This is a genomic window from Streptomyces triculaminicus, from assembly GCF_017349075.1.
GTDB lineage: Bacteria > Actinomycetota > Actinomycetes > Streptomycetales > Streptomycetaceae > Streptomyces > Streptomyces triculaminicus.
In genome coordinates, this window is record NZ_JAFMOF010000004.1 from 516330 (window position 1) to 571579 (window position 55250).

The following is a 55250-nucleotide window of genomic DNA, read 5'->3' on the forward strand; positions in this document are numbered from 1 at the left end:
TCCTCCAGGGAGGCGTCCTCGCCGATGAAGTCCTTGACGGGCGCGTCGGCGAGCAGCCGGCCGCGGCCGAGGACGACGAGGTGGTCGGCCGTCAGCGCGATCTCGCTCATGAGGTGGCTGGAGATCAGGACGGTGCGTCCCTCGTCGGCCAGGCGGCGCGTCAGGCGGCGCAGGTGCACGATGCCCTCGGGGTCGAGGCCGTTGGTGGGCTCGTCGAGCATCAGCACGGGCGGGTCGCCCAGCAGCGCGGTGGCCAGGCCCAGGCGCTGCCGCATGCCGAGCGAGAAGGTGCGGACGCGGCGCCGGGCGGCGCCCGCCAGCCCGGTCTCCTGAAGCACCTCGTCGACCCTGCGGGCCGGGATGCGGTTGCTCAGGGCCAGGGTGAGCAGGTGGTCGCGGGCGGTCCGCGCCGGGTGGGCGGCGGCCGCGTCGAGCACGGCGCCGACGTGCCGCAGCGGCTCGGCGAAGGAGGTGTACGGCCGGCCGCCGACCAGGGCCGTGCCGGAGGTCGGCCGGTCCAGGCCGAGGACGAGGCGCATGGTGGTGGACTTCCCCGCGCCGTTGGGGCCGAGGAAGCCGGTGACCCTGCCGGGGCGGACGGTGACCGTGAGCCGGTCCAGGGCGCGCACCGGACCGTAGGCCTTGGTGAGTTCGCGGATGTCGATCGAGGTCATGGCTCCAGGCTGCCGCCGGGGGCACGGGCCGCTGATCCCCCACGGGTGGGCTGCTCCTCCCCCACGTGGGGGAGGAACCGGGGCGGGCGGGGCCGGGAGAATGGCCTCATGATCGATTCGCTGCGTCCGGTGACCCGCGCGGTCACGTACACCCGCTGGCTGCACCTGGTCATGGCGACGGTCCTGGCCACGGTGTTCGCGTTCGTCCTCCCCGGCCTCGGCCGGCTGGAGACCCCGGCCTCGGCCTGGCTCCTGGTGGCGCCCCTGCCGCTCCTGGCCGTGCTCGCCGTGCTGCCCGGCGTGCGGCTGTCGGAGGGGACGCAGGCCCAGTTGCTGCTGTTCCCCCGGCGGCGGGACGAGGAGAAGCCGGACGTCGTCCCGGCGCCGTCGGCCTCCTGGGAGGACCGCCGGCGCACCGCCCTGTGGCTGGTACTGCGCTACGAACTGGGCGTGGTGACGGCCTGCTTGAGCGTGCATGTGCCCACGCTGGTGGTCCGCCTGCTGCGCTCGGCCGACGGGGACCGGCCGCTGCGCGTCCCGGTGACGGGGACGCTCTTCGGGCCCCAGTGGTGGTACGCGCCGCTCGCCCCTGCGGTCCTCGCGCTGTTCGCGGCGTTCGTCGTCGCGGCCGGCGCGCTGCTGGCCCGTGCCGCCCGCGCGCTGCTCGGCCCGTCGGCGGCCGCGCGGCTGGCCGCGCTGGAGGAGCGCACCGAGCGGCTGCTGGAACACAACCGGATCGCCCGCGAGTTGCACGACTCGGTGGGGCACGCCCTGACCGTGGCCGTGGTCCAGGCGGGCGCCGCGCGGGCGGCCGGCTCGCCGGAGTTCACCCGGCAGGCGCTGGCCGCGATCGAGGAGACCGGGCGGCACGCCCTGGAGGACCTCGAGCGGGTGCTGAGGGTGCTGCGGGAGGACGCCCAGCCGCTTGCCGAGCGCCCCTCGCTGACGGACGCCGAGCGGTTGCTGGCCGCCGCCCGCGGCTCGGGCGCGCGGGTCACGGCGGAGGTGACGGGTGCGCTGGAGACGGTGCCGGGGCCCGTCTCACGGGAGGGCTACCGCATCGTGCAGGAGGCGCTCACCAACGTGGTGCGCCACGCGGGGCCCGTCGACGTCTTCGTACGGATAGCGGTCGGCGCGGCCGCACTGGAGCTGGACGTCCGCAATCCGCTGGACGTCCGCAATCCGCTGGACGCCCCCGACCGGCCGGCCGCCGGCGCCGGCGGCGGGAGCGGCAGCGGCAGCGGCCTGCGCGGCATCCGCGAGCGCGCCGCGCTGCTCGGCGGCCACGCCGAGACCGGCGTGCACGAGGGCGCCTGGCGGGTGCGGGTGCTGCTCCCACTGGACGATCTAGGGTGACCCGGTGCCGATAACCGTTCTTCTCGTCGACGACGAACCCCTCGTGCGCGCCGGGCTGCGCGCCATCCTCGAAGCCCAGCCCGACATCGAGGTGACGGGCGAGGCGTCGGACGGCGCGGCCGTCCTGCCGCTGGTCCGGCGGCTGCGCCCCGACGTGGTGGCGATGGACGTGCGGATGCCGCTGCTGGACGGCATCGAGGCGACCCGGGTCGTGCTGCGCACGGTGACCGAGCCGCCGAAGATCCTGGTCGTGACGACGTTCGAGAACGACGAGTACGTCTACGACGCGCTGCGCGCGGGCGCCGACGGCTTCCTCCTCAAGCGCGCCGCCCCGGCGGAGATCGTCCAAGCGCTCCGCACGGTGGCCGCCGGGGACTCGCTGCTCTTCCCGGCCGCGCTGCGCCGGCTCGCGGCCTCGCGCGGCAACGAGCGCGCCCGCGCGGCGATGGAGCGGGCGGCGCTGACCCCGCGCGAGGCGGACGTGCTGCGGCTGATGACCCGTGGGATGTCCAACCCGGAGATCGCCCGCAGCCTGCGGCTGGGCACCGAGACGGTGAAGTCGCACGTCAGCGCCGTGCTGGCGAAGCTGGGGGCGCGGGACCGGACGCAGGCGGTGATCGCCGCGTACGAGTCGGGGTTCGTCACGCCCGGGTGAGGTCCCAAGGCTCGCCGGGCCTCGCGGCACCGGATACGATCCGTGCGGGCAAAGGGCACGCAAAGCGAGGAGGCGGCACGTTGGGGCGGCTCACCGGCGGGGATCCGTCTCTGCTGCGGCGGATCAATTCGGCCGTGGTCCTGCACGCGTTGCGTGCCGCCGAGGCGCCCACGCTCACCGACCTGGTCAATGTGACGGGGCTGTCCCGGCCGACCGTCGAGGGCGTGGTCGAGGGCCTGATGGACACGGGCCTCGTCGTGGAGGCGGCGGTCGACGAGAACGCCGCCCGCCGTCAGGGACGGCCGGCCCGGCGCTTCCGGTTCCGGGTGGAGGCCGGGCATCTGCTGGGCATCGAGATCGGCCCGCACCGCATCGCCGCGCTGCTGGCGGACCTGGGCGGGCGGGTGCGGGGCTCCGCGCACGTGGAGGTCTCCGAGACCGCGTCCGCCGACGAACGGCTGGACCAGGTGCGGGTCGCCGTCGCCGACCTGCTCAAGCGGTCGGGGGTGGCGCGCGCCTCGCTGCGCGCCGTGGGGGTGGCCAGCCCCGGCATCGTGGAGGCGGACGGGACCATCCGGCTGGGCACGGCGCTCCCGCAGTGGACGGGGCTGCCGCTCGGCGAGCGGCTGCGCCGCTCCTTCCGGTGCCCGGTGCTGGTGGAGAACGACGCGAACGCCGCGGCGGTGGCGGAGCACTGGAAGGGCGCGGCCGTCGGCTCGGACGACATGGTCTTCGTGCTGGCGGGGCTGAGCCCGGGGGCCGGCTCGCTGATCGGCGGGCGGCTGCACCGCGGGTTCGGGGGCGCGGCCGGGGAGATCGGCGCGCTGCACCTGCTGGGCCGGGAGGCCACGCCGGAGGAGGTGCTGTCGACCACCGGGGAGCCGCTGCACCCGCTGGACGAGGCGCAGGTGGCACGGGTGTTCACGCTGGCCGGGCAGGGGGACGCGGGGGCCAGGGCCGCCGTGGAACGGTATCTGCGCCGGCTGGTGCACGACGTGGCGGCGCTGGTGCTGGCGCTCGACCCCGAGCTGGTCGTGGTGGGCGGCTGGGCGGCCGGTCCGGCCGGCGTGCTGGAGCCGCTGCGCCGGGAGCTGGCCCGCTACTGCCTCCGGCCGCCGCGGGTGGAGCAGTCCCTGCTGGGCGAGGCGGCAGTAGCGACGGGCGCGCTGCGGCTGGCCCTCGACCACGTGGAGGAACAGCTCTTCGCGGTCGAGGGCACCGTGACGGCCCGGCGCCGGTCGGGGGTGTGACGGCCGGTCAGACGGCGAGGAGCTCGACGTCCGCCCCGGCCGGGTCGGCGAAGGTGAGCCGGCAGGTGTCGGCCCGGTAGGTGGCCACGGCGACGGCGGCGGTGCGGCCGTCGGCGACGTAGCGGGTGGTCACGACGAGCACGGGGGCGCCGGGCAGCCGGTCGAGCTGCTTGGCGTCGTCGGCGCGGGCCGAGCCGAGCTCCACGGACCGGTCCTGGCCCTCCAGGCGCAGGCGCTGCAGCTCGCGCAGCACGGCGCGGGCACGGGCCTGGCCGGCGGGGGCGTCGATGGCGGCGAGGCCCGGGACGCTCCCGGCGGGTACGTACAGCGACTCCGCGGCGACGGGCTGGCCGTGGGTCCTGCGGTGCCGGCGCACGGTGTGCACCGGCTCGTCGGGGGCGGTCTCCAGCAGGTGGGCGACCGCCGCGGGCGGGGCCTCCTCGGTGCTGTCGAGGGACTGCCAGGCGTCGGCGGCGGTGCCGGGCCAGGCGTGCCCGGCGTCGGCGACGGCCACGCCCATGCGGGGCGGGGCGACGGTGGTGCCCACGCCCCGGCGGCGCTGCAGGCGCCCCTCGAGCTCCAGCTGCTCGAGGGCCTGGCGGAGCGTGGCCCGCGCGACGCCGAAACGGGCGGCGAGCTCACGTTCGTTGGGCAGGATCTGGCCCACGGAGAACTCGGAGTCGAGCGCATCGCTCAGAACGGTCTTCAGGTGCCAGTACTTCGGTTCCGGTACCGATTCCAGCCGCGTGGTCCCCACCCTGATCCTCCGCAAAGCTTTTCGCGCGCTTCTTTATTAAAGGTTGTTGCAGTATGCCTGCGACCATAGGACGGCCTGCCGACTTGGTCAAGACCAATGACCTCCGCCGCCGCCACCTCCTGTGACCTCGGGTACGGTGACGGATCATCGGCGGATCGCCGGTGAGAACGGTTCGGCAACGGTGGGGAGCGCGGCGGTGGAGCGTACGGAGGGCCCGGTCACGGTGGTCACCGGGGGCGGCAGGGGCATCGGCGCGGCGGTCGCGCTGCGGCTGGCCCGGGACGGGCACAGCGTGGGCATCGGCTACGAACACGCCCGCGAGGCCGCCGAGAAGACGGCGGCCGCGGTGCGGGCCGAGGGCGTGGCGTGCGTGGTGGCCCAGGTGGACACCAGCGACGAGAGCCTGGTCGACGCCTTCTTCGACACCGTCAAGGAGCAGCTGGGGCCGGTGACCGGGCTGGTCAACAACGCCGGGATCACCGGGCTGTTGGGCCGGTTCACCGAGACCCCGGTGGAGCGGATACGCCGCGTCGTCGACGTCAATGTGACGGGCGCGCTGATCTGCGCCCGGCGCGCGGCCCTGGAGATGTCCACGCGGCACGGCGGACGCGGCGGCGCCATCGTGAACATCTCGTCCGGCGCCGCGACGCTGGGCAGCCCCGGCGAGTACGTGCACTACGCGGCGAGCAAGGCCGCCGTGGACGCGATGACCATGGGGTTGTCCAAGGAGCTCGCCCTGGAGGGCGTCCGGGTCAATTCGGTACAGCCCGGGATGATCGTGACCGATATCCACGCCGCGATGGGCGACGCCCAGCGGCCGTGGCGCAATGCCGAGCGGGTGCCGATGGGCCGCCCGGGCGAGCCCGAGGAGGTCGCGGGGGCGGTGGCGTGGCTGCTGTCGCCGGAGGCGTCGTACACCAGCGGTGCCGTGCTGCGGGTGGCCGGAGGCCTGTGACGGCCGGCGCCGCGGGGGCGGTCGCGGCATCGCGGGGCCGCCCGCGCCGCGTGAGGTCTACCCAGCGGTAACCGTTGCTGACATCCTGTCTCGGTACGTCGCCCCCACGGATGACGAGGAGCTCCCATGGCCGAGACGCTCTCCTTTCCCATCGACCCCGCCGGGCAGCACACGGCCGAGGTGGTCTACGAACGCGTCGGCGGCGGTGAGCCGCTGGTGCTGCTGCACGGCATCGGCCACCACCTGCAGGTCTGGGATCCGGTGGTGGGCATCCTCGCCGCCGAGCGTGACGTGATCGCCGTCGACCTGCCCGGGTTCGGCCGCTCCCCCGGGCTGCCCGCCGGCGTCACCTACGACCTGGCCGGCGTGGTCCCGGTCCTGCGCGCCCTCTTCGAGACCCTGGGCCTGGAGCGGCCGCACGTCGCCGGCAACTCCCTGGGCGGGCTGATCGCCCTGCAGCTGGGGCACGAGAAGCTCGTACGGTCCGTCACCGCGCTCGCCCCCGCCGGATTCTGGACCGAGGCCGAGCGCCGCTACGCCTTCGGCATGCTGCTGGGCATACGCCACGGGGCGCTGCGCCTGCCGGACGGGGCCGTGACCCGTCTGGCCCGCTCGGCCGTCGGCCGGGCGGCGCTGACCAGCACCATCTACGCCCGCCCCGGCCGCCGTTCCCCCGACGCCGTCGTCGCCGAGACCCGGGCGCTGCGCGAGGCCACCGGCTTCGAGGCCACCCTCGCCGCCGGAAGAACCGCCGGCCTGTTCACCCACGACCTGCCGGACCTGCCCGTCACCGTCGCCTGGGGCACCAAGGACCGGATCCTCCTGCACCGCCAGGGCGTCCGGGCCAAGCGCGTCATTCCCGGCGCCCGGCTCGTACGGCTGCCCGGCTGCGGGCACGTGCCCATGAACGACGACCCGGCGCTGGTCGCCCGCGTCATCCTCGACACCTCGCGCCCCGGCGCCTCGCGCCGAGCGGCTGAAGCCGGGGCGGCGGGGCGCGTCGGACGGTGACGCTCCCCCGGCGCGGTGCGATGGTGGCACCCGGAGCCGACGCGGGAGAGGGTGCGTGCCGTGACCGAGCAGGTGGACGTCGTCGTCATCGGAATGGGTCCGGGCGGGGAGCATGTGGCCGGCGAGCTGGCCGGCACCGGCCTGGACGTGGTGGGTGTGGAGGCCGAACTGGTCGGCGGCGAGTGCCCGTACTGGGGCTGCGTGCCGAGCAAGATGATGATCCGCGCCGGGAACCTGCTGGCCGAGGCCCGGCGCGTGCCCGGCATCGCGGGCTCCGCGAGCGTCTCCCCCGACTGGGCGCCGGTGGCCGCGCGCGTGCGCGACGAGGCCACCGACGACTGGGACGACCGCGTCGCCGCCGACCGCTTCACCGGCAAGGGCGGCCGGCTGGTGCGCGGGCGCGGCCGGCTGGCCGGCCCGGGCCGGGTCGAGGTGGACGGCCAGGTCTTCGCGGCCCGGCGCGGGATCGTGATCGCCACCGGCACCCGGCCGCAGATCCCGCCGGTGCCGGGGCTGGACGAGGTGCCGTACTGGACGAACCGGGACGCGATCGCCGCGAAGGAGAATCCGCGCTCGCTGCTGGTGCTCGGCGGGGGCTCGATCGGCCTGGAACTGGCCCAGGTCCACGCCCGCTTCGGCACCCGCGTGACCGTGGTGGAGGCCCTGGACGGCCTGATCCCGATGGAGGAGCCCGAGGCGGGGGCGCTGGTGGCCGAGGTGCTGCGCGCCGAGGGGCTGACGCTGCGCACCGGCGCGCGGGCGTCCCGGGTGCGGCACGGCGGCGACGCGTTCACGCTGGTGCTCGAGGACGGCGAGGAGCTGACCGGCGACCGGCTGCTCGTGGCCACGGGCCGCCGGGCCGACCTGTCCACGCTGGGCCTGGACACCGTCGGCCTGGACCCCACGGCACGGTGGCTGAGGACCGACGGGCAGCTGCTGGCGGCGCCCGGGCTGTGGGGCGTGGGCGATGTGACCGGGCACGGCGCCTTCACCCACGTGGCGATGTACGAGGCGGACATCGCCATCCGGGCGATCCTCGGCGAGGGCGGCCCGGACGCCGACTACCGCGCCCTGCCGCGCGTGACCTTCACCGACCCGGAGGTCGGCGCGGTGGGCCTGACCGAGAAGCAGGCCCGCGAGAAGGGCCTCACGGTGCGCACGGGCCTGTCCCAGGTGCCGTCCTCGACGCGCGGCTGGATCCACAAGGCCGGCAACGAGGGCCTGGTCAAGCTGGTCGAGGACGCCGACCAGGGCGTGCTCGTCGGCGCCACCACGGCCGGCCCGACGGGCGGCGAGGTGATGTACGGGCTGGCGGTGGCGATCCAGGCGCGGGTGCCCGTCGAGGAACTACGGCACATGATCTACGCCTACCCGACGTTCCACCGGGGCGTGGAGGACGCGCTGCGCGATCTGCGCCGCGACTGAGCCGCGCGGGTTGTCCTGAATCATCCGACGTCGGGCGCAATGGTCCTTTACTTGCGGGACACAGGGAGTTCGTGATCACGCAACACCGCTCGGCCAGGGTGGTGTCATGACCGACGAGACCCTCGCGAAGAGCTCCCCCCGGAACCGCCACCACTGGCGCCGGGACCTGGCGGAACTGGCCGCTGTGTTCACGGCGGTCGCGGCCGCGGACTCGGTGGCCGGCACGGTCGTGCACGGCCCCCACGGCCCCGTCCTGCTGGTCGCCTCGGCGGCCGCGCTGCTGGCCACGGCCGGCTTCCACGTCTGGTGGTCGCGGCGCCGGGGCCACGCGCCACCGCCCGCCGGCGTGCCCGAGGCGCCGTCCGATACGGGCACCACGGCGCCGCCGGCCGGCTCCCCGGAGCCCGGGGAGGGCGGCACGGCGCTGTGGCGGATGCGCACGACCGTCCGCGACGAGCCGGGCAGCCTGGCCGCCCTGTGCCAGGCGCTGGCCGGCCTGCGCGTCGACATACTGTCCCTGCAGACCCACCCGCTGGCCGACGGCACCGTCGACGAGCTCCTGCTGCGCGCCCCGGCGGCGCTGGCCGCCACCGACCTGGCCGGGGCGGCCGCCGGCGGGGGCGGCCGCGAGACCTGGCTGGAGCGCGCCGACGCCCACGACCTCGTCGACGCCCCGACCCGGGTGCTGGCCCTGGCCACCCGCACCGCGCTGGACGCCGCCGAACTGCCCCTCGCCCTGCGCCAGTTGCTCGGCCGCTGCACGATCCGCTCGATACCGAAGCGGCCGGCGCGGGGCGGCGGCCCGGCCGCCGAGCCCGTACCCGAGGACGGCGCGTGGGAGGGGACGGTGATGCGGCTGCGCGACCCCTCGGGCGGGTCGGTCACCATCGAGCGCCCGTATCTGCCGTTCACCCCCACCGAGTTCGCCCGCGCCCGCGCCCTGGTCGAGCTCGACGCCCGCCTCGGCCCGCGCGTACCGCCGCGCAGCGACGTCCTGACGCTTCCGGAGGGCAACGAGATCACCGTCCGCCGCGCCGACGCCGCCGACCTCGGCGCCGCGATCGCGATGCACGAACGCTGCTCCCCGGCCACCCTCTCGCGCCGCTACCACGGCCCCGTCGCCGACGCCGACCGCTATCTGCGCCACCTGCTGAGCCCGCGCTTCGGCCGTACGCTCACCGCCCACACCGCCTCCGGCCGGCTGGTGGCGCTGGGCCATCTGCTGTGGGACGGCGACGAGACCGAGGTCGCGCTGCTCGTCGAGGACGACTGGCAGCGGCGGGGCGTCGGCCGGGAACTGCTCGGCCGCCTGGTGGCCATGGCCCGCGAGGCGGACTGCGAGAGCGTCTACGCCGTCACCACCGCCTCCAACACCCCCATGGTCGCGGCCATGCGCGCCCTCGGCCTGCCGCTGGACTACCAGATCGAGGAGGGAACCCTCGTCATCACCGCCCGGCTCACCCCCGTGCGCCCGGCGGCCGACCGGCACAGCACGGTGGCGCGGCACAGGCGGTGACGCCACAAATGCGGTGACGCCGCCGCCCGTCCGTACGAGGATGTGCGCATGCCCAACACCACGAGCGCCCCTCTGCCCCGCCAGGTCGCCGACGCCCATGTGAGCGCGTACACCGAACTCGACCCGATCACCGGCACCTACCTGGGGGTGCCGGAGTCCGCGCGCCGCCTGCCCGACTTCTCGCCGGCCGGCATGGACGCCGTCGCCGAACTGGCCCGCACGACGCTGCGGCGGCTCACCGAGGCCGAGGGCCGGCCGGGCGCCGACACGGACGCCGAGCGCCGCTGCGCCCGCCTGCTGCGCGAGCGGCTGACGGCCCAACTCGCCGTGCACGAGGCGGGCGAGCACCTGCGCACGGTCAGCAACCTCCACTCGCCGCTGCACGCGGTGCGCGAGGTCTTCACCCTGATGCCCGCGGACACCCCCGCGGACTGGTCGGCGATCGCCGAACGGCTGCACGCGGTGCCGGCCGCGCTCGAGAGCTACCGCGCCGCGCTCGCCGAGGGCCTCGCCCGCGGCCTGAAGGGCGGTCCGCTCCAGGTCACCACGGTCCTTGGGCAGCTGAACGAGTGGATCGGCACCGGCACCGGCTGGTTCGGCGACTTCACCGCCTCCGGGCCCGAAGAGCTGCGCACGGAGCTGGACAAGGCGGCCGGCGTCGCCACGGGCGGCCTGGCCGCGCTGCGCGACTGGCTGCGCGACGTCTACGCGCCCGCCGTCGAGGGCGCGCCCGACGTGGTGGGCCGCGAGCGCTACGCCCGCTGGTCGCGCTACTGGAACGGCACCGACCTCGACCTCGACGAGGCCTACGCCTACGGCTGGTCGGAGTTCCACCGGATCCTGGGCGAGATGCGGGTCGAGGCGGAGAGGATCCTGCCGGGCGCCCGGACGCCGTGGGAGGCGCTGGCCCATCTCGATGCGCACGGCACCCACGTCGAGGGCGTCGAGGAGGTCCGCGTCTGGCTGCAGGAGCTGATGGACGAGGCGATCGAGGCCCTGGACGGCACCCACTTCGAACTCGCCGAGCGGGTCCGCCGCGTCGAGTCCCGCATCGCCCCTCCCGGCGGCGCCGCGGCCCCCTACTACAGCCAGCCCTCGGAGGACTTCTCCCGCCCCGGCCGCACCTGGCTGCCCACGATGGGCCGGACCCGCTTCCCCGTGTACGACCTGGTGTCCACCTGGTACCACGAGGGCGTGCCCGGCCATCACCTCCAGCTCGCCCAGTGGACGCACGTCGCCGACCGCCTCTCCCGCTACCAGGCCACGCTCGGCATGGTCGACGCCAACTGCGAGGGGTGGGCGCTGTACGCGGAGCGCCTCATGGACGAACTGGGCTTCCTCACCGACCCCGAGCGGCGCCTGGGCTACCTCGACGCCCAGATCATGCGTGCGACGCGCGTGATCGTCGACCTCGGGATGCACCTGGAGCTGGAGATCCCCGGCCACTCCCCCTTCCACCCGGGCGAGCGCTGGACGCCGGAGCTGGCGCGGGAGTTCTTCGGGATGCACAGCGGCCGTCCGGCGGAGTTCGCCGACAGCGAGCTGGTCCGCTACCTCGGCATGCCGGCCCAGGCCATCGGCTACAAGCTCGGCGAACGCGCCTGGCTGACCGGCCGCGAGGCGGCCCGCGCGGCCCACGGCGACGCCTTCGACGCCAAGGCCTGGCACATGGCGGCCCTCTCCCAGGGCTCCCTGGGCCTGGACGACCTGGTCGTCGAGTTGTCGGCCCTGTAAGAGCGGCGGTGAGGGAGCCGGTTAGGGTGCCGGGCATGGCACCGGTGATCATCTTCTGCGCCGATCCGCTCCGGCCCCGGCGGGCGGATCCGCACTTCGCCGACGAGGTGCTCGCCGCCCGCGCGTCGGGGCTGCGCACCGCTCTGATCGACCACGACGCGCTGCTCTCCGGCGACGCGACCGCCGCCGTCGTCGGCGTGCCGCGCGAGGCGGGCGCCGCGTGGTACCGGGGCTGGATGGTGCCCTCCGGGCGGTACGCCGAGCTGGCGGAAGCGCTCGCCGCCCGCGGGGTCACCCTGCTGACCTCGCCGGAGGACTACCGCCGCGCGCACGAACTGCCCGGCTGGTACGCCACGTTCACCCCCGTCACTCCGGCGAGCGTCTGGCTTCCGGCCGCGCCGGGCGAGGCCCCGGGCCCCCGGGAGCTCTCGGTCCTCACGGCCCCGCTCGGGGGCGGCCCCGCGATCGTGAAGGACTTCGTGAAGTCCCGCAAGCACGAGTGGCACGAGGCGTGTTACGTCCCGGACCTCGCCGACACGGACCGGCTGGCCTCGGTGGTGGCCCGGTTCGTCGCACTGCAGGAGGTCTTCCTCGCGGGCGGTGTCGTGGTGCGGGCCTTCGAGCGCTTCACGGAGGCGGGCGAGGCCCGTGTGTGGTGGGTGGACGGGCGCCCCGTCCTCACCACGGCCCACCCGGACCGTCCCGACCTGCGTCCCGAGCCCGTGCTCGACGCCGTGGCGCCCCTGGTCGCGGCCCTGGGCTGCCGCTTCGTCACCACCGATCTCGCCCTGCGCGAGGACGGGGTGTGGCGGGTGGTGGAGGTGGGGGACGGCCAGGTCAGCGACCTGCCGCGCGGGACCGGTCCGGAGCCGCTGCTGTCCGCCCTGGCCGGGGTCCGATAGGGGGAGGCCGGCCGGTGGCGGCCCCGGTCAGCAGCCGCAGTCGCCGCCGTCGACCGGCGCCGTCAGGGGGTCCGGTGCGAGCCGGCGGCTGCCCTCCCAGGTCTCGACCTCGTACCCCTCGCGGATCCAGTACTCGATGCCGCCGAGCATCTCCTTGACGCGGTAGCCGAGCCGGGCCAGGGCGAGGGCGGCGCGGGTGGCGCCGTCGCAGCCGGGGCCCCAGCAGTACACGACGACCGGGACCGCCGGGTCGAGGACCTCTGCGGCCAGCCGCGGGATCTGCGCGGTCGGGAGGTGGACGGCGCCGGGGACGTGGCCCTGGTCCCAGGCCTGGGTGGAGCGCGAGTCGACGACCGTGAAGTCCGCGGCGCCCGCGGTCAGCGCGGCGTGGACGTCGGCGACGTCGGTGTGGAAGGCGAGGCGGGCGGCGAAGTAGGACGCGGCGTCCGCGGGGTCGGCGGGCGGGACGGCGAGGACGGGGCTGGGGGCGGCGTGGGGGCCGTGCGCGATGTCATGGCGGAAAAACTACGGTGCATGATCATCCAACGGAACGATCAATCCCCGGCAAAACCCTTGATGATCCGGGGATTCCACTGCTAGACATCGCACATGACCGGCTATTCCCCCGACGCCACCGACTGGCGTATCCTCGACGCCCTCCAGAGCAACGGCCGCGCGGGCTACGCCGAGTTGGCGCGCACCGTGAACATGTCCTCCAGCGCCGTCACCGAGCGCGTCCGGCGCCTGGAGGAGGCCGGCGTCATCAGCGGGTACACCGCCGTGGTGGACGCCGACCGGCTCGGCATGCCGGTGCTCGCGTTCGTCCGCCTGCGCTACCCGAACGGGAACTACAAACCTTTCCACGATCTCCTGGACACCACGCCCGAGATCCTCGAGGCGCACCACGTCACCGGCGACGACTGCTTCGTGATCAAGGTCGCGGCCCGGTCGATGCGCCATCTCGAGGAGGTGGCGGGGCGCATCGGCGGGCTGGGCTCGGTGACCACGAGCGTCGTCTACTCCTCGCCGCTCCCCCGCCGTGCGCTCAGCTCCCGGCCGCCGTCCGATGCCGCACGACCGAACCCGACCGCTCCTTGACCACCTGCAGCTGAGCCGGGACGCGCTGCCGGAGATCGGCGACGTGGCTGACGATGCCGACCGTGCGGTCGCGCTCGCGCAGCGAGTCCAGCACGTCCAGCACCTCGTCCAGGGTCTGCTCGTCGAGGCTGCCGAAGCCCTCGTCGATGAAGAGCGTGTCCAGCCGGACGCCTCCCGCCTCCTCGGTGACCACGTCGGCGAGGCCGAGCGCGAGCGCCAGCGACGCGAAGAACGTCTCGCCGCCGGAGAGCGTCGCGGTGTCGCGCTCGCTGCCCGTCCAGGCGTCGACGACGTGCAGCCCCAGGCCGGAGCGGCCGCGGCCGCCGGTCCTGGCGTCGGAGTGGACGAGGGTGTAGCGCCCGGAGGACATCCGCCGCAGGCGCGCGGTCGCGGCCGCCGCCACCTGCTCGAGCCGGGCGGCCAGGACGTAGGACTCCAGGCGCATCTTGCGTTCGTTGCGCGCGGAGGTGCCCGCGGCGAGCGAGGCCAGCTCGGCCACCCGGTGGTGCTCCGCGCGCAGCGGGGCGAGCGCGCGAGCGTCGGAGAGGGCCTCGGCGGAGAGCCGGTCCAGCTCGTCGCAGCGGGTACGGGCGGCGGCGTCCTCGGCGGACGCCTGCCGCAGCGCCCGGGTCGCCTCGGAGACATCCGCCAGCGCGCCGTCCGGGTCGGCCGGCGGGCGTCGGGCGGCCGCCAGCGCGCTCTCGTCGGCCAGCTCCGCCGCGACGGCCAGCTCCTCGCGCTCCCACCGCTCGAGCCGCTGCCGCAGCTCGTGCCGCGCGGCGGCGTTCAGCAGGGCCTCCGCGGCCAGGCGCGGGGTGTCGAAGCCGGCGCGGTAGGCGGCGTCGGCGAGATGGGCGTCGGCCTCCTTGCGGCGGTCGGCCGTGCGGTCGGCCTCCCGCGCGGCGGCCGCGGCGGCGGCGAGGCGGCCGAGCCGCTCCTGCAGCAGAGCGGCGCGCCGGGCGACGGACTCCGAACCGCCGCGCGCCTGCGTCACCTCCCGTTCCAGGGCGGCCAGCTCCCGCTCGAGCCCCTCCCTGCGGGTCGCGTGGGCGGCGATGCGCAGCCGGGCCTCCTCCTGCCCGGAGCGCCGGCGCTCGTACTCCCCTTCGGCGCTGTGGAGCGCCTGGCGGGCGGTGTGCAGGGCCGCGCCGGCACGGCGGGCCTCGGCGTGGGCGCGCTCCAGGTCCTCGACGAGGGCGGCGAGTTCGGCGGCGGTGGCCTCGCCGGCGTCGGCGGTGGCCACGGCGAGGGCCTCGCCCAGCGGCCGCAGCACCCGGGCGGCCTCCTCGCGCGCCTCCTCGGCGCGCCGGCTCGCCGCCAGGGCGGCCTCCTCGGCCCCGCGGTCCACCTGGCCGGCACCCGCACGGGCCGGGGCGGGGTGTTCGGTGGCGCCGCACACGGCGCACGGGGCGCCGGCGGCGAGGCCGGCGGCCAGTTCGGCGGCGATGCCGCGCAGCCTGCGGTCCTTGAGGTCCAGCCAGTGTTCACGGGCGGCGGCGGCCTCGTCGCGGGCGTCGCGCAGCCGGGCCTCGGCGGCGGCGGCCTCGTGGACGAGGCGGTCGCGGCGGCGGGCGGCGTCGAGCCGCCTGCGCTCGGTCTCGAGCCGGCCGCCGAGCTGCTCGGCCCGGCCGAGGGCCTCCTGGGCCTCGTCGACGCGCCGCTGGTGGGCGCCGCGGGCGGTCTCCCAGGACGCGAGCCATTCGGCGGCGTCGGCCAGGACGTCCTCGTCGGCGGCGGCCGCCCGCTCCAGGCGCGCGGTCTCGGCGACGATCTCCTCGGCCCGTTCCTCGGCGCGCCGGGCGGCGGCCAGCGAGCCGAGCTCCTCGCGCAGCGCGCGCTCGAGGGCGGCGAGCTGTTCGGCGCCGGCCTCGTGGTGGCCGGCGGGCAGCAGGGCGCGGGCCTGCCGTTCGGCCGCGGCGGCGGCCGCGTGCTCCTCCTCGGCCCGGGCGCGCAGCGCGAGCGCGGGCGCGACGTCCTCGGCGGCGTGGGCCCGCTCCAGCCGCTCGCGCAGGGCGTCGCGTTCGGCGCGCCGCTCCTCGAGCGCCTCGGCACGCCGCAGGGCCTCGGCGTGCCGCCGCTGCAGCCGGTCCAGCTCCCGGGCCTCGTCGGCCCGTGCCTGTGCGGCGCGGTGTTCGCGCTCGGCGGCGCGCAGGGCCACCCCGGCGACGTCCCGCCGCTCGCGGGCGTTCGTACGGGCCAGGGCCGCCCACTCCAGCACGGCCTCGGCCAGCCCCGGGTCGCCGGGCGCGAGCGGCGGCTCGCCGGCGCGGGGGGCGGGCACGGAGGCCCGCCGCGTCCGTCCGGTCCCGCGCGGCGCCGGGGGTGTGGCGCGGCCGGTGCCGGCCGACGCGGTGGCGGGGGCGGGGGTGCCCATCTCGGGCAGGGAGGCGTCGCCCGCGGCCTGCCGCATCCGGTGGCCGAGGGCCAGCAGGCGCTCGTCGCCCGCGCGGACCCGTGCCTCGGCCGCGCGGCGCAGCTCGGCGAGGCGGTCCTCGACGGCGGCGAAGCGTCCGGTGTCGAAGAGGCGGCCCAGCAGCCCCGCGCGGGCGGCGTCCTCGGCACGCAGGAAGCGGGCGAACTCGCCCTGGGGCAGCAGGACGACCTGGCAGAACTGCTCGCGGCTCATGCCGAGCAGCTGGGTGATCTCCTCGCCGATCTCCTGGAGCGAGCGGCTGAGGGCCTTCCACTCCTCACCGGCGGCCCGCTCGCGCAGGGCGCCGTAGGCCTTCTCGCGGGTGAAGCCGGTGCCGCGCTTCTTGGGGCGCAGCTGCTCGGGCCGCCGGGTGATCTCCAGGCGGCGGCCGCCGACGGTGAGTTCCAGGACGACCTCGGTGGGCGTGCCGGCGTCGGCGTGGTCGCTGCGCAGGGTCAGGCCGGCGCCCTGGCGGGAGCCGGGGACCCCGCCGTAGAGGGCGTAGCAGACCGCGTCGAGGACGGAGGTCTTGCCGGCGCCGGTGGGGCCGTGCAGCAGGAAGAGCCCGGCGGCGGACAGGTCGTCGAAGTCGATGCGCTGGGTGCCGCCGAAGGGGCCGAAGGCGGTGATCTCGAGCCGGTGGAGCCTCACCGGGCCACCTCGCCGGTGACGTCGGCCAGGCGTACGGAGTCCAGTGCGGCGGTCAGCACGGTGCGCTCGCCCTCGTCGGGGCCCAGGCCGCCGCGGACGTGGGCCACGAAGTCCTCGGCGATCTGCCGGTCGGTGCGGCCGCTGAGCCGCTGGGCGTAGGAGGCGAGGGGGTCCTCGGGGGCGCGGTCGGGTTCGAAGACGAGGCTGAGGGTGTGCGGGAAACGGCGGGCGAGGCGGGCCATCGGCTCGTCGGGGCGCACGGCGTCGGTGAGGGTGGCCTCCACCCAGGCGTCCTCGTGGCGCTCGAGGCCGGGGTCGCGGAGCAGGTCGTCGAGGCGGCCGCGGATACGGGCGAGGGGGCGCGGGACGGGGCAGTCGATCCGCTCGGCGGTCACCGTGCCGACGCCGTCGAGGTCGACGAGCCACATGGTCTTGCGGTGGTCGGCCTCGGAGAAGGAGTACGCGAGGGGGGAGCCGGAGTAGCGGATCCGGTCGGTGATGGCCTGGCTGCCGTGGAGGTGGCCGAGGGCTGTGTAGTCCACGCCCCGGAAGACGTCGGCGGGGACGGCGGCGACGCCGCCGACGGTGATGTCGCGCTCGCTGTCGCTGGCGGCGCCGCCGGCGACGAAGGCGTGGGCGAGGACGACGGACCGCGTCCCGGCGGGCCGGGCGGCGAGGTCGGCCCGTACCCGCTCCATGGCGGCCTCCAGGACGGCGGTGTGGCCGGCCCGCTCGGCCGCGAGCTCGTCGCGGACCAGGGCGGGCTCCAGGTAGGGCAGGCCGTAGAGGGCGACGTCGCCGTGGTCGTCGGCGAGGATCACGGGGGTGCCGCAGGCGGCCGGGTCGGTGCGCAGGTGGATGCCGGCCCGCTCGATGAGCCCGGCGCCGACGCCGAGGCGGCGGGCCGAGTCGTGGTTGCCGGAGATCATGACGGTGGGCACGCCGAGCTCCGCGAGGCGGTGCAGCGCCTGGTCGAAGAGCTCGACGGCGGCGAGCGGCGGCACGGCGCGGTCGTAGACGTCCCCGGCGACGAGCACGGCGTCGACGGCGTGCTCGCGCACGGTCCGCACGAGGTGGTCGAGGAAGTCGCGCTGGGCCCGCAGGAGGCTCACGCGGTGGAAGGACCGTCCCAGGTGCCAGTCCGAGGTGTGCAGCAGCCTCACAGGGCGACTCCGACCCGCATGGTTTCGTTCCTCCGCACCCTGTTCAGCGATGACCCGTCGTCCCTAGTTTCGCATCCGCCGGCGGGGCGGGGTCGTGGGTTACCGCTCACGGCGGGCGGCCGGGCCGTGAGCGGCCGGACCCGGACGACCACCTGATCGAGGCACCCGCCGGCCGTCTCGATCTCACTCTTTTCCGCGAATCCGCCGATCCGCCGATCCGCGACCGGGCCGGGCGTCAGGCGGCGTCCGCCGCCCGGGCGGCGTGCCGGGGGACGCGCAGGTGCCAGACCCGGGCGGGCGGCAGGTTGCGCCACACGACGCTGGCGCGCCCGGCGTGGCGGCGGGTGAAGTCCTCCAGCAGGTCCGTCACCTCGCGGTGCCGGGCGGCCTCCCCGCGGCCGCCGACCAGCGATCGGGTGGCGTGGGTGCCCAGGTAGGCGAAGAAGGTCAGGTGCCCGCCGGGGACGAGGACGGACAGATAGCGGTCCAGGATCGTGCGGACCTGCTCGGGCTCGAAGTTGGTGAAGGGCAGGCAGGAGACGATGACGTCGTAGCCGTGGTCGACGCGCATCTCGGTGATCGACTCGGGGATGATCCGGATCCGGTCGGCGGCGGCCGACAGGGCGGGGTCGGTGCGCAGCGCGCCGTGCAGGATCTCGACGAAGCGGGGGTTGATCTCGACCACGTCGAGCCGGTCGGCGGGGCCGACGGCCCCGGCCAGCACCCGCGTCACCGGTCCGGTCCCGGCGCCCGCCTCCAGCACCGCGAGGGGCCGGCGCGGTCCGCCCGTGGCGGCGAGCGGCGCGGCCAGCCGCTCGGCGAGCCGCCTGCTGCTCGGCGCGACGGCGCCGGTGGTGCGGAAGGTGCGGGCCGCCTCGCGCAGGAAGGCCGGCCATGGCGCCGAAGTCGGCTGCGGGGACCTGGAGTTGGCTTGCTTGAGATCCATGACCATGAAACCTAGGGGCCGCGCGGGCCCGCACCGTCGGCCCGCGGACGGCGCTCTCCCCGTACGGAAGCAGGGGGGTAGCGTAGGCCGGCTGGCCGGCTGGGCACGAGTGAGGCCGCCCCGCGGGCGCCCCCGCCCGGAGGGGTCCGGTCAGGCGTCCCCGTAGGCCTCGCCACCGAGCTCGAGGACCGCTGTGCCGGCTGTGGCGTCGGCCAGCCAGGAGCGGAACGCTGCCAGGTCCGCCTCGGGCAGGCCGACCTCGATCCGTACGCCCTCGCCGTAGCTCACCTCGCGCACCGCCCGCCCGGTGGCCCGCAGGTCGTTCTCCAGCTTGCCCGCCCGCTGGTGGTCGACGGTGACGGTCACCAGCCGGAAGCGCCGGCGGGTCACCGTCTCCACGGTGTCGAGGGCCTCGCCGACCGCTCCTCCGTACGCCCGGATGAGGCCGCCCGCGCCGAGCTTGACGCCGCCGAAGTAGCGGGTGACGACGGCGACGACGTAGCGCATGTCGCGCCGGAGCAGCATCTGCAGCATGGGGACGCCCGCCGTGCCGCCCGGCTCGCCGTCGTCGCTCGCCTTCTGCACGGAGCCCTCGGCGCCGATGACGTAGGCCCAGCAGTGGTGCCGGGCGGTCGGGTGCTCCTTGCGGATGCGCGCGATGAAGGCCTGCGCCTCCTCCTCGGTCGCGGCCGGTGCGAGCGCGCAGATGAAGCGCGACTTGTTGATCTCGATCTCGTGCACGCCCTCGCGCGCGACCGTCCGGTACTCCTGCATCCCGCCAGCCTAGATCCTCTCCGGATCTTGGGAATGGTCGGGCCGGGCGGGTCGTTGAGCGGGCATGTACGCAGAACCGGGGATCATCCGGAAGATCATCGAGGGGACCGGCGACACCTGGGCCGTGGTCGGTCTGTCGTCCAACGAGCGCCGCCCGGCCCACGGCGTGGCCGCGGTCCTGCAGCGGTACGGCAAGCGCGTCGTGCCGGTGCATCCCAAGGCCGAGACGGTGCACGGCGAGCAGGGGTACGCCTCGCTCGCCGAGATTCCCTTCCCCGTCGACGTCGTGGACGTCTTCGTGCGCTCCGAGCTCGCCGGCGCGGTCGCCGACGAGGCGGCCGGCATCGGCGCGAAGGCGGTCTGGTTCCAGCTGGGCGTGATCGACGAGGACGCGTACGCACGCACCCGCGACGCGGGCCTGCTGATGGTCATGGACCGCTGCCCGGCGATCGAGATCCCCCGCCTGCGCTGAGCACCGGGGGGCGAAGTGGACCCGGCGGGCCGTGCGTTAGCGTCGGTTCATGATCACGACACGCCGGGCCCGGCCCGAGGACGCCGCCGAGATCGTGCGGCTGCGCAGGCTGATGTTCGCCGACATGGACGGCCGGGACTCCCCCGGCGCATGGGAGCGCGACGCCGTGGAGATCGCCCGGCGGCAGCTGGCGGCGGACGGGCCGGGGCTCGGCGGTTTCGTCGTGGACGGGGCGGCGGAGGCGGGCGGGCACCATCTGGCCGCCTGTGCGGTGGGGCGCGTCGAGGAGCGGCTGCCCGCTCCGGGGCACCCCACCGGGCGGTTCGGGTTCGTCTTCACGGTGTGCACCGACGCGCGCTACCGCGGGCGCGGGCTGGCCCGCGCGACGACCGAGGCCCTGCTGGACTGGTTCGCCGAGCAGGGGGTCACCCGCGTCGACCTCCACGCCACGCCGGACGCCGAACGCCTCTACCGGAGCCTGGGGTTCGCCGAGCACTCGATGGCGCTCTCCCTCGACGTGTCCGGGCGGGCCCGGCCCGCCTGAGCGGTCAGCCGGCGGGCGGGACGGCCACGACCATCGTCATCTCGACGGGCTCGGTGCCGTCGTTGCGGTAGGCGTGCGGGGCGTTGGCCTCGAACGTCGCGGAGGTGCCCGCCGGGACCTGGTGCTCCTCGCCGTCGACGACGAGCGTCAGCTGCCCGGACCGTACGGTCAGCATCTCCACGGTGCCCGCCGGGTGGGGGTCGGAGGTGCTGTCGTCGCCGGGCATGATGCGCCACTCCCACAGCTCGAGCGGGCCGCGCACATCGGTGCCGACGAGCAGCGAGGTGTGGCTGCCGGCCTCGGTGGACCACATGCGCACCACCTGTTCCTGGGGTACGAGCCGGACGTGCGAGCCCTGCTCGTAGTCGAGGAGGGTGGTGATGCTGACGCCCAGGGCGTCGGCGAGCTTGACCGTGGTGCCGACGCTGGGGTTCGTACGGGCCTGCTCGATCTGGATGATCATGCCGCGGCTGACACCCGAGCGGGCCGCGAGGGCGTCGAGGGTGAAGTGGCGCTCCCCGCGCCAGCGCTTGAGGTTGCGGGCGAGCGACTGCGTGAGCTGGTCGAGGTCCGTCACGTGAATCGATCCGTCCAGTCCAAAATATTATTGGTGATGGTCGAGCAGGGTGTACTACGGTGGCGTGGACTCCACCGGCCACCACACTGTACTGCGAGGTTCTCCCCATGACACCGGTCTTCGCCCTGGCCACCAGCCTCCTGTGGGGGCTGGCCGACTTCGGCGGCGGGCTGCTCACGCGGCGCATGCCCGCCCTGACCGTGGTCCTCGTCTCGCAGCTGCTGGCCGTGGGCGCCCTGGGCTCGATCGTGGTCGCCACGGGCGGCTGGTCGGAGGCCGGGCCCCAGCTCTGGTACGCGGTGGCGGCCGGCGTCGTGGGCCCCGCGGCCATGCTCGCCTTCTACCGGGCGCTGGCCCTCGGCCCGATGGGGGTCGTCTCGCCGCTGGGCGCGCTCGGCGGCGTCGCCGTGCCGCTGGGCGTCGGCCTCGTCCTCGGCGAGCGGCCCGGAATCCTGCAGTTCGCCGGCATCGCGGTGGCCGTGGCCGGCGTCGTCCTCGCCAGCGGCCCCGGGATGGGCGGCGCGCCCGTCCAGCGGCAGACCCTGGTGCTCACGCTCGTCGCCGCCTTCGGCTTCGGTTCCGTGATGGCGCTGATAGCCGAGGCCTCGCACAACCTGACCGGGCTGTTCCTGGCCCTGTTCGTCCAGCGTGTGTGCAACGTCGTGGTGGGCGGCGGCGCGCTCTGGGCCTCGGTGCGCCGCGGCAACCCCGCCCTGCCCGAGGAAGGGTGGAGCGCGATCCGCTCCGCGCTGCCCGCCCTCGCCTTCGTCGGCCTCGCGGACGTGGCCGCCAACGGCACGTACTCCATCGCCGCGAACCACGGCCCCGTCACGGTGGCCGCGGTCCTCGCCTCGCTCTACCCCGTGGTCACCGCCCTCGCCGCCCGCGGCGTCCTGCGCGAACGGCTGCGCACGGTCCAGGCGGCGGGCGCGGGCCTGGCGCTCGTCGGCACGGTCCTGCTGGCGACGGGCTGAGCCGGCCCGGGGGCCGGCTCAGTCGCGGTCAGGGGCGGCCGGCCTGGAAGACGCAGCCGGCGTAGGCCTTGTTGTCGTACGAGATCACGTCGGCCCGATCGGTGGGCAGGCCCCGCAGAAAGGCTCCGGCGTACTGCCGGCCGATCAGGAAGGCGCCCCAGTTGAGCGCCCAGGAGGAGGGCCCGTCCACGCTCCGGTCGGGGAACGCCTCGGGGTACGGGGTGACGAGCTCCTGCACGATGTACCGGCCCCGCGCCGCCCCGTTCAGGGCGTCGGCCCACTCCTGGTCGCCCACGCTGCGGCCGAGCACGGTGCCGACGCCGCCGAGGCCGTGCGAGGGCTTGACGACGAGGTCCTCACGGTGCCGGGCGCAGTACGCGAGGAGGTCCACCTCTTCGCCGCGGACCTCGGCGGGACCGTCCCGGAGCTCGTGGGTCCAGGGCAGGAACCGTTCCACCAGGGCCTTCTCGGCCGGAGCGTAGGTGCTGCGGCACCGCTCCTCCCACAGCATGGCCAGCGCCCGCTTGTTCCCGTGCATGGAGGTGCGCAGCGGGGACACCACCGGCGTGCCGCACCGCGCGAAGGCGTCGAGGAGTTCCTCGGCCCGGGCGAGGGAGGCGGCGTCGGCGGTCAGCTCGCCGAGCGTGAAATAGCGGTGGACGACGTCGACGGCGCGGCCGTCGACGGTGATCCGGCCGCCGTTCTCCCGCACCTGGCCCGTGTGGCAGGGGACGGCCTCGACGCCGTACCGCTCCAGCAGCGCGGCCAGCGCGCGGATCTTGGGTTCCGTCTTGCGGTACCCGGGCCACCAGTCCATGAGCGCGACGGTGGGGGTGTCTCCGTCGCATCCGGCGTTCCTCGCCGTCGCGCGGAGGAGATCGGCGAGCGCGCCGACGGCGTCGGGGAACGTCAGGTCCTCCCTCGCCGCGAAGCCGGCCAGCCTCTCGTCCTCCAGCAGCAGCCGGTTGAGCTCGGGCGTGTCGAAGCCGCCGAGCGCGCTGCTGATGTTGAACTCCAGCAGCCGGAAGCCCGTCGCGTCGTGGTAGAGGTCCGCACGGCCGATCCGGGCGGGCTCGGGTACGGGGGGGCGCAGGGCGATCCGCGCCTGTTCGGGGCGCAGTCCCACGGCGGCGGCGAAGGCGTGCGCGTCGCCGTCGAAGAGCCGGTCGGGCAGCGAGAAGAGCAGGTCGAGCACGCCGTTGAGGTCGCTCTCCAGGCGCTCCACCTCCACCGCCTCCAGAAAGGCCGGGCGGGTCAGGAAGCGGTCCTCGAGCGCTCCGTGCACGGCCTCGAGCCGCGCCGGGTCCGGGGACTCGGGCCACACCGCGGCCGTGCCGGCGGGCGATCCGAGATAGCGCTCGGTCAGCGCGTTGCGGGCGAGGAGCGTGGGCAGGGCGGCGGTGGTCATCGGCCTTCTCGGCTCTCGGTGCTGTGCGGGGACGAGGGGTCGGTGCGGAGGGTGACGTGCGCGAGCGCGCCACGGGCACGGTCGAGCGCCTCGTCGGCCGTGGCGGCCACCGCGGTCACGGAGCCGCACCGGTCGCCGGACCCGCGCAGGGGGGACACGGTGTCCCCGGCCCGGGTGCCGGGGGCGACGGCCACGACGCCCGGCCCCTGGGCCGCCGTCTCCCAGCCGGAGACCTCGGTGGCGACACCGGGGGCGGCGGTCAGGAACCAGGTCGCGGCGGCGCCTGCCGGGTCCTCGGCCGGGGCGGGGGGTTCGACGCCCGCGATCTGGGCCGCCAGGAGGTCCCGGATGTCCACGCCGAGGACGTGGCGGACGAGGTCGACGATGCCGTCGCCACCGGGACGGTTGTGCGACTCGACGACACGGGGTCCGTTCGCCGTGAGGATGATCTCGGTGTGGGCGGGCCCCTCGACGAAGCCCATGGCGTCGAGGAACCGGCGGGTCGCCTCCTCGAGGGCGGCACGCTCCTCCGCGCCGACCCGGGCGGGGACGACGTGGCCGATCTCGACGGCGCCCGCCCCGGTGAACTTCTCGGTCAGGGCGAGGACGCGGTGCCGCCCCTGGTCCGTGAACGTCTCGACGCTGAACTCCGGTCCGTCCAGGAACTCCTCGGCGAGCATCACCCCCGGGAGGTCGCCGACGCGCGCCCGCGCTTCGGCGACGGCGTCCTCGTCCCGGACGATCGAGATGTCCGCGCTGCCGGAGCCGTCCCGCGGCTTGAGGACGACGGGCAGACCGACCCGGGCCACGAACGCGTCCACGTCCTCGGGCGTGCGCATCACCCGCGCCCGCACGGCGCCCGCGTCCGCGAGGGACTCCGCGCGCTGCCGCATCAGCGACTTGTCCTTGAGGATCCGTACGGTCTCCAGCGGGTTCCCGCCGAGGCCGAGGGTGTCAGCGATCCGGGCGGCGGCCGTCAGGAACCGCTCCCGCACGGTGACCACCCGACGCAGCGGCAGGACCTGGTGCATCGCCACGGCCCTGCGGACCCAGTCGTCCTCGGATCCGTCGGTGAGCAGCCACGCCTCGTCGCAGGCGTCGTGGTGCGCGGGGGTGAACTCGTCGGGCGTACCGCCGTAGACGACGTACATGCCGTGGTCCCGCAGGGCCTTCGGCAGCCGGGTGCCGCCGCCGAGGACCAGGACCGAGGGGCCCCGCTGTCGTGCTCCGGTCGGCCCGGGCGCCGCGGGTGCGGACGCGAAGGCGGTCATGCTGACTCCCGTACGGGTAGAGGGACGAGGGTGGGGTCCGGGGCGTCGGACCGGGTGGCGGCGGCGCGTTCGGCACGGCGGGCGGCCGCCGGTACGGCTGCGGACGCCGCCGCGACGACGAGGCCGAGCAGGAACCATCCGGAGACGGGCCGCCAGTCGGGCCCGTCGGCCAGGCACACGGTGGTGACCACGAGGGGGGCCAGCGCCGCGGTGGTGCCGCGGCCGAGGGAGAAGAAGCCCTGGTACTCGCCGTGCGAACCCGCCGGTGCGAGTTCGTAGCTGAGGCCGTAGCTGCCCGCCGACTGCCACAGTTCACCGGCGGTGTGCAGCACCATGCCGACGACGAGCAGGGCGAAGGCCAGGGGCGCGGAGCCGGCGAAGGCGGTGCAGGCGATCACCGCCCAGCCGGCCCACAGCACCCAGCCGGAGCGGCGTACCGCGGCGGCCGCGGCGGGCACCTCGCCCGTGCCCCGGGAGAAGGGGACCTGGAGGAGGACCACCAGGACGGTGTTGGCCATGATGACGGCGGAGATGCTCCACTGCGGGGCGCTGCTGTGCCCGGCGATCCACAGCGGCAGGGCGAGGGACAGCACGTCGTAGTGGATGCTGGTGATCCCGCACAGGATGGTGACCAGGGTGTACGGGCGGTCGCGCAGCACCGCGCGGCGCGGCGGCTTGGACGGTCCCCCGCCGGTGGGTTCGGCGGGTTCGGCGGGCGGGACGCGCAGCAGGGGCAGCGCGGCGCCCACGTAGGCCGCGGCGTTGACGAAGATCACCGTGAGGTAGGCGGTGCGCGAGTCGGCGGCCAGGGCGAGGGCGGCGAGCGCGGTGCCCACGCTCAGGCCGGTGTTGGTCACCGACTTGAGCATGGCGCGCAGCCTCACCCGCTCCTCGCCCTGGCCCACGTTCCCGATGACGGCGCCCCGGGCGGCGTTGCCTCCGCGTTGCGCGAGGGCGGCGACCGTACTGACCAGGGCGAACGCCCACAGGGAGTGCACCAGGGAGAACGCGGCGGTGGCCACGGCCTGGCCGAGCAGGGTGACCGCGTAGGTCCCCCGCGCCCCGAAGCGGTCGGCGATGCGACCGATCGGGACGGCGGCGGCCAGCCCGATCAGTCCGGAGACCGCCAGTCCCAGGCCGACCTTGGCGGGCGCGAGCCCTACGGAGCGGGTGAAGAACAGCGCGCTGACCGGCAGGAACAGGCCGCTGCCGGTCTGGCCCACGAGGGTGGACAGGGCCAGCGCGCGGGGCGCGCCCGGAGCCGGCAGCAGCGCCCGGATCCGGCCGCCCCGCGCGGCGGTCGGGTCAGGCACGGTCGCTCTCGTCGGCCTCGAGCTCGGCGAGCTTGTCCAGGACGAGTTCCGCGTGGCGCTCGGGGTCGGGCACCGGGTGCAGCAGGGCCCGTACGGTGCCGGCCCGGTCGAGGATCACCGCGGCGCGGGCGAACAGCGTGCGGTCGCCGGCCGTCACCTCGGCGACGCCGAGCGCCCGGCCGAGCGTCAGCTCGCCGTCGCCCACGAGCGGGTAGCCCAGGTCGCGGGTCTGCGCGAACTCGGCGAGATGGCCGGGGGCGTGCGCGCTGACGCCCAGCACCCGGACGTCGGCCCGCGCGAACCGGGCGGCGTTGTCGCGCACCGTGCACAGGCCGGTCGTGCAGCCGGCCAGCTCGGGAAGGACCTCGCCGATTCCCGGCTCGGTGATGAAGAACAGCGCGGTCCACCGGTGCTCGGGGGAGGGAACGGCGGTGGGGCCTTCGGTCGTCTCGACGGTGAAGTGCATGCAGGGTCCTCGGTGTGGGGGTGTACGGGTGCTGGTGGCGGTCAGACGGAGTCGGCGTACCGCTCGATCTCCCAGGGGGTGACGAGGCGGTGCCACGACGCCCAGTCGGCACGGGAGTTGCGGACGAGGGCGTCGGCGGCGAGGTCGCCCAGGGCCTCGCGCACGGTGCCGTCCTCCTCCAGGGCCCGCAGCGCGGACGGGAGGTCGGTCGGCAGCGCGAGGATGCCGCGCGCGGCGAGGTCCCGCGGGGTCAGCTGGTCGGCCGGCTCCTCGCACGCCTCGGGCAGCTTCAGGTCGCGGTCCTGGCCGTCGGCGAACGCGGCGAGGATACCCGCGAAGAGCAGGTGGGGGTGGGCGGACGGGTCGGGGCTGCGCATCTCCAGGCGGACGGAGCCCGGCACCGCGTTGTTCCCCACCACCTTGAAGGCCGTGGACCGGTTGTGCCGGGCCCAGCTGCGGTGCACCGGAGTGCCGGAGGCGGGAACGAGGCGCTTGTAGGAGTTGACGGTCGGGTTGCCGAGCGCCGTCAGCGCCGGCGCGTGCTCCAGGACACCGGCGAGCGAGCCGCGGAAGAGCGCGGACATGCCGTCCGGGTCGGTGCCGTCGTGGAACAGCGCCTCGGCGGATGCCCCGGTGCCCTCCAGGGAGACGTGGACGTGCAGGGCGTTCCCGTAGAGATGGGCGAGGGGCTTGGGCATGAAGACGGCGGTCAGGCCGCGGCGGCGGGCCATGACCCGTGCCGTGTGCTTGAGCAGAAGCAGCCGGTCCGCGGTCGACAGCGCGTCGCCGTGGCGGAAGACGAGCTCGCGCTGGCCCGCGCACACCTCGTGGTGGTGCCCGTCGACGGTCAGGCCCATCCGTGCCAGGGCCTCGGCGATGTCCCGGCAGACCTCGTCGGCCTCCTCGTCCACGCTCAGGTCCCAGTAGCCGGCGCCGTCGGCCGGTTCGCCCGCGGTGCCGGGGGCTCCGGGCCGCAGAAGGTAGAACTCGGCCTCGACTCCGAAGACGGGACGCTGCCCGCGGGCCTCCGACGCCCGGACCGCCCGCCGCAGCACCGCGCGGGGGTCCGCGGCGAACGGCCGGCCGGCGGTGTCCTGGATGTCGCAGAAGACCATGCCGACGGTGCGCCCGGAGGGAGTGGCCCAGGGCCGCTGCACATACGTCGACGGGTCCGGGACCAGCCGCAGGTCGCTGTGCTCGGGGTCGCCGTAGCCCAGGACCACGGACCCGTCGAGGGTCCAGCCGCCGTCGCGCACCTCGGCCCAGCGGGCGGCGGGGATCTCCAGGGTCTTGAGGCGTCCGGCGATGTCGGTGAAGAGCAGCTGGACGAAGTCGGCGTCCTCGACGAGGCGGGCGGCCGGTGAAGGTGCGGTCATCGCTGTGCTGCTCCCGAGGTGTCCAGGTGGTGCGAGCCGGGTGCGCCGGCCCGTGCGGTCGTGCGGCTGCCGGAGCGGGCCTCGGCCACCGCGGTGTCGTCGGCGTGCACGTCCGGCACGTACCGGGCGAGCACCCGGTCGGAGAGCAGGCCGAGGGAACTCAGGTTGGGGAAGCCCGGGCCCTGCGCCAGGGCGGCCAGGTTCGGCAGGTGCAGGGGTGCGGGCAGGCCGGGCACCGCGAGGGAGGAGTCGATGGACCGCTCGATCCTCTCGCGGGTCACGGCCCCGCCGAGCGCGGCCCGCAGGGCGTCCTCGGCCAGGGGGCCGAGCAGCCCGGTGAACCACAGCGGGTCGCCACCGGTGGCGTCGACGACCAGGTCGGCGCGGTGGAGCCGGTGCTGCTCGCCGTAGGCGATCTCCACCGCGACCTGGCCGTCGGCGGGGCGGGTACCGACGACACGGCCCGGTTCCCAGGAGACGTTGGTGGTCAGGGCGAGATCGCTCTGCACCTCCTGGGAGAAGACCGCGCGGTCGGTGCGCCGGATGAACTCCTGCCGGTCCGTCTCGGACAGGCCGGCCCAGCCGGTGGGGTCGCTGTAGTAGCGGTTCTCGAAGGGGCTCTCGCCCCGGCTGTAGAGCGTGGCCCGGGGAGCGACGACGGTGACCTTACGGTCCTGGCCCAGGGCGAGTTCGCGCACGATGGTGCCGGCGGTCTCGCCCGCCCCCACCACGACCACGGTCTCGGCCCAGTCCGGGAAGCCCTCGACGGCCATCTTCCAGAAGCCCGCGGTGTCCAGCACCCGGGCGCCGTCGGCCGGCAGGACGCCCGCGGCCGGGCCCGGTCCGGAGACCAGGAGGCCGGCGCCGTGCACCGCGAAGCGGTCCGTCCCGTCGTCGACGGTCAGCGCCCAGTCCCCGCCCCGCAGTTCGGCGGCGCGGACCTCTCCGATGACCGTGCGCAGGCCCGACCGGTCGGCCGCCCACTCCAGGTAGTCGGCCCATTCACGGTGGCTCGGCTGCGGCCGGCTGCGGTCGATCCAGCGCGCGTACAGCCCCCGGTCCTGCAGATGGCTGGCCCAGCTGAAGCCGGCCATCCGCTGGGCGATCTCGCCCGTGACAGGATCGTGGGACTCTCCCCAGGTGGTGCAGTCGTACGGGAAGCCGAGGTCCTTCTCGGGCAGGGTGCCGAGCCGCTGCCGGCCGTTGGTCCAGCCCCGTCCCGCCAGCCAGTTCGCCGCGGTGCGGTCGCGCTCGAGGGCGACGATCTCGGGGACGTCGAAGCCGACGGCGCGCAGCACGCTCGACTTCACCGCGAGGGCGACGGCCTTGGGGCCCGCGCCGATCACCAGGAGGGGAGCGCCGCCGTGCCGGCTCGTGCTACGGGTTCCGGCGACGGAGGCCGGGAAAAGCGTTGATGACTGTGACATGGTCGCTCCTGCTCAGAGGAAACGGGCGGGGTCGAACGCGGCGGGTATGCCGTCCCCCCGGCCGCCGAGAATCCGCTCCGCGAGTTGTTCCGGCATGACCTGCGAGTACGGCATGCCGTGGCCGTTGAACGCGGCCATCACCCACAGGCCGTCCGCGCCCGGCCAGGCGCCGACCAACGGGCAGCGGTCCGGGGTGAACGCCATGACGCCGCTCCACGCGCGGACCACCGGCACGCCGGTGGCCTCGGGCAGCAGGGAGGGAAGCGCCTCGGCCAGCCGGTCGGCCAGCTCCGGGGAGAAGGCCGGGGTGTTGCCGTCCTCCGGCAGGTCGATGCCCTCGTCACGGCCCGGGACGGTGTTGCGCAGACCGCCGATGAGCAGCGAGCCGTCCGGGGTCTGACCGCCGTACAGCAGGCCGCGGTCGAGCCCCCACTGCGGAATGCGGAAGGACACGGGTGCGGTCTGCACCAGCTGTCCGCGCACCGGGGTGATGACCGGGGCGAGCTCGGGCAGCAGCCGGGGCGTCCAGGCGTTGAGCGCGACGACCACCTGGTCCGCGATCACCTGGCCGGCGTCGGTGGTCACGAGCCATCCGCCGCCGGCGACCGGCTCCGCGGACGTCACCGTGATGCCGCACGCGAACTCCGCGCCGTGGCGCGCGGCCGCGTCCGCCATGCCCCGGACGTACGCCACCGAGTGGACCGCGTCCTGGTCCGGCCGGTGGAGCCCGCCCAGGACGGTGTCCGGAAGGTCGGTGCCGAACGCCTCGCGCGCCGCCGGGAGGTCCAGCCAGTCGGCGGCGATGCCGTCCGCGCGCAGCGCCCCGGCGGTCCGCTTGAGTTCGGCCGCCTCGTCCTCGGTGACGGCGAGGTCGAGCTTCGTGGTGGGGAAGCGGGTCGCCTCCAGTCCCTCGCGTGCGGCGACTTCGCGCACCAGGTCCCGGTTGACGAGGGTGGCCCGGTAGATGGCCAGCGCCTCGTCGTGCCCGAACTTCTCGATCGCGAGGGCGTGCTGGGCGTTGCCGCCCTGGATCAGCCGTCCGGCGTTGCGGCCCGAGGAGCCCATGGCCGGGGCGGGGTTGCGGTCCAGCACCAGGGGCCGGTGCCCGGCCCTGGCCAGCCAGTAGGCGAGCGTGGAGCCCATCACGCCGGCGCCGAGCACGCAGACGCCGGTGCGTCGCGGCAGGGCCGCGCCGCCGGTGGTCCAGTCCGGGCCGGTGGCCAGCCAGTAGGAGTCAGGAGATTGCATGGGAGTCCTTGTCGGGATGCCGGTGGTCATCAGGTCCAGCACTCGGAACTGGGCAGGCGGCGGGCGGGCGGCTCGCCGGGGGCCGCCGGGGAGGTGACGACGGAGACCGTCGCGGCGATGCGCTCGGCCCGCTCGACGGCGGCCGCCGTGTCGTCCCCGACGGTGATGACGTAGCCGAGGCGGTGCAGATTGGTGGTGACCGGTTCGACGACGTCGCCGGGCCGGGTCAGCAGGACGAGCCGCTCGCGGGCGGGGTCGAGCCGGGCCGACGCCTCGGCGACGCCGTCGATGCGGCGGACGACGCCGGGCTCGCCCGTGAGGAAGCGGATCGCCGCGCCCGAGGTGAACGCGGTCCGCTCGAGGGCGTCGAGGTCGACCGGCCGGCCGAGCGCGAGATCCGCCGCGATGCCGTAGACGTCCACCCCGCCGGCGAGCCGGGCGAGGTCCAGGATGCAGTCGCCGGCGGGCCGGGGGTTGACCTCGATGATCCGGGGGCCGTCGGCCGTGAGGATCATCTCGGTGTGCGCGATGCCGTGGTCGTAGCCGACGGCCTTCAGCGCGGCGGCCGCGATGTCGCGCACCTCCTGGTCCAGGCCGCCGCCGAGACGGGCCGGCATGGCCTGACCGAGCTCGACGAACGCCTCGCCACGGGTGCTGAGCTTCTCGGTGCAGGCCACGGCCACGGTGCGGCCGTCGACGGTGACCGTCTCGACGCTGATCTCCTCACCGATCAGCTCCTCTTCGGCGAGGAGGCTGCCGGTCTTGGTGAACGGCGCCGCCGCGTCCCAGGCCGCGTCGAGCTCGCTCGCGTCGCCGGCCCGCACCACACCGCGCCCCGCCGAGGAGTCGGCGGGCTTGACGATGAGGGGGAAGGCGAGGCCGGCGACCGCCGCCTGCCGGTCCGCCGTGGCGGTGACGGCCGCGTCGAGCACGCGGAAGCGCGGCCCGGGCACTCCGGACGCGGCGAAGCGCTCACGGGCCCAGGTCTTGTCGGTGAGGTTGCTCAGGGTGCTCGGCGAGCAGCCCGGCAGGCCGAACTCCTCGGCGAGCCGCGCCACGAGGGGCAGGGTCGAGTCGAGGAAGCCGATGACGCCCTTCTCGCCCGGAGCCGCGGCCAGCGCGGCGCGGCAGGCCTCGTACACCTCCTCGGCAGGGCGTTCCGGCGAGAGCGGAATCTGCTGGTCCGCCAGCCTGAGGTAGGCGGCGGTGGCGCTCTCCGCGACCGCCAGTCCGAAATCCGTCCGGGCGGCCCACGAGGACAGCGCCTGCTCGCGCAGGCAGCCCACACGGACCAGCAACAGGAGGGCTTTCGCGTCCATTGCCACAACTTTCGTTCAAGAGAGGTCATTTGACAGCACAAGTACGGATCGGCGGGTTGGATCATGAACCCGCCGCTGGCGCGATGTCAACGAATAGATGAACAAACCGCACATGTCACCTGAACATCAGGTGAACACCGATGGATAGAGATACGTCCCGTTGTCATGTCGGACGGCGGATCATGGACGCTACAGCGCCCAAACCTCCCCGTTGGCGGGAAAAACGGCCAGGACCATGGCCTCTTTAGGTGACGGGGTCATGACCGTGAGAGATGTGGAATCATCTCTTCCGAGAGCTGCGGGGCGTCCTGACGGCATGTCAGACGCGAGGAGTCGCAAGAGGTGTCGGCCGCAGGTCGGACGGGAGACGAGGCACTGATGACAGGCCGACGGGCGGCGCGCCAGGGCATGCCGGGGTAACAGCGGGTACGGCGGGGCGCTCCCCCGGCCGTCCAGGGCGCCGGGAGGGGGGAACCGGTCCGGCGGTCAGCCGCCGAGCGCCGCGCGGTGGTCGCGCGCCAGGCCCAGGTACATCGCGGCGTTGATCCTGATGTGCTCGCGCTCCTCGTCGGTGAGCTGCCGCCGCACCTTGGCGGGAACTCCGGCGACCAGCGAGCCGGGCGGCACGACCATGCCCTGCGGGACGAGCGCCTGGGCGGCGACGAGCGAGCCGGCCCCGATCGTGGCGCCGTTGAGGACGGTGGCGCCCATGCCGATCAGGACGTCGTCCCCGACCGTGCAGCCGTGCAGCACGGCGTTGTGCCCGACCGTCACCCGCTCGCCGACGGTCACGGGGAAGCCCGGGTCGACGTGGACGGTGCAGTTGTCCTGGATGTTGCTGTCGGCGCCGAGGGCGACGGGGCCGCAGTCGGCGCGCAGCACGGCGTGGTACCAGACGCTCGAGCCGGCCGCCAGGGTGACGTCCCCGAGCACGACGGAGGTCGGCGCGGTGAAGGCCTCCGGGTCGACGTCCGGCTCCTTGCCGCCCACTCCGGCGATCAGCGCCCGCTCCGCCATGACCCTCTCCTCACCCCGTACCGGCCTGCTGCAGGGCACGGTAGTGGGTGGACACCGGCGCCGCGCCCGCGTGGGGCCAAGATCACACGCGAACGGCCCCCGGCCGGAGCCGGGGGCCGTCGTATGCCCTGCCGTGGTGCGCGAAGCGGTGCCGCCTACTCCGCCGCGACCGCCTCGGTCTCGGCGGGCCGCCCGGCGGCCTCGGCGGCGTCCTGCGCGGCCCCGGCCCTCTTGGCCTTGATCCGCATCACGACGAACGAGCCCAGGCCGAAGAGCAGGGCGGCGACCAGCCCGAGCCAGGAGAACTTCTTCAGCCACTCCTCGGCGACCTTGCCCACGGAGTAGATCACCGCGACCGTACCGCCGGCCCAGACGATGCCGCCGAGGACGTTGGCGATCAGGAACTTCCAGTACGGCATCCGCAGCACGCCCGCGAGCGGGCCGGCGAAGATCCGCAGCAGCGCGATGAAACGGCCGACGAAGACGGCCCACATGCCCCACTTCTGGAACGACCGCTCGGCGGTGGCCACGTGGTGCGGGCCGAAGTGCTTGGGGAACTTGCGGCCGAGCCAGTCCAGCAGCGGCTTGCCGCCCTTGCGGCCGATGAGATAGCCGATCGAGTCGCCGATGATCGCGCCGGCGACGGCGCAGGCGCCCAGGACGTACGGATTGATGTGGTCCTGCGTGGCGGCGAGCAGCGTGGCGCTGACGAGGACGATCTCACCGGGGAGCGGGATGCCCAGGCTCTCCAGCCCGATGACCCCGCCCACCAGGAGGTAGACGGCGATCGCCGGAACTGTCTCGAGCCACTCCTGGATGTGCAACGCCGGTTCCTCCCGGTTGAACGACCTGCTTCCCGCCGCGCGCCGGCACGGCGCACCGCAAAAAGCCTACTGGAGGTAAGGACACCCGAAGAGGCTCCGCGGTTGAGGCGGGGCGACACTTTGTTCGGTCACACGGCCTGCGCCCCTCCGGCCGCCGGCCGGCCCGTCGCCTCCGGTGCCGCGCCACGCCACGCCACGCCACCTGCGACGATCACATCCGGCACGCGAACGACGTGATGCAACGCACAGGCCGGAGGAGACACGGTGACGGCCCTCCCGTAACAAGGGGGAAGCCCCGAAGCGCACCCGCGCTTCGGGGCTTCCCCCTTCTTTCCTACCGGGCCGGTTCTACGAGTTGGGCCGCAGCGTCCACACGACGGTCATCTCGCCGGTCACGGCGCCGTCCTCGCGCGTGATCGAGATGTGCACCGGGAACTCCGGCCGCTCGCCGGCGTCCAGCTCGGCGATCACCTCGTCGGCCGGGCGGCCGAGCACGGCGGTGGCGGTGACCGGGCCCATGGCGAGCTTCTTGTAGCCGATCTCGGCGCGCACGGCCAGCGGGACGGCGCGGGAGAGCTCGGAGCCGAAGGCGGCCAGGACGATCGCGCCGCTGGCGGACTCGGCGAGGGTGAACATCGCTCCGGCGTGCGGGCCGCCGACGTGGTTGTGGTACTCGGGCTGGTCGGGCAGGTGGATGACGGCGCGCTCGGCGGTGATCTCACCGAAGGTCAGGTTGAGCGTGCGGACCATGGGCACGGTGGCCGCGAGGGCCTCGCCGATCGAGGGCAGGGTTTCGGACATGCCGGTAAGTTACCAGTCAGTAGCACACCCGGGAAGGGGTACGGATCACAAGCCCCGCCGCACCCTCTAGGGTTATCCGCCATGTGGCCAGGACAGCAGTCGCCCGGGGGCGAGCAGAACCCGCAGGACCCCAACCGGAACCCGTACGCGCAGCCCGGTTACCCGCAGCAACCGAACCCCTACCAGCAGCCGGGATACCAGCAGCCGAACCCCTACCAGCAGGGCGGACAGCCGCCCGGGCCGGCGGGGCCGGTAACGCCGCCCGGGCAGTGGGCCGGGCCGGGCGCACCCGGCGGGTCGCAGCCGCCGGGCGACGGCCGCAACAAGCGCACCACGGTGATCGCGATCTCGGCGGCCGTGGCGGTGGTGATCGCGGCCGGGGTGACCGGCGCGGTCGTCCTCACCGGCGGCGAGAAGGACGACAAGACGACGACCGAGGCCAAGGAGAGCGCCAAGCCGTCGGCGTCCTCCCCCGCCTCGTCCTCGCCGGGCGGAGGCGGCGAGGACAACCCGCGGGCGGGCGGCGACATCAAGCCGGTCGTCAGCGGCTGGAAGGTGGTCCAGAACCCCAAGCGGCACGTGGTCTTCGACGTGCCCGCCGAGTGGAGCGTGGCGTCCACGGGAAGCGGCGTGGTCGTTCCGGACGACACCGGCAAGGACAAGGACGGCATGGCCGAGGCCATGTCCTCCCCCGCCTACTTCCAGGAGACCCGGTGCGTCAGGACGAACGACAAGGGCATCCAGCTGAACCACGAGGCCGGCATCACCGGGGCCAAGGGCGCCCAGGGCGCCAAGAACCTTGAGGAGGCCGCGGAGAACGCCGCCGCGAGCTGGGCCTGGGCGATGTTCGACCAGAAGAAGCAGGGCCACCTCAACATCGGCAAGCCCTCCGCCTTCAAGAGCGACCACGGCATCACCGGCTTCACCGCGATGACCACGGCCACCGACGTCCCCAAGAGCCACAAGTGCTCCAGCGACGGCAAGGCGTACGCGGTGGCCTACAAGGACGACACCGGCGACCTCAACACCTGGATCTTCGCGGGCATCAAGTCCGAGAAGGACGAGGTGCCCGAGGAGACCATCAAGAAGATCATGAGCACGCTGCGGCCGCTGAAGTCCTCCTGAGGGCCGCACTCCTTCTGAACCGGCCCTCGCCGTCAGCCGATGCCGAACGAGCCGCCCGGCGGCTCCGGCGAGGCGACCGCGTCCGCGTCACCCACCGGCACGGCCCCCGCGGCGAACCGCGCCAGCCCCGGACCGTCCTCGACGCGGGCCGGGAAGGCGTCGGCGGCGGCGCGGCGGGCGAGCACGGCGAGGGGCAGCTCGGTGTCCGCCGCCACGAGCACGGCGTTGCCGAAGCGGCGGCCCCGCAGCATCGGGCCTTCCGCGATCAGGCACAGGTGGGGGAAGACGGCCGCGTACGTGGCCACCTGCCCGCGCAGGAAGTCGAACGGCGCGCCGTCGGCGAGGTTGGCCACATAGCGGCCGCCGGGGCGCAGCACGCGCGCGGCGGTACGGGCGTACTCGAGCGAGGTGAGGTGCGCGGGCACGCGCGAGCCGCCGAAGACGTCCGCGACGATCACGTCGGCGGAGTCGTCGGGGGCGGCCTCCAGCGCGGCCCGGGCGTCCCCCGCCGTCACCTCGACGCCCGAGCCCTCGGGCAGCGGGAGGTGCTCGGCGACCAGGGCGATCAGGCCGCGGTCGGCCTCGACCACGCGCTGGCGGGAGCCGGGCCGGGTGGCGGCGACGTAGCGGGGCAGGGTGAGCGCCCCACCGCCCAGGTGCAGCAGGTCCAGCGGGGCGCCCGGCTCGCCGGTCGTGTCGAGGACGTGGGCGAGCCTGCGGGCGTACTCGAACTCGAGGTGGGTGGGGTCGTCGAGGTCTACGTAGGACTGGGGCGCGCCGTTCACGGTCAGCAGCCAGGCCCGCTGCCGGTCCACGTCGGGCATCAGCTTGGCGGTGCCCCAGTCCACGTCACGGCTCACGGGTATCGATGCGTCCACCCGTTCATTGTCGGGGATCGCGGGCGTCCTTCGTCCCGCTAAGGGGGCTCTCCGTCGGCGGCGTGCTGCGCCAGGCCGAGCCGGAAGCCGTCCATCCATGTCTGGGTCATATGGCGGATGACCATCTTCAGCTGCTGGGCGGTCAGTACCTTCTCCAGATGCCCTTGCCTGAGCGCGAGCCGCGCCCGGCGTTCGGCCGCCACGAACAACGCCATCTGATCAGCCCTTTCGAACGCCCCTTCCCTCCGCTCTTCCATGGCAGCAACCCTAGGACGGGCCCTGCGCCAGGGCACGTGAGTTTCGGCCCGCGCGACGGCCGGCGTCGGTTACGCTCCTTCGATGCTCGACACCGCCGTTCCCTCCCCGGGCCTCGCCGCGCGCTGCGTACGGGCGCTGCGCTCGCCGTGGTTCCGGCTGGGGCTGCTGCTCGCGCTGCTCGGCGGCGCGGTGGCGGGCGTGCTGGTCCTGCGGCCGGAGCGGCTGCTGACCGGCGGCTGGCCGACGCACCTGTCCGGCGGCAGCGCCCTGGTGCTGTTCGCGGCGGCCTACGGGCTGTGCACGGCGGCGTTCGTGCCGCGGCCGGTGCTCAGCATCGCGGCGGGCGCGCTGTTCGGTGCCCCGCTGGGCACGGCGGCGGCCGTCGTGGGGACGGTGCTGGGCTCGGCCGTCTCGTTCGGCCTGGGGCGGCTGCTGGGGCAGGAGGCGCTGCGGCCGCTGCTGCGGGGGCGCTGGCTGAAGGCCGCCGACCGGCAGCTGAGCCGGCACGGCTTCCGGTCCATGCTGGCCATCCGGCTCTTCCCCGGAGTGCCGTTCGCCGCGGCGAACTACTGCGCCGCCGTCTCCCGGATGGGGTGGCTCCCCTTCCTGCTGGCGACGGGGGCGGGTGTCGTCCCCACCACGGCCGCCTATGTGATCGCGGGCAGTCACGCCACGTCGCCGACCTCGGTGCCGTTCCTGGGGGCCATGGCCTTCATCGCCGTCACCGGCATCGCGGCGGTCGTGGTGGCCTGGTGCAGGCGGGGCCGTGGCCGGGCCGGACGTGGCGGAAGCGACGGAAGCGGCCTGGAAGGCTGATTCGGGACGATCCCCCGCGTCGCCCCGAATCAGCGGCACAGCGGCGTCCGCCCTGCTCAGCGGGCGGGACAACCGACTGTCCCCTGAGTATATTGGCTCGGAGCCAGTCAACGCAGGAGTAAGCGCATGTCTCCCCGCAGCGCGGCGGTCAACGAGGAGTTGCGCCGCCGGTCCCGAGAGCGGCTGTTGCAGGCCACCGTCGAGCTGGTGGACGAGCGCGGGTACGAGGCGACGACGCTGGCGGACATCGCGGACCGGGCCGGAGCGGCACGCGGACTGGTCTCCTACTACTTCCCCGGCAAGCGGCAGTTGCTGCAGTCGGCCGTGCACCGGCTGATGCACCGGGAACTCGCCGCGGGCCTGGAGCGGGAGCCCTGCACCACGGACGGGCGCGAGCGCCTCGCGCGGGCCATCGACGCGATCCTGGGGCTCGCGCGGGACCGGCCCCGCCTGATGCGCACCCATATGGCGGGGATGCTGACCGCGGAGGGCTTCATCCAGTGCCCGGAGCAGCAGCGCCTGGCGTTCCTGCTGCGCGACACCGTCGCGCGCTACGGCTCCGCCGACCCGGACACCGACTACCGCATGCTGCGCGCCCTGTTGATGGGCGCGGTCGTGGCGATCCTGCTGCCCGGTGCGCCGATGCCCGCCGAGCAGCTGCGGGCCGAGCTGTTCCAGCGCTACGGGCTCGCCTGGGGGCTCGGCGTGCCCCCCTCGGCCGAGCCGCCGGCGGAAGGCTTCTGAGACCCGCCGCGCCCGGTCCCCCGGTGGCCGCGGCCCACCTGCCGTCCCCCCGTTCCCCGTGCGATGCTGGAGTCACTCGCGGGACCGCGCGGGAAGGAGCCCTTCGTGCTTCGTGTCGCAGTCGTCGGATCGGGACCGAGCGGCGTCTACACCGCCCAGGCCCTGCTGGAACAGCAGACCGTCCCCGCGGTGACGGTGGACGTGCTGGACCGGCTGCCGTGCCCGTACGGGCTGGTGCGCTACGGCGTCGCCCCCGACCACGAGAAGATCAAGTCGTTGCAGCGCAACCTGCGCACGGCCCTGGAGCGGCCGGGCGTGCGCTTCCTGGGCAACGTCCCGGTCGGGGACGGGCCGGGGGCGCTGTCCCCGAGGCTGCTGCCGGAGCTCTACCACGCGGTGGTCTACTGCGTGGGCGCGGCGAGCGACCGGCGGCTGGGCATTCCCGGCGAGGACCTTCCCGGGAGCTTCTCGGCCACCGAGTTCGTCTCCTGGTACAGCGCCCATCCGGACGCCGCGCCGGGCGGGTTCGTGCTCGCCGCCCGCTCGGCCGTGGTCATCGGGGTCGGCAACGTGGCCGTCGACGTGGCGCGGGTACTGGCCCGCGGCGCGGACGAGTTGCGGCGCACGGACGTGCCGGACGCGGCGCTGGCGGCGCTCGCCGACAGCCGGGTGACGGACGTCCACATGGTGGGCCGGCGCGGCCCGGCGCAGGCGAAGTTCACCACCAAGGAGCTGCGCGAGCTGGGCACGCTGCCGGGCGCCCGGACGCTCGTGACGCCCGGCGAGGCGGCCCTCGACCCGGCCTGGGCGGATCCCTCGGCGCTGCCGGCGGCCGTGCGGCGCAACGTGGAGGTGCTGCGGGAGTGGTCCACGGCCCCGCCCGCGGGCAGCGGGCGGCGGATCCGGATGCGGTTCTTCCTGCGGCCGGTGGCGTTGCTGGGCGACGACGCCGTGCGCGCGGTGCGCTTCGAGCGGACGGCCGTCGACGAGCGGGGCGCGCTGGTGGGGACCGGCCGGTACGAGGAGATCGAGGCGCAGTTGGTGCTGCGGTCGGTGGGCTACCGCGGTGTGCCGATCCCCGGGCTGCCGTTCGACGCCGAGCGCGGGACGGTCCCGCACGACCGGGGCCGGGTGCTCCGGGAGGGGGCGCCGTCGCCGGGCGAGTACGTCGCGGGCTGGATCAAGCGCGGGCCGACGGGTGTGATCGGCACCAACCGCCCGTGCGCCAAGGAGACGGTGGCCTCGCTGCTCACGGACGCCGAGGCGCTCATGGCCCGCCGGCCGGCGGACGACCCGGCGCGGGCGCTGCGGGCGGCGGGCGTGGAGCCGGTGGAGTGGCCGGGCTGGCTGGGCATCGAGGCGGCGGAGGCGGCGCTCGGCGAGCGGCTGGGCCGGGGGACGGTGAAGATCGCCGACTGGGACGGGCTGCTCGCGGCCGCGCGCGGACGGGACTCCTGACCGGACCCCGTCCGCGCGGACCGTCTCACCGTCCGTCCCCGGACGGGGCGATCAGACCTGCGCGGGCAGGTGGGCCAGGAAGTCCAGCAGCGCGGCGTTGACCTCCTCGGGGCGCTCCTGCTGGGTCCAGTGGCCGCAGCCGGGAAGGGTGATGCTGCGGTGCAGCCTGGGGGCCGTGACCTTCAGCGAGTCCAGCAGCTCCGCGATGCCGGGGAAGGACCGCACCAGGTCGCGGTCGCCCGCCATGAACAGCGCGGGGACGTCGATGACGCGGCCGTCGAAGGGGGCGAGGAGCTCCCAGTTCCGGTCGATGTTGCGGTACCAGTTCAGGCCGCCGGTGAAGGCGCGCTCGCCGTGCTCGTCGAACTCGCGGACGAAGGCGTGGATGTCGTCCTCGGACAGCCAGGAGGGCAGCCGGTCCGGCTCCCGCATGGTGTCCAGCAGGCTGGCGCCCTCGGGGACGACCCACGGGCGGGGCGGGGCGGTCGCCGGGCTGTCGCCCGAGGCGCCGAACAGGATGCGGCGGAACGTACCCGCCGGGTCCTGCGCCAACTCGCCGTCGGCCAGGCCCTGTTCCTGGAAGTAGTTCTGGTAGAACCCGTCGCCGAGCAGCTCCCGCAGGGCGGCGAGCGGGGAGACCGGGCCGCGCGGGACGTGCGGGACGCTCAGCCCGGCGACGCCGCGTACGACGTCGGGGCGCAGCAGGGCCGTCGTCCAGGCGACGGGCGCGCCCCAGTCGTGGCCGACGACGACGGCGCTCTCCTCGCCCAGCGCGTGGATCAGGCCGATCACATCGCCCGTCAGGTGCAGCAGGCTGTAGGCGTCGACGTCCTCCGGCTGCTCGCTGCGGGCGTAACCGCGCTGGTCGGGGGCGACGACGCGGTAGCCCGCCTCGGCCAGCGGGCCGAACTGGTGCCGCCAGGAGTACCAGCATTCGGGGAAGCCGTGCAGGAGCAGGACCAGCGGCCCGCGCCCCTGTTCGGCGATGTGCAGTCTGACGCCGTTCACCTCGACGAAGCGGTGCTCGACCGCGCTGACGTGTCCGCTGGTCACGTGTCCTCCTGACGTCGCCCTGCCGGGCCGTTCGATACGCCGTCAACGACGCCCGCCGCCACCTTTGTTCCTGAAGATGATCGACGAATCGCATCCGGCCTGAGAGAGTGCTTGTATGACACAGCGGAATGTACGCGCCGACGGTGCCGGTGGTCAGGATGCCCTCGTCCGCCGCGCGAAGGAAGAGGCGGTCCTGCGGCTGGCCGGGCGACGGAACGTCGATCTCGACCTCGGGGCCGTGGCCGACGCCTCGGGCACCGAAATCACCCGGCTGCGCGAGCACTTCCCCGACGAGGAGGCGCTGCTGACCGCGCTGATCCTCGACGCCTACAACGCGATGAGCGACAGCGCCGAGGCCGGGGCCGCCCGGGCCGGGGCCGCGGGCGCCGGCCTGCTGGAGCGGTGGGTCGCGGTCTGCGCTGGCGTACGGGGCTGGGCGCTCGCCCACCCCGACGAGTACGCCCTGATCTGGGGGCAGCCGGTGCCCGGCTACAGCGCTCCCCCGGAGACGATGGCCGCCGGCGCGCGCACGGTGCTGGCCCTCGTCGCGGTCCTCCGGGACGCGCAGAAGGAGGACCGGCTGGTGGAGCACGCGGACGGCCCGCCGCTGTCCGAGGGCATGCTCCGCACCACGGAGAGCCTCGCCGCCGGGCTGCTGGAAGGATTGCCCCACTCCACCATCGCCCGCATGCTTGTCATTTGGACCCAGCTTCACGGTATGGTCGGATTCGAGGTGTACGGCCACATCGCGGGCGTCGCGGCGGATCCCGCCGCCTTCTTCGAGCACGCGGCCGCGTCGATGGGCGAGTTCGTCGGACTGCCCCGCTGACCCGCCGGCCACCCACCAGGGCCGTCCGGCCCCTTGCAAGCCGGTCGTCAGCAGCATGTCAGCACACTTGCCCATAGTCGGCGTCACAACGTTTTTCTCATGAGGGAGACATGTGATGCTCGCAGCCGAACAGACCGTGCTGGACTGGCCGTTCCCCCGGACGGCCTCGGGCTGCCCGGCTTCGGTGCTCGCCGAGCTGCGTGAAGGTCCGCCGTGCGCGGTACGACTCCCGGCCGGCACGGCGGAATCACGACGCGCCTGGCTCGTCACCAAGCACGCCGACGTCCAGCAGGCGCTCAAGGATCCACGGCTGAGCGCCGACGAGCTGCTGCCCGACGCCCCGGTGCGCATCCAGGTGCCCCCGGGGCAGCGGCCGAGTTCCTTCCTGCGGATGGACGATCCCGAGCACTCCAGACTCAGAGGGATGATCGCCACCGAGTTCACCGCCCGCCGGGTGAAGGGGCTGGCCCCCGCGGTGCAGCGGCTGATCGACGATCTCCTGGACGACCTGGCCGGCCGGCCGCAGCCGACCGATCTGCACGACGCCTTCTCCCGGAAGCTGCCGACGCTGGTCATCGCCCGCCTGCTGGGGGTGCCGGACGAGGACTCCCCCTACTTCATCGAGAAGACGCAGGTCACCATCTCCCAGGGCGACCCGGAGCGTTCGTACGCCGCCTACCAGGACATGACGCGCTACCTGGGCGAGCTGGCCACCCGGAAGCTGACCGAGCCGCAGGACGACCTGATGAGCCGGCTGGCCACCCGGCACCTGGCGACGGGCGCCATCGACCTCGACGAGCTCGTGGGCATCGCCCGGCTCGTCCTGGTCGCCGGCCACGAGACCACCACCAACCAGATCGCCCTGAACATCCTCAGCCTGCTGCGGGACGACGAGCTGCGGGCGAAGGTGCTGGCCGACGACGGCGCGCGCATCCCCCGTTTCATCGAGGAGTCGATGCGCTACTGGTCGATCTCCCAGGACGCCATCGTCCGGCTGGCCGTCGAGGAGTTCGAGCTCGGCGGCGTCACCATGCGCGCGGGCGACGCGGTGGTCATCTCGATCCCGGCGGCCAACCACGACCCCTCGGTCTTCCCCGACCCCGGCCTTCTCGACGTCGACCGCGACACCAGCAAGCACATGCAGTGGGGCAACGGGCCGCACTTCTGCCAGGGCGCCCCGCTGGCACGCCTGGAGATGGAGCTCGCCCTGCGCGGCCTCTTCGGGCGCTTCCCCGACCTGCGCCTGGCCACGGACGACCCCGACAGCCTGTTCCGCATCGGCACGGTCTTCCACGGAGTCAGCCGCCTGCCCGTCACCTGGTGACCCCCGGCGCCTTCCAGATCTCCCCGCGGCCCGGGCCCTTCCGGCGCGCCACGGGACCGACGAAACCCCCGGTCGAACCCAGCAGGAGTAACAGCGGATGAGCGCTGACACGTACACGCAACCCGCCGAGACGGCCGTGGAGGAATCCACGACGGCGGCCAAGAGCCCCTCCTGGGGGGCGCTCGCGGTGGTGATGGTGGGAACCTTCATCACCGTCCTCGACTACTTCATCTCCAACGTCGCCGTGCCCTCCATCCAGAAGGACCTGGGGGCCAGCTCGGCACAGGGCCAGATGATGATCGTCGGCTACGGCGTGGCCTTCACCGCCGGAATGATCACCGGCGGCAAGATCGGCGACCTCTACGGCCGCCGCCGGATGTTCGTGCTGGGCCTGGCGCTGTTCACCCTGGCCTCGGCCGGCTGCGGGCTCGCCCCGTCCGCCGAGGTCCTCATCGGGCTGCGGGTCGCCCAGGGCGCCGCCGCCGCGCTGATGGTCCCGCAGGTGCTGGGCATCATCGGCTCGGTCTACGACGGGCCCAGCCGCGGCAAGGCGTTCACCGTCTACGGCCTGGTGGTCGGCCAGGCGGCCGTGTTCGGCCAGGTGATCGGCGGCGTGCTGATCACCGCCGACGTGGCGGGCCTGGACTGGCGGTCCATCTTCCTGATCAACGTCCCGATCGGCGTGGTGGCCCTGGCCTACGCCACCCGGGTCATCCCCGAGTCCCGGGGTGCGGACGGGGCGCGCCTGGACGGCCTCGGCGCGCTGCTGACGACGGCGGCCCTCGTGCTCGTGGTGTACGCGCTGGTGCAGGGCCGCGAGGAGGACTGGCCGGCCTGGAGCTGGGCGTGCCTGGGCGGCGGCGTGGTGCTGTTCGCCGCGGCTGTGGCCCATTTCCGCCGGCGGGGCGCCCAGGGCCGCAGCCCGCTGATCGACCTCACCCTGTTCCGGGTGCGCAGCTTCTCGGTCGGCCTGTCCGCCACGCTGTCGTACTTCCTGGCCATGGGCTCGTTCTTCTACCTGCTCGCGCTCTATCTGCAGCAGGGCCGGGGGCTCACACCGCTGGAGTCGGGCCTGCTGTTCTTCGCGCTCGGCGCGGGCTTCTTCGGCTCCTCGCTGATGTCGCCCAAGATCGGCGCCCGGGTGGGGCAGCAGCTGCCGGCCGTGGGCACGCTGACGCTGGCCGTCGGCTATGTGCTGGTGGGGGTGACGGTCGCGGAGTCGGGTGAGAGCACCTCCGTGCTCTGGCTCGTCCCCTCGCTGATCATCGCCGGCGCCGGCATGGGAATGACCACCGGTCCGCTCACCAACACCGTGCTCTCGGGCATCGACCCCGAGCACGCGGCCTCGGCCTCCGGAGCGCTCAACACGGCTCAGGAGGGCGGCGCGGCCATCGGCGTCTCGATCGCGGGCACCGTCTTCTTCCCCGCGCTCGGCGCGGCCCTGCCCGGCGACTACCCGCACGCCTTCGACATGGCCCTGATCCCGCTGGTGGCCTTCTGCCTGACGTCCGCCGCCCTGATGCAGCTGCTGCGCCGCCGCGCCGCACGCTGACCCCGAGGGGGCCCGGCCGGAGCACCGGCCGGGCCCCTTCGGCCACGACCCCTGCTACGACCCGGAGGCCCGCCATGCCATTCGTCGGCACAAGGGACGGCACGAGACTCTTCTACAACGACTGGGGCACCGGCCGGCCGGTGATCCTGCTCGGTACGGCCATGATGAACTCCCGGATGTGGGAGTTCCAGGCGCCCTACCTCGTACGGCACGGAATGCGGTGCGTCACCTACGACCGGCGCGGCTGCGGCCGTTCGGACTGGCCGTGGGACGGCTACGACTACGACACCCTGGCCGACGACCTCGCGGACCTGATGGAGCACCTGGACCTGCGCGACGCGGCCCTCGTGGGCTACGCGGTGGGCGGCGGCGAGGCGGTGCGCTATCTGACCCGCCACGGCGCGGACCGCGTGGCGCGGCTGGCGCTCGTCGCCTCGACCACGCCGTTCCTGATGAGGACCGAGGACAACCCCGACGGCCTGGACATCGCCCTCTTCGAGGAGATGGCCGGCGCGATGGCCCGGGACCGGGCCGCCTGGATGACCTCCCTCGGCGCGTCGTTCTTCGGCGGCCCGGAGGCCGGCGAGGACGGGCCGGCGGCGGTCTCCCCGGAGCTGGCCGACTGGATGACGCGCATCGCCCTCGACTCCTCGCCGCGGGCCGCGGCGGAGATCTACCGGACGCTGTTCACCGAGGACCAGCGGGCCGAGGTCGCCAAGGTGGGCGTGCCCACGCTCGTCGTCCACGGCGACGCCGACGCGGGCGCCCCCTTCCCCCTGTGCGGCCCCAGGACCGCGGACCTCGTCCCGGACAGCGCCTTCCTCCGCTACGAGGGCGCGGCGCACGGCCTCTTCGCCACGCACGCGGACCGGCTCAACGAGGATCTCCGCACGTTCCTGGCGGCATGACCGCCGAGAAGCCCCCGGGGCCCGTGGTCCCGGGGGCTGCCTCGGCGGACGGCCGTGCCGTCAGCCGGTCATCGGCCGGTGGCCGGGGCGAGCCGCTCGGCGTCGGCCAGCGCCTGCCCGAGCCCGGAGAACTCGCCGACGGCGACGCGGTGTCCGACCTCCATCAGCATCGGCAGGTCGGAGATGTGGTCGCCGTAGCCGAAGCAGTCCGCCGGGTCGATGTCCGGGTAGCGGGCGAGCAGCTGCCGGACGACCGTGCGCTTGCCCTCCCCGATGACCGGCTCGCCCAGGAGCCGCCCGGTGAAGACGCGGCCGCAGCGTTCCATGCGGGCGCACAGCACGTGCCGGGCGCCGACCGTCTCGGCCAGGGGCGCCAGCAGCGCCGGTATCGACCCGGAGACCAGGACGACGGCGGCACCCTCGGCGCGGTGGCGGTCGAGCCGGACGAGGGTGCCGGCGACGAAGAAGTTCCCGTCCGTCAGGCGTTCGGACAGCCAGCGGCGGCCCCAGGCCTCGACCTCGGCGGCCGGCTCGCCCCGCCAGGCCCGGTAGTACACGCGGTTGGCCTCCTCACGGGAGACCCCGGCGGCCGTCTCGGCCACCAGCCGCTCCCGTAACTCCCCGGCCCGGCGGGCGCCCTCGGCGCCGTATCTGACCTCGAGATAGAAGCGGAGAAACTCGAATGGACTCTTGCAGGTGATCAGGGTCTCGTCCACGTCGCAGAAGACCAGACGCTCAGGTCGTGACAAGGGAGGACTCCTTGGGCTCGGTGAGGACGGCTTCGGCGTAGGCGTTGGCCGCGGCTTCGGGGTCGAGGACGCCGTGCGCGGCGATGGTGTGCACGTCGCGCCAGCACCGCTGGAGTTCGCCCTCCCCGCTGCGGGCGTGCACGCCGCCGGTCCTGAAGAGCCGTTCGACGGCCTTGACCAGAAGGTTCGTGGCGGCGGCGGCGTCGCGCCGGTTGCTGGCGACGGTCCGTTCGGTGACGCCGTCGAGGTCCGCGCGCAGGGCGGCGGACCGCAGCAGGAGCCCGGCGGCCTCGACGTCGCCGGCGGACCGGGCGAGGGTGCGGTGGAGCGCGAGGGTGTCGCGGCCGGACGCGGCGTGGTCGGCGCGCAGCCGGGCGGCGGCCCAGCGCGACCACACCTCGAGCGCGTGCCGGGCGGCGCCGAGCGCCGACGCGGCGAAGACGATGCCTCCGACGAGCTGCGCCGGCACGGTGTGGCAGCGGGCGCGGCCCGGCCCGCTCACGCCGTTCATCAGGTCCGCCATCAGGAAGGACCGATGGTCCGGGACGAAGGCGGCGTTGACGACGACGGTGTTGCTGCCCGTGGCCCGCAGGCCCGTGCTGTGCCAGGAGTCGCGCACCGTGAAGTCGCTCCGGGGCACGGCGTGGAGGCGGACGGCGGGCCCGTCGGCGCGGGGATCGCGGGCGGCCAGCAGCGCCCAGTCGGCGAAGTCGACGCCGCTGAGGCACTCCCACTCGCCGCCGAGCGTCCAACCGCCCGGCACGGGCTCGGCACCGCCCGAGGGGGTCACCGCGGCGGCGATGCGCACGTCGGGGCCCGCGGACCAGAGGTCGTGCTGCCCCTGGGGCGGCAGGTAGGCCGCGAAGCGGCTGTGGGCGGCCCACAGGGCCGCGCACCAGGCGGCGGACGCGTCCGCGTCGGCGACGCCGGCGACCGCGGTGACCAGGTCGGTGAAGGTTCCCTCGGTTCCACCCAGGGCGCGGGGCGCGAAGTAGCGGGGGAACCCGGCCTCGGTCAGGAGCCGCACCGTCTCGGGGGCGAGCCGGCGGTCCTCCTCGGCGCGTGCGGCGTGGGCCGACGCGGAGGCGACGACGTCCGGCGACCAGGCGGCCGGGGCGATGTCGTCCCGACCGGCGCGTCGCGGTGCGTACTGCGAGTGGAACATGTAGTGCGCTCCTTGGCTCAACAACTATAATTCCTTCATGCAGGTATGTTCCTTGCCTGGATCACTGCTCGACGACCATCAGCCCAACTCTCCTCAAGGAGGCGCGCCTTGGCCAGACAAGCGCGGGCCCTGCGCACCTACGACCGGGTCCTCGACGCGGCCGCGAACGAGTTCGCGCAGAACGGTTACGCCCGGACCAATCTGCAGAACGTGGCGGACCGGACGGGCCTGACCAAGGGCGCGGTGTACGGACACTTCTCCTCCAAGGAGGAGCTGGCCGCGGTCATCGTGGCCCACCTGGACTCGGTCACCGACGATCTGCTGGGAAGCGTCAGGGAGAGCACCGTCCCGGCCTTCGACCGGCTGCGACGCCTGATCCTGTCGCTGGCCGAGCTGTTCGAGCGGGACATGCGCGTCCGGGCCGCCCTCCGCCTGGCCCTGGAGACGGCGCAGGCCGACGCCAAGCCGCCGCAGATCCTCGACGAGGTACAGGGCAGGACACGGGCGCTGGTGGACGAGATGCGGAACGAGGGGTGCCTGGACCCGTCACTGCCGGCCGGGGCCGTCGCGGATCTGGTGACCGCCGCCGTCTTCGGCACGCACTACACGGCCACGGCCTGCGGACAGGAGAACCTGAGCGGCAGGGTGCACGCCATGTGGGAGGTCCTGACCCGTACGGTCATCACGTCCGGGAGTCGCTGATGCCCGGCTCAGTCGGCGGTGCCGCAGAGCAGGACCCGGCTGCCGCCGACCGGAGCCGCGCCCGTCTGCGCACACACCCACGTCAGGGTGGCCGTGGCCACCGCAGATCCCCCCTGGACCGCCGCGATCCGCATGCGTACCGGATCATCGGGGTCCGCCCCCGGCTCGTACATCTCGGTCACGAGGCGGACCGGCTCGTCCAGTTCGGCGAAGGCCGCGCAGTCCACCACGGCGCCGGCCAGCGCGTAGGACCGTCCGCCGTCCGCCGGCGATCCGTTCTCGTGCAGGCGGAGATAGCCCAGCTGCCGGAAACCCTCCAGGATCACCATGAGCGGCAGATGGTCGGTGGGGTGATCGAAGAGGATCGCGTGGTTGGGGTCCGCCCGCAGCAGCCACTCGCCGGGCCTCTCCCCCGGCTCGAGCACGCAGTCCTTCGTCCGCAGCCGGCCCACGCTGGGCGCCGGCCCGGTCCGGCGGCGGAGCGGTGGCCGGGCCGGCGCGGCACCGTCCGGCGGATGCCCCTCACCGGTCTTTCTCGTCAGATTGCGGAGCAGGGAGTAGCTCCGGTCGTCGACCACGAAGGCCGCGATGCTCCCCCGCCCGCAGACCCGGCCGCCCACCGTCAGCTTCACCTCCAGCCGCATGCCGTACCGGCGTGGCGGGCGGTTGTCCTCCCACGCCCATCTCACATCCAGCAGTACGGGCAAGGGGGTCCCGCCGACCCTCAGGAGCTCGGGGTCGTAGATCTCGAAGTCCAGGTCACGGCCGACGAAGCGATGGCCGAGCGGGATGCCGAAGTGCACATGGCCGACGTAGAGCAGGGCCTGACGAATCGTTTCCGCGAACAACATCGGGTCGGCCAGACCGTTGTCGTCGGGATGATAGAGCGCATGGTCGCGTGGCCACTGGGCCGCGACCACGAAACCGCCGTCACTCTCCCGGACACCGTCGGTGACGAACACCTCCGCCACCGCCGCTCGGTGGACGAGCTGGCGGGATATAGGCTGTAAGAACGTGAGTTGGGGAGTACCGAGGGGGGCCGTCTCCGGATCGCCGGGAATGCCGACACCCTCCATCGGTACCGCCGAGCGCTGCTGCATGCTTCCTCCGCCCAGATCGACGTGCGACGCCGTGAAATTCTGTTCGAGGTCTAGGGTGCGCAGAACAAATATACCTTTGAGAAGGTATATTACAAGGAGGGGGTGACACAAAAGTGCAGCAGGTTGTCATAGAGCACAGAGAGGCACCATGAAGACCGATAAGAGTGAGCGAAACGGGCATCCTGGTTCCGTATCCACCGACGGAGCCCGGGAGTTGAAGCAGGAGCGGGCCATCCGGACCCGAGGGGTGATCCTCAACGCCGCGGCGTGCGCCTTCGCCGAGCGGGGCTTCCCCGACGTCACCATCGTCGACATCGCCGACCGGGCCGCCATGACCAAGGGCGCGGTCTACTTCCACTTCGGCAACAAGGAAGCGCTCGCGGTCGCGGTGACCGAGGAGTTCTACCGCCGGCTGGCCGAGGTCGTCCGGCCCGCCCTGGACTCCGACCTGCCCCCGCTGGAGAAGGTCACCGGCCTTCTCATGCGCGTCGCCGTCTCCTTCCGGGACGACCCCGCCATCCAGGCGGGCGCCCGGCTGCAGATCGAACGCCCCTACATCAGCGCCCCGTTGCCCGTGCCGTACGTGAACTTCACCCAGCTCCTGGCCGATCTGCTGGGGCAGTGCCAGCAGCAGGCCCAGCTGCCCGAGGGCGCGAAGCCGGAGGCGCTGGCCCGGGTCCTGCGGTCCGCGCTCTTCGGCGCCCAGCACATCTCCTGGGTGCTGGCGAACCGCGAGGACATCGTCGAGCGGACCGAGGAGATCATCGAGGTCATGCTGCCCGCGGCGCGCTGAGGCGTCGCACCGGCCCTAGTCCATGAGGGCGGCCTCCACCCACCTGCGCACACCCCGCGCCCTCATCCGGTGCAGCCGTCCGACGGACTCGGCGACCTCGTGCGAACCGCCGACCGCCAGGAACTTCTCCCGCACCAGCTGCGAATGCCGGGCGCGGGTGTCGGGGCCGGCCGCGCCGACCGGTATGAGACGCTCCCGGGTCACGGTCCGGCCGTCCACCAGCCGCACGGTGACCCGCGCGCCGGTGGCCTTGGTGGACCGGGAGAAGTCCCGGCCGTCCATCTCCACGGAGCCGACCAGGTCCACCAGTTCGTCGCCGCCGAAGTCCCGCAGCCACGGCATGGCCAGCGGGCCGGCCTCCCGTACGGCCTCCCCGAAGGGCGCCTCGGAGCGGAACAGCTCCCGGGTCATGTCCACGTCGTGCTCCAGGCGCACCCGCTCGGCCAGCTGCCACCGCCGGCGTTCGTCCACCCGCGGCGAGGAGAAGTCCTCCACCGCGAAGGTGCCGGTCAGCAGCGTCGTGGCCACCGGGTAGGGGACGTCCAGGACGAGCGCGCCCAGCGGCGAACCCGGGCCGGTCACATACGTCGCCGCGCGCTTCCCCGCGAACAGGGTGTACAGCGAGGCCTCGACGACGATCTCCTCCACGTCGTCCGGGTGCAGCGGCCCGAGCACCTGGTGGATCTCCGTCGCACAGTCCACCGCGGCGTCGATGCCCGGCCCGCCCGGGTGCATCTTGAACGACAGGGTCTCGGTGTGCCAGCGCCGGCCGAGGCCTTCGGTGATCACGTCCGGCAGCGGCACGGTGGCGAAGCGGGCCAGGAAGCCGTCCTGGTGCTCCATGAGGTCCGGGGCGCCCCGCAGCCCGGCCTCCGCCGCGTCGCAGGCGTCCATGGCGGTGCGCACCGGGGTGAAGGTGTTGAACAGCCGGGCGTCGCTGGCCAGGAAGGCCCGCATGAGCGGCCAGTTGGGCATGGCGAAGGCGAGGCCGAAGGCGTTCTCCCACACCGGGGCCGGCGCCCGCTCGGCGTGCAGCCGGCCCGCGACCGCACCGGCGAGGTGGGTGTGGACCGCGCTCTGCCCGCGCAGGGGCCCCAGGGTGGCGGCGGCGGTGAGCCGGGCCGCGCACTCGTTGGCCGCCACGACGGCCGTCAGCAGCGACAGGCCGTCCAGGCGGCGGGCGTAGGCGAAGGCGAGCGGCACCGCGACGGTGGAGTTGGACAGGTGTCCGGCGTAGGCGGTGTCGTCGAGGTTGAGCCAGGAGCCGAGGGCCGCGAGGACTCCGGCGGCGTTCTTCGGGTCGCTCTGCACGGGATGCCCGAACGCCGAGATGAGCATGCGGCCGAGCGGGTGCTCGAGGCCGGCGCGGATCGAGGCGATCTGGGACAGCACCTGGCTGGCCGCCAGCTTCAGGACCCGGCAGGGGATGTCGTCCGGGTGCAGGTTGGCGGCCCACTGGGACAGCTGTTGCAGGGGCGTACCGCTCGGCGCGGGCCGGCGCCGCGCGTGCGGGGCCGGGCGTGCCTCCGCCGCGATCCCCCACTCCTCGCACAGTGCCTGTACGAGGTCGGTGCCGAGGACTTCCACCATGGCTCGAACGCCCCTTGCGTGAGAGGTATCTGAGGAGAAGACGGAGGGAGCGGTGGGCGGTGCCCACCGCTCCCCCGTCAGGCGCGGACGCCGATCAGGCGGCCGGGACCTTGTCCAGGAAGCCGTAGACGCCCTTGATGCGGCCGTCCTCGTCGGTCACGATCACGTCGAAGCCGATCGCGATCGGCTCGGTGCCCGGCGCGGTGACCAGGGCCCACTGGAAGCGGGCGATGTTGTGGTGCGCGTCCACCGTGCCGTGGAGCTCGAAGGTCAGGCCCTTGAACTGCTCCTGGGCGCCGGCGAGAACCGCGCCGATGCCCTCGTGGCCCGCGACCGCGGCGAGCGGGTCGATGTAGGGGGCGTCCTCGGTGAACAGCTCCGCGATGGCCTTGGCACGGTTGTCGGCGTCGGCCTCGTTCCAGGCGGCAAGGTAGCGGATGACGAGACCGTTGAGGTCGCTCATGCTGTCTCCATGATTCGAATCGGTGTATCCATAGGGGTGTTGACGCCGAAGGCGCCAAGTCGTGGGGAGGCCGCGCGGGCCCGCCGGGCCGGCTACGGCAGCTGTGCCGGGGCCCATACGGACAGCGCCGCCTCGCGGACCTCGAAGGTCGCCGAGGTCCCGATGCCGTGCTGGTACTCGCCGTCGTGCTCCAGGGGCAGCCGCTGCCCGTCGGTCCGTTCGACGACGATGGTGCGGCCGCGCGCGTAGACCGTGGCGGGGTGCTCCATGTGGGCGGCCGTCCGGGTCAGTTCGGGCACCCTGGAGGCGGGGATGTCGCCGCCGATGACGCAGACGTCGAGCAGTCCGTCGTCCAGGCGGGACTCGGGCAGGACCAGGTACTGCCCGCCCCGGTAGGGGCCGCCGCCGACGTTGGCCAGCACGGTGGGCCCTTCGTGGACGACCGTGCCGTCGACCGTGACGCGGCCGGGGTACGGGCGGTACGCGGCCGCGGTGTCGGCGAACGCCTTGGCGTAGCGCGCGCGTCCGGACAGCGGGATCTCCCGTGCGGTGATCAGGGCGTCGGCGATCACGCCGCTGCACGCTCCCAGGAAGACCGCGTTGCCCGTCTCGCGCAGCAGCGCGACGTCGAGGCGGTGCGCCCGGGCGGTGCCGCCGGGGCCGGAGTCCGCGAGGACGGCCTTGAGCGCGTCCTCCCAGGGGCGGTCGCCCCAGAGCATGCGGTAGGCGGAGTTGCCGGTGCCGCCGGGCACGATGGCCAGGGACACCCCGTCGCTCCCGGGGTCGACGAGCCCCTGGACGACCTCGCGGACGGTGCCGTCCCCGCCGACCGCGACGAGGAGGTCCGGCGCCGGGGCCGTGCCGCCGTCGGCGGCGGCGTCGCGCGCCACGTCGGTGGCGTCGCCCGGCGCGGTGGTCAGGTACACCTCGACGGAGTCCAGGTGGGCCGCGCACAGCTCGGCGATCCGCTCGATCCATTGCGGGCTGTGGCTTCCGGAGGCGGGGTTCGCGACGATCAGGGCCCGGGTGGGCCCCGTGACTGCGGCTCGGTCTGCCATGTCGGACGTACTCCTCCTCGTTTGATCGTGCGGAGAGGGCAGGATTCGAACCTGCGCGGGCCGTGAAGACCCGACCGGGCATGCACCCGGACCCCGTTGGGCCGCTTCGGGTACCTCTCCCTGCCGGCGGGGGCGGCGTCCGGTCCCTTCCGGGCCGTCCTCCCTTCGACACCCATGACTCTGCCAGGGCCCGCTGACAGCGGGCTGACTTCGCGCTGTCATCGCGCCGTGCCCGCCGGGGAGTTGCCCGTGTAAGCGCGCTGTCAGCGGCTTCTGCCACGCTCTCGGACGACGTACGTGCCTGAGGACCCCCGTGCTCCCCGGGCGTACCACCACCCCCGTGCACAACAGACAGTCAGGAGTGCTCTCATGACGACCTACCAGACCTCGGCGGCGCACCGCACGGCCGGCGCGGACTCCACCGCGGCCAAGCCGCTGCGGGTCTTCCTCACCCTCGACGCCGTGGTCACCGGCGGCAACGGGCTGATCTACCTGTTCGGCGCCGGGCCGGTCGGCGATCTGCTGGACCTCTCCACCGGCTTCCTGCGCGGCATCGGCGCCTTCCTGACGGTCTACGGCGTCCTCGTCGCGGTGCTGGCGTCCCGTCCGGTGCCCTCGGCCCTGGCCACCAAGGTGGTCATCGAGGCCAACCTGCTGTGGGCCGTCGCGAGCGTGGCCGCGCTGGCCTTCGGCTGGATCGACCCGAACACGGTCGGCACGGTGTGGACCCCGCTCCAGGCCGTGGTCGTCGCCGCGTTCGCGTTCCTGCAGATGTCCGGTCTGCGCAAGCTCACCGGCCGCTCTTCCGGCTGACGCCGAGGCCTTTGGCCGTTACGCCGAACGGCGCGTGGCCCCGCCCGTGGAACGGGTGGGGCCACGCGCCGTTCGCGTGCTCGTCGCGGCCGGCCGCGACGAGCACGGTCAGCTCTGGAGGGCGCTCGCGAAGCGGTTCAGGTGACCGGCGAAGTCCGCGGTGACGGACGGGGCGTGGTGGTCGATGTAGAAGTGGCCGCCTGGGTACTCACGGTGCCCGAGGTACTCGGCGCTGCGGGACGCCCAGAACGACATGGCGTCCGCACGCTCCTGCAGGGGGTCGGACTTGCCGCCGTAGGTGACGAGCGGGCAGGCCACCCCCTGGCCGTCGTCCGTGAACTGGGCGGCCACGGACAGGTCCGCGCGCAGGGCGGGGACGACCAGGGCGAGCATCTCCGGGTCGTCGTAGACCTCGGCCGGGAACGAGCCCAGCTTCTTGATCCACTCGACGAGTTCGGCCTCCGGCATGTGGACCTGCTCGACGGTCGGCTCGAAGAAGCCGACCGGGGACCAGCCCGAGGCGCCGAGCAGGACCGGCATGGGCTGTCCCTCCTGCGCCAGGCGCTGGGTCAGCCGGAAGGCGAGCTGCGCGCCCATGCAGTGACCGAAGAACGCGAACGGGCGGTCGTCGAGTTCGTCGAGCACCGCGTCGTAGAGGGCGTCGAACAGCGGCTCCCAGTCCGTGTGCGTGGGCTCCTCGCGCCGGCTGTGGCGGCCGGGCAGGGTGACGGCCTGGGCGGCCACGTCGGACGGCAGCAGGCCGGCCCAGTCCCGGTAGATGATGGCGCCGCTGCCCGCGTGGGGCAGCAGGAACAGTCGCACTCCGGCCTCGGCCGGCGGCTCGACCGGGTGGAACCAGTGGCCCGCGGTGGACATGGACTGTCCCAGGGTCTGTGACACGGGGTGCTCCTCGTCATGTGTCGCGCTGGTGTCGGTGGGTGACTCGTGTGGGGGGTGGGGGTGACGGCCCGGTGGGGGCGGATGGGTCAGGCCAGGGATCGCAGGGCGGGCAGCAGGACGTCGGCGATCTCCTTCAGCTGCGGCTCGGGGTCCAGCGATCCGATCCGCAGCACCAGGTGCCGGGCGCCGGCCCGTACGTACGAGGCCAGCCATTCGGCGCAGTGTTCGGCGGTGCCCCAGCCGTAGGCCTGGATGGCCGACATCTGCTCCAGCGACCGTCCGTAGTAGTGCTCGATGTAGTGCTCGAGCTCGGCCTGCGCGGCCGCCGCGTCGCGGTTGACGGTGACGGTGGCGTAGAGGGCGGGGGTGACCGCGTCGGCCGGGCGGCCGGCCTCCTCGACCAGCTCGGCGATCCGGGCGCGGGCGACGCCGTAGGCCTCGGCGGAGGGCAGGAAGGGCAGCCAGCCGTCGTAGTCGCGGGCCACGCGCTCCAGGACGCGCGGGGTGTCACTGCCGGCCAGCCACAGCGGCGGGCCGCCGGGGCGGTGGGGGCGCGGCAGCCGGTCCAGCCCCTCGGCCTGCCAGTACTTTCCGTCGTAGTCGGTGGGCGCGCCGGGCCGGTCGCTGCCCCAGGCGGTGCGCCAGAGCCCGACGA

Annotated in this window: 54 protein-coding genes and 1 tRNA gene (2 of these 55 cut by a window edge); 24 read left to right on the plus strand and 31 right to left on the minus strand. The window is 74.2% G+C overall.

Annotation, left to right across the window (positions count from 1 at the left end):
• Positions 1 to 674: the 5' portion of an ABC transporter ATP-binding protein gene (locus J1792_RS25905; protein WP_086568302.1), read on the minus strand. 61 nt of this gene lie to the left of the window's left edge; 674 of the gene's 735 nt are visible here — the first part of the coding sequence; it begins with the start codon at positions 672 to 674; its stop codon lies off the left edge, out of view.
• Positions 675 to 782: 108 nt separating this feature from the next.
• On the opposite strand from J1792_RS25905, the gene J1792_RS25910 reads away from it, so the two are divergent.
• From J1792_RS25910 to J1792_RS25920, 3 genes are all read left to right on the plus strand, one after another.
• Positions 783 to 2030: a sensor histidine kinase gene (locus J1792_RS25910; protein ID WP_207248315.1), complete on the plus strand. Its 1248-nt coding sequence runs from the start codon at positions 783 to 785 to the stop codon at positions 2028 to 2030.
• A 4-nt stretch (positions 2031 to 2034) separates the two neighbouring features.
• Positions 2035 to 2685 (plus strand): response regulator, encoded by a 651-nt coding sequence (locus tag J1792_RS25915; protein WP_207248316.1) that lies wholly within the window; start codon positions 2035 to 2037, stop codon positions 2683 to 2685.
• A gap of 80 nt (positions 2686 to 2765) precedes the next feature.
• Positions 2766 to 3935: an ROK family protein gene (locus J1792_RS25920; RefSeq protein WP_086574601.1), complete on the plus strand. Its 1170-nt coding sequence runs from the start codon at positions 2766 to 2768 to the stop codon at positions 3933 to 3935.
• 7 nt (positions 3936 to 3942) lie between these two features.
• Here J1792_RS25920 and J1792_RS25925 read toward each other — a convergent pair whose 3' ends face one another.
• Positions 3943 to 4692, minus strand: a complete 750-nt coding sequence (locus tag J1792_RS25925; RefSeq protein ID WP_086574603.1) for a GntR family transcriptional regulator — start codon at positions 4690 to 4692, stop codon at positions 3943 to 3945.
• 196 nt (positions 4693 to 4888) lie between these two features.
• Here J1792_RS25925 and J1792_RS25930 point away from each other — a divergent pair, with 196 nt between their 5' ends.
• From J1792_RS25930 to J1792_RS25955, 6 genes are all read left to right on the plus strand, one after another.
• Positions 4889 to 5647 carry an SDR family oxidoreductase gene (locus tag J1792_RS25930; RefSeq protein WP_086574605.1) on the plus strand — a complete coding sequence of 253 codons (759 nt, stop codon included), beginning with the start codon at positions 4889 to 4891 and terminating at the stop codon, positions 5645 to 5647.
• A gap of 126 nt (positions 5648 to 5773) precedes the next feature.
• Positions 5774 to 6658, plus strand: coding sequence for an alpha/beta fold hydrolase (locus tag J1792_RS25935; RefSeq protein ID WP_086574607.1), 885 nt, complete (start codon positions 5774 to 5776; stop codon positions 6656 to 6658).
• A 60-nt stretch (positions 6659 to 6718) separates the two neighbouring features.
• Positions 6719 to 8083 carry a dihydrolipoyl dehydrogenase family protein gene (locus J1792_RS25940; RefSeq protein ID WP_086574609.1) on the plus strand — a complete coding sequence of 455 codons (1365 nt, stop codon included), beginning with the start codon at positions 6719 to 6721 and terminating at the stop codon, positions 8081 to 8083.
• 106 nt (positions 8084 to 8189) lie between these two features.
• Positions 8190 to 9599, plus strand: coding sequence for a GNAT family N-acetyltransferase (locus J1792_RS25945; RefSeq protein ID WP_086574611.1), 1410 nt, complete (start codon positions 8190 to 8192; stop codon positions 9597 to 9599).
• 48 nt (positions 9600 to 9647) lie between these two features.
• Positions 9648 to 11333, plus strand: coding sequence for a DUF885 domain-containing protein (locus tag J1792_RS25950; protein ID WP_207248317.1), 1686 nt, complete (start codon positions 9648 to 9650; stop codon positions 11331 to 11333).
• Between the two features lie 35 nt (positions 11334 to 11368).
• On the plus strand, positions 11369 to 12235 hold the full coding sequence (locus tag J1792_RS25955; protein ID WP_086574615.1) for an ATP-grasp domain-containing protein: 867 nt from the start codon (positions 11369 to 11371) through the stop codon (positions 12233 to 12235).
• 27 nt (positions 12236 to 12262) lie between these two features.
• Here the strand turns inward: J1792_RS25955 and J1792_RS25960 are convergent, their stop codons facing one another.
• Positions 12263 to 12745 carry a rhodanese-like domain-containing protein gene (locus J1792_RS25960; protein ID WP_207248472.1) on the minus strand — a complete coding sequence of 161 codons (483 nt, stop codon included), beginning with the start codon at positions 12743 to 12745 and terminating at the stop codon, positions 12263 to 12265.
• A gap of 99 nt (positions 12746 to 12844) precedes the next feature.
• Here J1792_RS25960 and J1792_RS25965 point away from each other — a divergent pair, with 99 nt between their 5' ends.
• Positions 12845 to 13333, plus strand: coding sequence for an Lrp/AsnC family transcriptional regulator (locus J1792_RS25965; protein ID WP_207248318.1), 489 nt, complete (start codon positions 12845 to 12847; stop codon positions 13331 to 13333).
• Here J1792_RS25965 and J1792_RS25970 read toward each other — a convergent pair.
• The 4 genes from J1792_RS25970 to J1792_RS25985 form a co-directional block, all read right to left on the minus strand.
• A complete protein-coding gene (locus J1792_RS25970; protein ID WP_207248319.1) occupies positions 13281 to 16397 on the minus strand; it encodes an AAA family ATPase in 3117 nt (1038 codons plus the stop codon). The two genes, J1792_RS25965 and J1792_RS25970, sit on opposite strands and share 53 nt — an antisense overlap.
• Positions 16394 to 17560 carry an exonuclease SbcCD subunit D gene (locus J1792_RS25975; RefSeq protein ID WP_207248320.1) on the minus strand — a complete coding sequence of 389 codons (1167 nt, stop codon included), beginning with the start codon at positions 17558 to 17560 and terminating at the stop codon, positions 16394 to 16396. The genes J1792_RS25970 and J1792_RS25975 overlap by 4 nt, the downstream gene beginning before the upstream one ends.
• A gap of 235 nt (positions 17561 to 17795) precedes the next feature.
• Positions 17796 to 18506, minus strand: a complete 711-nt coding sequence (locus J1792_RS25980) for a class I SAM-dependent methyltransferase (protein WP_207248321.1) — start codon at positions 18504 to 18506, stop codon at positions 17796 to 17798.
• Positions 18507 to 18656: 150 nt separating this feature from the next.
• Entirely contained in the window at positions 18657 to 19280 is a 624-nt protein-coding gene (locus J1792_RS25985; protein ID WP_207248322.1) for a YigZ family protein, read from the minus strand.
• Positions 19281 to 19344: 64 nt separating this feature from the next.
• Here J1792_RS25985 and J1792_RS25990 point away from each other — a divergent pair, with 64 nt between their 5' ends.
• Together J1792_RS25990 and J1792_RS25995 are read left to right on the plus strand one after the other, a co-directional pair.
• On the plus strand, positions 19345 to 19752 hold the full coding sequence (locus J1792_RS25990; protein WP_086571636.1) for a CoA-binding protein: 408 nt from the start codon (positions 19345 to 19347) through the stop codon (positions 19750 to 19752).
• A 49-nt stretch (positions 19753 to 19801) separates the two neighbouring features.
• A complete protein-coding gene (locus J1792_RS25995) occupies positions 19802 to 20296 on the plus strand; it encodes a GNAT family N-acetyltransferase (protein ID WP_086571638.1) in 495 nt (164 codons plus the stop codon).
• 4 nt (positions 20297 to 20300) lie between these two features.
• Here the strand turns inward: J1792_RS25995 and J1792_RS26000 are convergent, their stop codons facing one another.
• Positions 20301 to 20873 carry a helix-turn-helix domain-containing protein gene (locus tag J1792_RS26000; RefSeq protein ID WP_207248323.1) on the minus strand — a complete coding sequence of 191 codons (573 nt, stop codon included), beginning with the start codon at positions 20871 to 20873 and terminating at the stop codon, positions 20301 to 20303.
• A 107-nt stretch (positions 20874 to 20980) separates the two neighbouring features.
• Here J1792_RS26000 and J1792_RS26005 point away from each other — a divergent pair, with 107 nt between their 5' ends.
• The gene (locus J1792_RS26005; RefSeq protein ID WP_086571641.1) at positions 20981 to 21847 is read left to right on the plus strand and encodes a DMT family transporter; all 867 of its coding nucleotides are present in this window, start codon (positions 20981 to 20983) and stop codon (positions 21845 to 21847) included.
• Between the two features lie 28 nt (positions 21848 to 21875).
• Here J1792_RS26005 and J1792_RS26010 read toward each other — a convergent pair whose 3' ends face one another.
• The 11 genes from J1792_RS26010 to J1792_RS26060 all read right to left on the minus strand — a co-directional run bounded on the left by J1792_RS26010 (position 21876) and on the right by J1792_RS26060 (position 34317).
• Positions 21876 to 23255, minus strand: a complete 1380-nt coding sequence (locus J1792_RS26010; RefSeq protein ID WP_086571643.1) for a glutathionylspermidine synthase family protein — start codon at positions 23253 to 23255, stop codon at positions 21876 to 21878.
• Positions 23252 to 24526 (minus strand): ATP-grasp domain-containing protein, encoded by a 1275-nt coding sequence (locus J1792_RS26015; protein ID WP_086571644.1) that lies wholly within the window; start codon positions 24524 to 24526, stop codon positions 23252 to 23254. Before J1792_RS26015 ends, J1792_RS26010 begins: the two co-directional genes overlap by 4 nt.
• Positions 24523 to 25839, minus strand: a complete 1317-nt coding sequence (locus tag J1792_RS26020) for an MFS transporter (protein WP_086571646.1) — start codon at positions 25837 to 25839, stop codon at positions 24523 to 24525. Before J1792_RS26020 ends, J1792_RS26015 begins: the two co-directional genes overlap by 4 nt.
• On the minus strand, positions 25832 to 26305 hold the full coding sequence (locus J1792_RS26025; RefSeq protein WP_086571648.1) for a redoxin domain-containing protein: 474 nt from the start codon (positions 26303 to 26305) through the stop codon (positions 25832 to 25834). Before J1792_RS26025 ends, J1792_RS26020 begins: the two co-directional genes overlap by 8 nt.
• A 41-nt stretch (positions 26306 to 26346) precedes the next feature.
• Positions 26347 to 27681 carry a glutamine synthetase family protein gene (locus tag J1792_RS26030; RefSeq protein ID WP_207248324.1) on the minus strand — a complete coding sequence of 445 codons (1335 nt, stop codon included), beginning with the start codon at positions 27679 to 27681 and terminating at the stop codon, positions 26347 to 26349.
• Positions 27678 to 29108, minus strand: a complete 1431-nt coding sequence (locus tag J1792_RS26035; RefSeq protein ID WP_086571652.1) for a SidA/IucD/PvdA family monooxygenase — start codon at positions 29106 to 29108, stop codon at positions 27678 to 27680. The genes J1792_RS26030 and J1792_RS26035 overlap by 4 nt, the downstream gene beginning before the upstream one ends.
• Before the next feature lie 12 nt (positions 29109 to 29120).
• The gene (locus J1792_RS26040; protein WP_179198962.1) at positions 29121 to 30356 is read right to left on the minus strand and encodes an NAD(P)/FAD-dependent oxidoreductase; all 1236 of its coding nucleotides are present in this window, start codon (positions 30354 to 30356) and stop codon (positions 29121 to 29123) included.
• Positions 30357 to 30385: 29 nt separating this feature from the next.
• On the minus strand, positions 30386 to 31675 hold the full coding sequence (locus tag J1792_RS26045) for an ATP-grasp domain-containing protein (protein ID WP_086571656.1): 1290 nt from the start codon (positions 31673 to 31675) through the stop codon (positions 30386 to 30388).
• A 486-nt stretch (positions 31676 to 32161) separates the two neighbouring features.
• A complete protein-coding gene (locus J1792_RS26050; RefSeq protein ID WP_086571658.1) occupies positions 32162 to 32692 on the minus strand; it encodes a gamma carbonic anhydrase family protein in 531 nt (176 codons plus the stop codon).
• A 155-nt stretch (positions 32693 to 32847) separates the two neighbouring features.
• A complete protein-coding gene (locus J1792_RS26055; RefSeq protein WP_086571660.1) occupies positions 32848 to 33516 on the minus strand; it encodes a DedA family protein in 669 nt (222 codons plus the stop codon).
• Positions 33517 to 33864: 348 nt separating this feature from the next.
• Positions 33865 to 34317, minus strand: coding sequence for a DUF4442 domain-containing protein (locus J1792_RS26060; protein ID WP_086571662.1), 453 nt, complete (start codon positions 34315 to 34317; stop codon positions 33865 to 33867).
• 81 nt (positions 34318 to 34398) lie between these two features.
• Between J1792_RS26060 and J1792_RS26065 the strand changes: the two genes are divergently transcribed.
• The gene (locus J1792_RS26065) at positions 34399 to 35442 is read left to right on the plus strand and encodes a DUF8017 domain-containing protein (RefSeq protein WP_086571664.1); all 1044 of its coding nucleotides are present in this window, start codon (positions 34399 to 34401) and stop codon (positions 35440 to 35442) included.
• Positions 35443 to 35474: 32 nt separating this feature from the next.
• Here J1792_RS26065 and J1792_RS26070 read toward each other — a convergent pair whose 3' ends face one another.
• Together J1792_RS26070 and J1792_RS26075 are read right to left on the minus strand one after the other, a co-directional pair.
• Positions 35475 to 36320: a spermidine synthase gene (locus J1792_RS26070; protein WP_207248325.1), complete on the minus strand. Its 846-nt coding sequence runs from the start codon at positions 36318 to 36320 to the stop codon at positions 35475 to 35477.
• 38 nt (positions 36321 to 36358) lie between these two features.
• Complete coding sequence (locus J1792_RS26075; protein ID WP_086571667.1) at positions 36359 to 36577, minus strand: hypothetical protein; 219 nt, start codon at positions 36575 to 36577, stop codon at positions 36359 to 36361.
• 82 nt (positions 36578 to 36659) lie between these two features.
• On the opposite strand from J1792_RS26075, the gene J1792_RS26080 reads away from it, so the two are divergent.
• From J1792_RS26080 to J1792_RS26090, 3 genes are all read left to right on the plus strand, one after another.
• Complete coding sequence (locus J1792_RS26080; RefSeq protein WP_086571669.1) at positions 36660 to 37394, plus strand: TVP38/TMEM64 family protein; 735 nt, start codon at positions 36660 to 36662, stop codon at positions 37392 to 37394.
• A gap of 126 nt (positions 37395 to 37520) precedes the next feature.
• Positions 37521 to 38138, plus strand: a complete 618-nt coding sequence (locus J1792_RS26085; RefSeq protein WP_086571671.1) for a TetR/AcrR family transcriptional regulator — start codon at positions 37521 to 37523, stop codon at positions 38136 to 38138.
• Positions 38139 to 38243: 105 nt separating this feature from the next.
• On the plus strand, positions 38244 to 39596 hold the full coding sequence (locus J1792_RS26090; RefSeq protein ID WP_086571673.1) for an FAD-dependent oxidoreductase: 1353 nt from the start codon (positions 38244 to 38246) through the stop codon (positions 39594 to 39596).
• A gap of 51 nt (positions 39597 to 39647) precedes the next feature.
• On the opposite strand, the gene J1792_RS26095 is transcribed toward J1792_RS26090, so the two are convergent.
• Positions 39648 to 40649: an alpha/beta fold hydrolase gene (locus J1792_RS26095; protein ID WP_086571675.1), complete on the minus strand. Its 1002-nt coding sequence runs from the start codon at positions 40647 to 40649 to the stop codon at positions 39648 to 39650.
• A gap of 115 nt (positions 40650 to 40764) precedes the next feature.
• On the opposite strand from J1792_RS26095, the gene J1792_RS26100 reads away from it, so the two are divergent.
• From J1792_RS26100 to J1792_RS26115, 4 genes are all read left to right on the plus strand, one after another.
• Positions 40765 to 41478: a TetR-like C-terminal domain-containing protein gene (locus J1792_RS26100; protein WP_086571677.1), complete on the plus strand. Its 714-nt coding sequence runs from the start codon at positions 40765 to 40767 to the stop codon at positions 41476 to 41478.
• Positions 41479 to 41593: 115 nt separating this feature from the next.
• On the plus strand, positions 41594 to 42802 hold the full coding sequence (locus J1792_RS26105) for a cytochrome P450 (RefSeq protein ID WP_086571683.1): 1209 nt from the start codon (positions 41594 to 41596) through the stop codon (positions 42800 to 42802).
• A 97-nt stretch (positions 42803 to 42899) separates the two neighbouring features.
• Positions 42900 to 44354 (plus strand): MFS transporter, encoded by a 1455-nt coding sequence (locus tag J1792_RS26110; protein WP_207248326.1) that lies wholly within the window; start codon positions 42900 to 42902, stop codon positions 44352 to 44354.
• A gap of 74 nt (positions 44355 to 44428) precedes the next feature.
• The gene (locus tag J1792_RS26115; protein ID WP_207248327.1) at positions 44429 to 45262 is read left to right on the plus strand and encodes an alpha/beta fold hydrolase; all 834 of its coding nucleotides are present in this window, start codon (positions 44429 to 44431) and stop codon (positions 45260 to 45262) included.
• A 68-nt stretch (positions 45263 to 45330) separates the two neighbouring features.
• Here J1792_RS26115 and J1792_RS26120 read toward each other — a convergent pair whose 3' ends face one another.
• Positions 45331 to 46011 carry an HAD family hydrolase gene (locus J1792_RS26120; RefSeq protein ID WP_207248328.1) on the minus strand — a complete coding sequence of 227 codons (681 nt, stop codon included), beginning with the start codon at positions 46009 to 46011 and terminating at the stop codon, positions 45331 to 45333.
• Positions 45998 to 47176, minus strand: a complete 1179-nt coding sequence (locus J1792_RS26125; RefSeq protein WP_086570464.1) for an acyl-CoA dehydrogenase family protein — start codon at positions 47174 to 47176, stop codon at positions 45998 to 46000. Before J1792_RS26125 ends, J1792_RS26120 begins: the two co-directional genes overlap by 14 nt.
• A 108-nt stretch (positions 47177 to 47284) precedes the next feature.
• On the opposite strand from J1792_RS26125, the gene J1792_RS26130 reads away from it, so the two are divergent.
• Complete coding sequence (locus J1792_RS26130; protein WP_242646611.1) at positions 47285 to 47878, plus strand: TetR family transcriptional regulator; 594 nt, start codon at positions 47285 to 47287, stop codon at positions 47876 to 47878.
• Positions 47879 to 47886: 8 nt separating this feature from the next.
• Here J1792_RS26130 and J1792_RS26135 read toward each other — a convergent pair whose 3' ends face one another.
• Positions 47887 to 48978 (minus strand): ScbA/BarX family gamma-butyrolactone biosynthesis protein, encoded by a 1092-nt coding sequence (locus J1792_RS26135; RefSeq protein WP_372446179.1) that lies wholly within the window; start codon positions 48976 to 48978, stop codon positions 47887 to 47889.
• Positions 48979 to 49192: 214 nt separating this feature from the next.
• On the opposite strand from J1792_RS26135, the gene J1792_RS26140 reads away from it, so the two are divergent.
• Positions 49193 to 49771: a ScbR family autoregulator-binding transcription factor gene (locus J1792_RS26140; protein WP_242646612.1), complete on the plus strand. Its 579-nt coding sequence runs from the start codon at positions 49193 to 49195 to the stop codon at positions 49769 to 49771.
• A gap of 15 nt (positions 49772 to 49786) precedes the next feature.
• On the opposite strand, the gene J1792_RS26145 is transcribed toward J1792_RS26140, so the two are convergent.
• The 4 genes from J1792_RS26145 to J1792_RS26160 form a co-directional block, all read right to left on the minus strand.
• Positions 49787 to 51361, minus strand: coding sequence for an MmgE/PrpD family protein (locus tag J1792_RS26145; protein WP_086570470.1), 1575 nt, complete (start codon positions 51359 to 51361; stop codon positions 49787 to 49789).
• A 94-nt stretch (positions 51362 to 51455) separates the two neighbouring features.
• Entirely contained in the window at positions 51456 to 51824 is a 369-nt protein-coding gene (locus J1792_RS26150) for a nuclear transport factor 2 family protein (protein ID WP_086570472.1), read from the minus strand.
• A 92-nt stretch (positions 51825 to 51916) separates the two neighbouring features.
• Complete coding sequence (locus J1792_RS26155; protein ID WP_086570474.1) at positions 51917 to 52882, minus strand: diacylglycerol/lipid kinase family protein; 966 nt, start codon at positions 52880 to 52882, stop codon at positions 51917 to 51919.
• A 30-nt stretch (positions 52883 to 52912) separates the two neighbouring features.
• Positions 52913 to 53002: transfer RNA gene (locus J1792_RS26160), tRNA-Cys, on the minus strand.
• Between the two features lie 249 nt (positions 53003 to 53251).
• On the opposite strand from J1792_RS26160, the gene J1792_RS26165 reads away from it, so the two are divergent.
• Positions 53252 to 53695 (plus strand): hypothetical protein, encoded by a 444-nt coding sequence (locus J1792_RS26165; RefSeq protein WP_207248329.1) that lies wholly within the window; start codon positions 53252 to 53254, stop codon positions 53693 to 53695.
• A gap of 108 nt (positions 53696 to 53803) precedes the next feature.
• Here J1792_RS26165 and J1792_RS26170 read toward each other — a convergent pair whose 3' ends face one another.
• Positions 53804 to 54595 carry a thioesterase II family protein gene (locus tag J1792_RS26170; RefSeq protein ID WP_307843099.1) on the minus strand — a complete coding sequence of 264 codons (792 nt, stop codon included), beginning with the start codon at positions 54593 to 54595 and terminating at the stop codon, positions 53804 to 53806.
• A gap of 86 nt (positions 54596 to 54681) precedes the next feature.
• Positions 54682 to 55250: the 3' portion of an LLM class flavin-dependent oxidoreductase gene (locus J1792_RS26175; RefSeq protein ID WP_207248330.1), read on the minus strand. It continues 418 nt past the right edge of the window; only the last 569 of its 987 coding nucleotides appear in the window; its start codon lies beyond the right edge, outside the window — the gene reads right to left on this strand; the stop codon is at positions 54682 to 54684.

Bases quoted from the DNA above. Each gene is read 5' to 3' on its own strand.
- J1792_RS25910 (WP_207248315.1), top strand. From the start codon at position 783: ATGATCGATTCGCTGCGTCCGGTGACCCGCGCGGTCACGTACACCCGC.
- J1792_RS25935 (WP_086574607.1), top strand. From the start codon at position 5,774: ATGGCCGAGACGCTCTCCTTTCCCATCGACCCCGCCGGGCAGCACACG.
- J1792_RS25945 (WP_086574611.1), top strand. From the start codon at position 8,190: ATGACCGACGAGACCCTCGCGAAGAGCTCCCCCCGGAACCGCCACCAC.
- J1792_RS25950 (WP_207248317.1), top strand. From the start codon at position 9,648: ATGCCCAACACCACGAGCGCCCCTCTGCCCCGCCAGGTCGCCGACGCC.
- J1792_RS25955 (WP_086574615.1), top strand. From the start codon at position 11,369: ATGGCACCGGTGATCATCTTCTGCGCCGATCCGCTCCGGCCCCGGCGG.
- J1792_RS25965 (WP_207248318.1), top strand. From the start codon at position 12,845: ATGACCGGCTATTCCCCCGACGCCACCGACTGGCGTATCCTCGACGCC.
- J1792_RS25980 (WP_207248321.1), bottom strand. From the start codon at position 18,506: ATGGATCTCAAGCAAGCCAACTCCAGGTCCCCGCAGCCGACTTCGGCG.
- J1792_RS25985 (WP_207248322.1), bottom strand. From the start codon at position 19,280: ATGCAGGAGTACCGGACGGTCGCGCGCGAGGGCGTGCACGAGATCGAG.
- J1792_RS25990 (WP_086571636.1), top strand. From the start codon at position 19,345: ATGTACGCAGAACCGGGGATCATCCGGAAGATCATCGAGGGGACCGGC.
- J1792_RS25995 (WP_086571638.1), top strand. From the start codon at position 19,802: ATGATCACGACACGCCGGGCCCGGCCCGAGGACGCCGCCGAGATCGTG.
- J1792_RS26005 (WP_086571641.1), top strand. From the start codon at position 20,981: ATGACACCGGTCTTCGCCCTGGCCACCAGCCTCCTGTGGGGGCTGGCC.
- J1792_RS26010 (WP_086571643.1), bottom strand. From the start codon at position 23,255: ATGACCACCGCCGCCCTGCCCACGCTCCTCGCCCGCAACGCGCTGACC.
- J1792_RS26015 (WP_086571644.1), bottom strand. From the start codon at position 24,526: ATGACCGCCTTCGCGTCCGCACCCGCGGCGCCCGGGCCGACCGGAGCA.
- J1792_RS26025 (WP_086571648.1), bottom strand. From the start codon at position 26,305: ATGCACTTCACCGTCGAGACGACCGAAGGCCCCACCGCCGTTCCCTCC.
- J1792_RS26030 (WP_207248324.1), bottom strand. From the start codon at position 27,681: ATGACCGCACCTTCACCGGCCGCCCGCCTCGTCGAGGACGCCGACTTC.
- J1792_RS26035 (WP_086571652.1), bottom strand. From the start codon at position 29,108: ATGTCACAGTCATCAACGCTTTTCCCGGCCTCCGTCGCCGGAACCCGT.
- J1792_RS26040 (WP_179198962.1), bottom strand. From the start codon at position 30,356: ATGCAATCTCCTGACTCCTACTGGCTGGCCACCGGCCCGGACTGGACC.
- J1792_RS26045 (WP_086571656.1), bottom strand. From the start codon at position 31,675: ATGGACGCGAAAGCCCTCCTGTTGCTGGTCCGTGTGGGCTGCCTGCGC.
- J1792_RS26050 (WP_086571658.1), bottom strand. From the start codon at position 32,692: ATGGCGGAGCGGGCGCTGATCGCCGGAGTGGGCGGCAAGGAGCCGGAC.
- J1792_RS26060 (WP_086571662.1), bottom strand. From the start codon at position 34,317: ATGTCCGAAACCCTGCCCTCGATCGGCGAGGCCCTCGCGGCCACCGTG.
- J1792_RS26065 (WP_086571664.1), top strand. From the start codon at position 34,399: ATGTGGCCAGGACAGCAGTCGCCCGGGGGCGAGCAGAACCCGCAGGAC.
- J1792_RS26075 (WP_086571667.1), bottom strand. From the start codon at position 36,577: ATGGAAGAGCGGAGGGAAGGGGCGTTCGAAAGGGCTGATCAGATGGCG.
- J1792_RS26080 (WP_086571669.1), top strand. From the start codon at position 36,660: ATGCTCGACACCGCCGTTCCCTCCCCGGGCCTCGCCGCGCGCTGCGTA.
- J1792_RS26085 (WP_086571671.1), top strand. From the start codon at position 37,521: ATGTCTCCCCGCAGCGCGGCGGTCAACGAGGAGTTGCGCCGCCGGTCC.
- J1792_RS26100 (WP_086571677.1), top strand. From the start codon at position 40,765: ATGACACAGCGGAATGTACGCGCCGACGGTGCCGGTGGTCAGGATGCC.
- J1792_RS26105 (WP_086571683.1), top strand. From the start codon at position 41,594: ATGCTCGCAGCCGAACAGACCGTGCTGGACTGGCCGTTCCCCCGGACG.
- J1792_RS26110 (WP_207248326.1), top strand. From the start codon at position 42,900: ATGAGCGCTGACACGTACACGCAACCCGCCGAGACGGCCGTGGAGGAA.
- J1792_RS26115 (WP_207248327.1), top strand. From the start codon at position 44,429: ATGCCATTCGTCGGCACAAGGGACGGCACGAGACTCTTCTACAACGAC.
- J1792_RS26125 (WP_086570464.1), bottom strand. From the start codon at position 47,176: ATGTTCCACTCGCAGTACGCACCGCGACGCGCCGGTCGGGACGACATC.
- J1792_RS26135 (WP_372446179.1), bottom strand. From the start codon at position 48,978: ATGCAGCAGCGCTCGGCGGTACCGATGGAGGGTGTCGGCATTCCCGGC.
- J1792_RS26145 (WP_086570470.1), bottom strand. From the start codon at position 51,361: ATGGTGGAAGTCCTCGGCACCGACCTCGTACAGGCACTGTGCGAGGAG.
- J1792_RS26150 (WP_086570472.1), bottom strand. From the start codon at position 51,824: ATGAGCGACCTCAACGGTCTCGTCATCCGCTACCTTGCCGCCTGGAAC.
- J1792_RS26155 (WP_086570474.1), bottom strand. From the start codon at position 52,882: ATGGCAGACCGAGCCGCAGTCACGGGGCCCACCCGGGCCCTGATCGTC.
- J1792_RS26165 (WP_207248329.1), top strand. From the start codon at position 53,252: ATGACGACCTACCAGACCTCGGCGGCGCACCGCACGGCCGGCGCGGAC.